This is a genomic window from Pseudarthrobacter naphthalenicus, assembly GCF_029076445.1.
GTDB classification, from domain to species: Bacteria; Actinomycetota; Actinomycetes; order Actinomycetales; family Micrococcaceae; genus Arthrobacter; species Arthrobacter naphthalenicus.
Window position 1 is genome coordinate 57,672 of record NZ_JARESG010000009.1, and the last position, 56,402, is coordinate 114,073.

A 56,402-nucleotide genomic window follows, 5' to 3' on the forward strand; every position below is an offset into this window, starting at 1 on the left:
TTGCGAGAGCGGCGACATAGTTGTTAGAGATGTATATCTGCCCGAGGACGTGGCAGCCGGTGATCTGCTTGCTGTACCGGGAACCGGCGCCTACTGCTGGGCCCTCTCGAGCAACTACAACTATCTGGCCCGGCCGGGCGTTGTCGCGGTGCGCGACGGATCTGCCCGGCTGATTGTCCGCGGGGAAACCGAACAAGATCTGCTCAACCGCGACATGGGAGTCTGAATGACTGAATTGCGAACCCTGAAAGTAGCCCTCCTGGGCTGTGGCAACGTTGGGGCCCAGGTTGCGCGGATTCTCATTGAGGACGCCGACACCCTTGCCGCCCGCACCGGCGCCCGCCTTCAGCTCAGCGGTATCGCCGTGCGCAACGTGAACGCACCGCGCGACGTTGAGCTGCCGCCGGAACTGTTCACCACGGACGCCGAGACCCTGGTCAAAGACGCGGACCTGGTCATCGAACTGATGGGCGGCATCGAGCCGGCCCGCACCCTGATCCTCTCCGCGCTGCAGAACGGCGCTTGCGTGGTCACCGGCAACAAGGCGCTGCTGGCCCAGGACGGCCCTACCCTCTACGAAGAGGCCGACAAAGCCGGCGTGCAGCTGTCCTACGAAGCGGCGGTGGCCGGTGCCATCCCCATCCTGCGCCCCATCCGCGACAGCCTGTCCGGGGACCGGATCACCAAGGTGATGGGCATCGTCAACGGAACCACCAACTTCATCCTCGACCAGATGGATTCCACCGGTGCCCAGTTCGCCGATGCCCTCGCGGAAGCCCAGCGGCTTGGCTACGCCGAAGCGGACCCCACGGCGGACATCGAGGGCCACGACGCAGCGGCCAAGGCCGCGATCCTCGCCACCCTGTCCTTCCACACCCGGTTTGCCCTCGAAAACGTCCACTGTGAAGGCATCACCTCCGTCACCGCCGCGGACATCGCCGCGGCCAAGGACGCCGGTTTTGTCATCAAGCTGCTGGCCATCGCCGAAAAACTCCCGGCCGCAGGCACGGAAACAGGCGGCGGCGAAGGCGTTTCGGTGCGCGTGCACCCCACGCTGCTCCCGCGGGAGCACCCCCTGGCCGCCGTCCGCGGAGCGTTCAACGCGGTGTTCATCGAGGCCGAAAACGCCGGAGAACTGATGTTCTACGGCCAGGGCGCCGGTGGCACCCCCACGGCGTCTGCCGTCCTGGGTGACCTGGTGTCCGCGGCCCGCCGCCTGGTGCTGGGCGGTCCCCAGCGGACCGAGACCACCACCGGGCACGTTCCGGCACTTCCCATTGATGCGGCCATCACCAGTTACTACATCGGCCTGGACGTGGCCGATCAGCCCGGTGTCCTGGCCCGCATTGCCAAGCTTTTCGCGGAGCACGGTGTGTCCATCGAAATCATGCGGCAGACCATCCACAAGGAAGCCGGCTCCAGCACGGAGTCGGCCGAACTGCGGATTGTCACGCACCGCGCGTCCGAGGCTGCCCTTGCAGCCACCGTCGAGGCTGTGAAGGGCCTGGACGTTATCAATTCAGTGACATCCGTTCTGCGGGTAGAAGGAGTCTAAGTGGCTCACCAATGGCGCGGCGTTATCCGCGAATACGCTGACCGTCTGCCCGTGACGGAATCCACCCGGGTCATCACCCTGGGCGAAGGCGGCACTCCGCTGGTCCACGCGCAGAAGCTGTCCGAACTGACGGGTTCCACCGTGTACCTGAAGGTCGAGGGCATGAACCCCACCGGCTCGTTCAAGGACCGCGGCATGACCATGGCCATGACCGCCGCCGTTGAATCCGGCGCCAAGGCCGTGGTCTGTGCCTCCACCGGCAACACTTCCGCTTCGGCCGCCGCCTACGCCACGGCCGCCGGCCTGAAGTGTGCCGTGCTGGTCCCCGAAGGCAAGATCTCCATGGGCAAGCTGAGCCAGGCCATCGCGCACGGCGCCACGCTGCTGCAGGTGGACGGCAACTTCGACAACTGCCTGGACATCGCCCGGAAGCTGGGGGAGTCCTACCCGGTGTTCCTGGTCAACTCGGTCAATCCTGCCCGTATCCAGGGCCAGAAGACCGGAGCGTTCGAGATCGTGGACTCCCTTGGTGACGCCCCGGACATCCACGTCCTGCCGGTCGGAAACGCCGGCAACATCACGGCCTACTGGAAGGGCTACAAGGAGTACTCGGCCCCGTTCGAATCGGCTACGGCCGGCACGCTGGCGCCCGTGTCCACCAAAACGCCGCAGATGTGGGGCTTCCAGGCTGCCGGCGCGGCTCCGTTCGTAGCCGGCCACCCCATTACGGAACCGGACACCATCGCCACTGCCATCCGGATCGGCAATCCTGCTTCCTGGGACGGCGCCATTGCGGCCCGCGACGAGTCCGGCGGCTTCATCGACGCCGTGACCGACGAGCAGATCCTGGATGCGCACCGCTGGCTGTCCGCCCGGGAGGGCGTTTTTGTGGAACCGGGCTCAGCAGCGGGGGTGGCGGGCCTCCTGAAGAAGCACGCCGCGGGCGAAGTACCATCCGGCAAGACCATTGTCATCACCGTGACGGGCCACGGCCTCAAGGATCCCCAGTGGGCCCTGCGCACCGAAGACGGCAGTGAGGTGCAGCCGGTCAAGGTCTCCAACGATGTTGTCACCGTTGCAGCTGCACTGGGACTGGAAGAAAAGTAGCCTTGGAAACCACCGCGCCCACTACCGTTGCCCTGCCCCTCATTGAGGCAGGGCAGCGGGTCACCGTGAGGGTCCCCGCCACCAGCGCCAACCTCGGTCCGGGCTATGACAGCCTGGGCCTGGCCCTGGCACTGCACGACACCCTGACGGTGGAAAGCCTGGAGACCGACGAGCTCCTGTTCGAGCTCAGCGGCGAGGGTGCGGACACCTTGCCCCGCGATGCCAGCCACCTTGTGGTCCGGGCCATGGAAGCCGCCTTTTCCCGGCTCGGCTACCGGCACGGCGGCCTCCGGATCACGGCAACCAACGTCAATCCGCACGGGCGCGGCCTGGGCTCTTCCGCCTCCGCAGTGGTGGCGGCAGTGTCCGCCGCCAACGCCATGGTGCCGGCGCCCGGGCAGCGCGGACGCGACTGGATCCTGCAGCTTACCAGCGAAATGGAAGGCCATCCGGACAACGTCGCGCCAGCGATTTTCGGCGGACTCGCGCTGTCATGGCAGGACAGTGACCAGTACAGGAGCACCTGCGCAACCGTGGTGGATTCGGTCATCCCCATTGTGGCCGTTCCGGACTTTGAACTGTCCACCGAAGCGGCCCGGGCGCTGCTGCCGGCCTCGGTGGGCCACCATGCCGCAGCCATGAACTCCGGCCGGGCGGCCCTGCTGATCCATGCGCTGACGCAGAAGCCGGAATTCCTGCTCGCCGGTACTGAGGACTACCTCCACCAGAGCTACCGGGCGGAGGCCATGCGCCCCAGCGCTGCGCTTATCCGGGTACTGCGCGGTGCAGGCCACGCAGCAGTTGTTTCCGGCGCCGGGCCCACGGTCCTGGTCCTGGCCAACGGCGAAGCTGAGGCCGCGGAAATCCTCGCACTGATCGGATCCTTCACGTCTGAGAACACGCCGGGCATCGGCTGGCGCGTGCTGAAGCTCGCAGTGGACGTCGAAGGTGCTAAGGTGGATTTACACCGGCGGTAATTCCGCCTATCTGATCCGCAACTGCATTTCAGTTGCATCTGGTCGTCTACTGCGCAATATTTTCCGGTGTCGCCTGCTTGGTCTGTCGCAGGAATCTGCAGCAAGAAGTGTCTGCCCCTGAAGCGTCAGTCCAGCGCCCCGTCATTAATCGGTGCGTGAGGTGAATCAGTATCCGGCCCTGCTGGCCGAAATCCAACCGGCAAGGCCGAAAATCCCGGCTGCAGATCTGAACTGCAGCCCAGATCAAATCATCGCGTCCAGCTCCCAGTCTGGACGCCGTCGAGGGGGAAGGATCCTTCGTGACCGAAACCACTGAGCTGTCTTCAGCTGTGGACACATCAACTTCTGCAGCCGGATCGTCAACGGCCGCACCCACCAAGAGCAGCGGCCTCGCCGGCCTGAAGCTCGCCCAACTGCAGGCACTTGCCAGCCAGTTGGGGATTTCCGGTGGGTCACGGATGCGCAAGGGGGACCTGGTTACGGCCATTTCCGCCCACCGCGCAGGCACACCAGCCACCAAGGCGCCGGCCAAGGTAGCCGAGAAAGCCTCTGAAAACCACGTAGCCGCCGCTGCGCCGGTGGCTGCCGGCACCGAAACCCCGGAGGCTCCGGCCGCCGAAGGAACCAGGGCCCGTGGCCGTGGCCGCAGCCGGCGCGCAGTCAGCGACGGTGTTGTCGCCGCTGCACCCGCCGAAGCGCCGGCCTCCGCCCCCGCTGAAGCGCCGGCAGCCGCACCTGCCGAGACCGAAACCGCCGAAGGTGGAGCCGAACGCCGCCAGCCGCGTACCCGCAACCGCCGCCGCGGCGAAGCAGCCGCGCAGGCAACGGCTCCGCAGGCCGCAGACGTCACGGAAGCGCCGGCCGAACAGCCTGCCGCCGAACCGCGCCAGGCCGAGCGCACCGAAGCCCAGCGCTCGGATGCCCAGCGCACCGAAACCCAGCGCTCGGAGACCCCGCGCACCGAGGCTCAGGGTGTTGAATCCGGCGATGGCCAGCGCACCGAGCGTCGGGACAGCGGCCGCACCCGCGGTGGACGCGACGCCAACGCCCGCGACACTGCAGCCCGTGAGACCACCACACGCGACAACGCCGATGGCGGCCGCGACAACGCAGGCAGCCGCGAGGCCGGCCAGCGCGAGGGTACCCGGCGCGATGACAACCGCGACAATTCACGCGACAACGACGATTCAGATAACGGCAGCCGCCGCAATCGTCGCAACCGCCGGGACCGCAACGACCGCAATGACCGCTCCGGCGGCCAGGACAACCGGGACAACACCCGCAACGACCGCTTCCGCGACCGCAACGACCGCCGTCGCGGCCGTGCCCAGGGCCCGGACGTCGACGACGTCGAGGTCACTGATGACGATGTCCTGCTGCCGGTCGCCGGCATCCTGGACGTCCTGGAGAACTACGCGTTCATCCGTACCTCGGGCTACCTGCCGGGCCCGAATGACGTCTACGTCTCCCTGGCACAGGTCAAGAAGTACAACCTGCGCAAGGGCGACGCCGTCGTTGGCGCCATCCGGGCACCGCGCGAAGGCGAAGACCGCAGCCAGCAGTCCGCCCGCCAGAAGTTCAACGCCCTGGTCCGCGTCACCTCCGTCAACGGCAAGACCCCGGAGGAACTGAAGGACCGCGTTGAATTCGCCAAGCTGGTCCCGCTGTACCCGTCCGAGCGACTGCGCCTCGAGACCGACCCCAAGAAGATCGGGCCCCGCGTCATTGACCTGGTTGCCCCGATCGGCAAGGGCCAGCGCGGCCTGATCGTCTCCCCGCCGAAGGCCGGCAAGACACTCATCCTGCAGTCCATCGCCAACGCCATCACCACCAACAATCCTGAGGTCCACCTCATGATGGTGCTCGTTGACGAACGTCCTGAAGAAGTCACGGACATGCAGCGCACCGTCAAGGGCGAGGTCATTGCCTCCACCTTCGACCGTCCCGCCGACGACCACACCACCGTGGCCGAACTGTCCATCGAGCGCGCCAAGCGCCTGGTGGAAATGGGCATGGACGTTGTGGTCCTCCTGGATTCGATGACCCGCCTGGGCCGCGCCTACAACCTGGCAGCACCGGCCTCGGGCCGTATCCTGTCCGGTGGCGTCGACTCAGCAGCCCTGTACCCGCCCAAGCGCTTCTTCGGCGCAGCCCGCAACATTGAAAACGGCGGCTCACTGACCATCCTGGCAACGGCCCTTGTGGAGACCGGTTCCAAGATGGACGAGGTCATCTTCGAAGAGTTCAAGGGCACCGGCAACATGGAACTCCGCCTGTCCCGCCAGCTGGCAGACAAGCGCATCTTCCCGGCAGTGGACGTCAACGCGTCCGGCACCCGCCGCGAGGAGAACCTGCTTTCGCCCGAGGAAGTCAAGATCATGTGGAAGCTGCGCCGCGTCCTTTCCGGACTCGAAACGCAGCAGAGCCTTGAGCTGCTGACCAACAAGATCCGGGAGACCCAGAGCAACGTTGAGTTCCTGATGCAGGTCCAGAAGACGACGCTTGGTGCGAAGTCGGATAACGACAAGTAGCTGCGCTCACCGCTCAAAGTGTGCCGACCCCCTGGTCGGCACACTTTGGGCGGTTCGTCGTTAAGTCCCGGGAAACTAGACTTGTAAGAGTCGAAAGAGGTTGTGAAATGTTTGAGTCCGTACAGGGCCTGCTAGATGAGCATGATGCTATCCAGGCGCAGCTGGGGGATCCTGCTGTTTATGCTGACCAGCGCTTGGCACGGAAGCTGGGGCGGCGCTCAGCTCAGCTGAACGGCATTGTGGAGGCGTACCACAAGTGGGAAGGCATCCGCGATGACCTCGCTGCGGCCAAAGAGATGGCTGCCGAGGACCCCGAATTTGCTGCCGAGGTTCCCGAGTTGGAGGCGGCGCTGGAGACAGCGTCGGCCAAGCTGCGCAGGCTCTTGATTCCACGCGACCCTGACGATGCCCGCAACGTGATCCTTGAGGTCAAGGGCGGCGAAGGTGGCGACGAAGCGGCCCTCTTCGCTGGCGATCTCCTGCGGATGTACACCCGGTACGCCGAATCCCGCGGCTGGAAGACGGAACTCATTTCCGCCACCGAGTCGGACCTGGGCGGTTACAAGGATGTCCAGATGGCCGTCAAGGGGAACTCAAACGACCCCGCGGAAGGCGTCTACGCGCGGCTCAAGTTCGAAGGCGGCGTCCACCGCGTGCAGCGCGTGCCCGTCACCGAATCGCAGGGCCGGATCCACACGTCCGCTGCAGGCGTCCTGGTCCTGCCGGAAGTTGATGAGCCCGAAGAGCTGGACATCAACCAGAACGACCTCAAGATCGACGTGTACCGTTCCTCCGGCCCCGGTGGCCAGTCCGTGAACACCACGGACTCCGCTGTCCGCATCACGCACCTGCCCACGGGCATCGTGGTGGCGATGCAGAACGAGAAATCCCAGCTGCAGAACCGCGAGGCCGGCATGCGCGTGCTCCGCGCCCGCATCCTGGCACACCAGCAGGAGATCATCGACGCCGAGAACTCGGCCCAGCGGAAGTCCCAGATCCGCACCATGGACCGTTCGGAGCGCATCCGCACCTACAACTACCCGGAAAACCGCATCGCGGACCACCGCACCGGCTACAAGGCGTACAACCTGGACCAGGTCATGAACGGCGACCTCGAACCGGTCATCCAGTCCGCCATCGAGATGGACGAACAGGCCCGCCTGGACGCCATCGGCGATTAGTCGGCTGCCGGGAACTGCACGGATATGACAACCGGCGCGGAACAGTCACTGGCGGCTGCCATCGGCGAGGCCACCGCGATCCTCCGGGACGCCGGTGTCCCGAGCCCCCGGGTGGACGCTGAACTGCTCGCGGATCATCTGCTTGGTGTTGGGCTGGGGCGGCTCCGGGCCATGATGCTCGGTGATTCGCCGGCGCCTGAGGGCTACGCCGAGCTGGTCGCCGAGCGGGCCCGGCGCACCCCGCTGCAGCACATCACCGGAGTGGCGCACTTCCGGTACCTCGAACTCGCCGTCGGGCCCGGAGTGTTTATCCCGCGCCCCGAAACGGAGTCCGTGGTCCAACTGGTCATAGACCGGGTCACAGGCATGGCGCACCCCCGGATCGTGGACCTGGGCACTGGATCCGGGGCCATCGCCGGTTCCATCGCCCACGAGGTTCCCGCCGCTGAAGTCCACGCCGTGGAATACAGCCCCTTCGCCCACGCGTGGGCAGCAAGGAACCTGGCGCCCCTGGGCGTCACACTCACCCTGGGGGACCTGCGGGACGCGCTGCCGGAGCTCAACGGAACATTCGACGTCGTCGTTTCCAACCCGCCCTACATCCCGGCCGAAGCCATCCCCAATGAACCCGAAGTCGCCCTGCATGATCCGCCGGAAGCCCTGTACGGCGGGGGAGCGGACGGCATGGAACTTCCGACGGCGGCGGCAGCCTCCGCTGCCCGGCTGCTGGTTCCCGGGGGCTACTTCGTGATGGAACACGCCGAAGTCCAGGCTGCGTGGATTGTCCGCATGATGGAGCGCGCCGGTGCCTGGACCGAGATCACCACGCACCTGGACCTCAACGGCAGGGAACGCGCCACCAGCGCCGTGCTTGCCGGACCGCGCCACGACTGATGAAAGAATAGGCCAGTGACCACAACCTACAACTGCACGTCAGAGGACCAGCGCGCCCTGGGGCTGGAGCATGCGCAGCGTGCCATCAGCGAAAAGAAGTGCGTGGTTTTCCCCACCGATACTGTCTACGGGATCGCGGCCGATGCCTTCTCACCGCAGGCCGTCACCATGCTTCTGGTTTCCAAGGGACGCAGCCGCACCATGCCGCCGCCCGTGCTCATTCCGCGGATCAATGCCCTGGACGGGCTGGCCACGGAGATCTCCGCGGACGCCCGCAAGCTGGCTGAGGCGTTCTGGCCCGGTGGCCTGACGCTGATCCTGCACGCACAGCCGTCGCTGGACTGGGACCTTGGTGAGACGCAGGGAACAGTGGCGCTCCGGATGCCCGCCGATGAGATTGCGCTGGAGCTCCTCACCCTGACCGGCCCGCTGGCGGTTTCCTCCGCCAACCGGACCGGCCAGGCGCCGGCGCAGACCGCAGCCGAAGCGCGTGCCCAGCTCGCCGAGTCCGTTGAGGTCTACCTTGAAGGAGGCTTCCGGCCGGTGGAAGGCACGGACGCCGTACCGTCCACCATCGTGGACGCCACCGGCACGGTCCTGCGGGTTGTGCGCAACGGCGCCGTGTCCCTCGACCAGCTTCGCGAACACGTTCCGGGCGTCCTGGGCCTCGGTGAGGTTCCCTCCGGTCAGCCTGCAGCCCCCGTGCCCGCCGAAGACGCTTCCGCCGCGCCCGCGACGACGAACGCGGAGGCGGCGCCGGACACCCCGGCGGCCGAAGGCGCCCGGGACGCTGGATGAGCCCCGCCCGGCAGCACATCCCGGTCCTGGGTGTCGACGCCACCCCGTTGACCGTGGACGGACTCATTGAGGTGCTCGCAGGGTTCGTCGACGACGGCGCCCGGCGCACCGTCGTCGGCCATAACCTGCACAGCGTCACGCTGACCCATTCCGATCCCGGATTCCGTTCCCTGTACGAGAACAGTGACGTGGTGCTCCTGGACGGGGCGCCGGTGCTGTGGCTCTGGGGCCGGACCGGCAAAGCCGTCAGCCCGCTTATGGAGTACAGGCTGGGGTCCACGGACTGGCTGCCATCCTTGGGCCGCGTGGCCGGCCTCGAACGGATCGCCGTCGTGGGCGCCGGGGCGGAAGCCAACACCAAAGCGGTCGAACGGCTCCAGGGGATTGTTCCGGCCGCCACCGTGACAGGGCTTCCCGGCGAAGACTGGGATGCCGACGTCGAAACGGCCGCCGTGGACTGGCTCGCCGCGCAGCAGCCCCAGCTCGTCCTGCTCGGGCTGGGCATGCCGCTCCAGGAAACAGTGCTGCAGCGCCGGCTCGACTCGCTCCCGCCCGCCATCTACTGCACGGTGGGCGGCGCCATTGAACAACTGGCAGGGGTGCAGAAGCTCTCGCCGCGCTGGCTGGGAAGGCTTGGCCTGGAGTGGGCCTGGCGCCTGCTGCTGCATCCGCGCCGGGTGGCCTACCGCGTGTTCGGCGAGCCCTGGGTGCTCCTGTGGCTCCTTACCCGGCGACGCCTTCGGGGCCAGTCCTAAATATTCTGGTCCTCCAGCGGCGCGAAGCCCTTGCCGCGCAGCCCGGCGGTGAAGGACCTGGCCCAGGACAGGAAGCCGGGCAGGTCACGGCGCTGCGCGAAATAGCCCGCGTAGCCACCCACGTCCGCCACGAAGGACTTGACCCGGAAGTACCGGCGGATCAAGTACCCGCGGTTGCGGTAGTAGTAATAACGCTTGAAGGCCGAATCCGGGACGATCACATGCCAGCGTGCCCCATAAACGTGTTGGGTCTCGGAGACGGCGTGAGGGTGGGTGATGGCCGTTGTGGTCACGGTGCCGAACCTGATGCCGGCCTTGCGCAGCCTGATGGTGAAGTCCACCTCGTCGCCACGGATGAAGAGGCGCATGTCGGGCAGGCCAACCTTGAAAAAGACGTCCGACCGGATGAGCGCCCCGTTAAAGAAGTGCCCGTCGTTGGGCAGGAAACCTACTCTTTCCACCTCGGCACGGTCATGGGTGACCTTCCCGTCCAGCCGGAAGAAGAAGGACAGCCGGTCCGGGTTGCCGGGGGCCACCACGAGGGGGACCACGGCTTCAAGGTTGCGCGCCTCAGCCTCCCGCAGCAGCGTGGCCAGGCACTCGGGATCTGCCGGCTCGGCGTCGTCATCCATCATCCAGATCCAGGTGGCACCGCTGGCCACTGCCTTGAGGGCAGCCAGGGCGAAGCCGCCGGCCCCGCCCAGGTTGGCTTCGGAGCGGACATAGTCCACATTGGCGTGCCGTTCAGCCACCTCACGGGCCGGATCCGAGCCACTGTCGACGAGGCAGATGGTGTCCACGGCCGCCGACTGGGAGTTGATGGAATCCAGCAGGACAGCGAGCTCCTGATGTCGGTTGAAAGTCACGGCAGCAACAGCGACCCGGACGGTCATGGGGGTTCCTTTCAGGGCGGCCTTCAGGGGATTCCCCGCTCGCAATGCGCCGTGTGGCGCGAAGCCATGGAGCCGTTGGCGCTAGTATCTTGACTAGAGTCCACTGTAATACAGCCCTGTAAGGCACTTAGTACTGCCTGCTGCGCGCCCGGCGACGGAGAAGTTTCATTTATCGATCGACAGATCCCCGGCAAGTGAGCCCATTGATCCAGGACCGGCGTTTAACACCCCGGTCCGGCGCTGCGTTAACACCCCCGGCCGCGTCGGAGACACACGAAACGGCTGCCAGCGCATGATCATGTACCTCCTGATGGGGCTGATCGCTGCGATCGTGTCCTACGGGTTCACCTGGGCGGCGCGCGTGGTCGGCAACCGGCTCGAACTCCACATGCCTATCCGCAGCCGGGACATGCACTCGACGCCGGTGTCCCGGCTCGGTGGCGTGGCCATCTTCCTTGGCGTGCTGGTTGCCCTCATTGTGGCCAGCCAGTCTTTCTTCGTCAAAGACATCTACCGCAACAATTTCTCGCCCTGGGGCGTCCTGGCCGGTGCTGTGCTGATTGTCCTGGTGGGCGTCGCCGATGATTTGCTGGACATCCGCTGGTGGGTGAAACTCATCGGCCAGAGCGCGGCTGCCCTGGTGGTGGCCATCTGGGGCGTGCGGATGACCATCGTGCCATGGGTGCCGGAGCCGATCATCCTCGAGAACGATCTGCTCAGGATTGTGCTGACCGCCGGGCTGATCGTGACCACCATGAACGCCTTCAACTTCATTGACGGCCTGGACGGCCTGGCGGCCGGTGCGGCCATCATCGGCGGAACGGCCTTCTTCTTCACGGCCTACTGGGTGCACCGTAACGCTGTCCTGCTGGACTACTCGGACCTCGCCACCCTGCTGACGGCAGTTGTTGTGGGCAGTTGCATCGGCTTCCTGCCGCACAACTGGTTCCCGTCCAAGATCTTCATGGGCGACTCCGGTGCCATGCTCATCGGGCTGCTGTTCGCCGCCGCCGGCATCGTATCCACCGGCCAGATCACGTCAGGACTCTACGACCGGGCGAACGGTATCTCCACGGTCATCCCCATCCTGCTTCCGTTCGCCGTCCTCTTCCTGCCACTGCTGGACCTGGGGCTCGCCGTCATCCGGCGGACGGCAAAGGGACGCTCACCCTGGTCCGCTGACCGGGGCCACCTCCACCACAAACTCCTCGACATTGGCTACTCGCACCGGACCGCCGTCATTCTGATGTACCTCTGGACGGCGGTGGTGTCCTTCGGCGGCCTCGCGTTCGCTGTGTTCCCGTGGCAGCCCGTGCTGGCGGTTGACCTTTTCGCCACGCTGGTGATGGGGCTGGTGACAGCGTGGCCCTACCTTCGGCGGGACACCGAGGAGACGGCCGGCTGACCATGTTCGGAATCATTTCTATCTCGTGTAGAATTTAGGGGCAGCCAAAGCTGCCCCTCCACCCAGCCCCAGGGCGCCGACGATTGGGATCTCATGACCTCCAACGCCGACCCCGGACCAGCGTCCGGCAACGGATCCGCCGGCGTCTCCGGTCCCACGCAATCCCTGTGGCTTCGCCTTCTGGCGCTGAGTTCAGGTGCCGGCGGGGCGGCACTCATTCTGGCCGGCATTCCTGCCGTCATCCTGAACGGGCCCGTCGGTGTCCTGTCCAGTACATTGGGCGGCCTCCTGGTGATGGTGTTCTTTGCCATCAGCCTGCTGGTAGGGCACTTTATGGGGCGGAACAACCCCTCAGGTGCCATCGGGATGTTTGTGGCAACCTACTTCGTCAAAGTAGTGGGCTTTGCAGTTGTCCTGTTCCTGATCGGAGCTCCTGCGTGGCTGCACGGCCGCTGGTTCCTCATTGGCGCCGTAGCCACTGTTGTGTTCTGGCAGGCCGCCGAAATCTATGGTTTCAGCAAAGCGCGCCTGCAAATCTACAACGACCCTGAACCGAAGGAGCCCAACGATGTCTGATCGGAAACGACCGGCGAACAACGGCTCCGCCGCGTCCGGAAATGCTTCCTCCGCACCCGGAGTCTCACCCGATAACAACGATGGCGGCTACAACGCCGGCATGGCCGTCTTCAGCTACATTATTGGCGGAATCATCGTCTGGAGTTTGATAGGGTGGGGTCTGGATAATCTGTGGGGAACCCGCTGGATTGTGCTCGCAGGCGCTCTGCTTGGAGCTCTCGGAGGATTTTATCTTTCCCACATGCACGGCCTTACCAGTTCCAGAAACACCTCTGGTAAGCGCGGCGTAGACAGCGGCCCGTCCGCGGACGGAAACACTAATGCCAAATAATTTCACATGGGGAACTGCGGAGCAAGAATCCGCTGCACCCAGCCCAACGCCCAATGATGGACACTGCAGAGAGGAATCGCGTTGATCGCGCTTGCGCTCCCGGCCCAAGATTCAGGAGAGTTCGCTCCTCCCGGAATTGAAGAAATGCACCTGCCGGCGATCCTGCCGTGGGGGGCGGCAGACGGATTCTCCAAGCAGATGCTGCTGGTAATCCTGTCGGTCGTCATTATCGCCACATTCTTCCTGCTCGCTGCGCGGAAGCAGCAGCTTGTCCCCGGCAAGCTCCAGTTCGCTGGAGAAATGGCTTACGGCTTTGTCCGTAATGGCATTGCCAAGGACATTATCGGCGGCAAAGACTTCATGAAGTACGTCCCGCTGTTGTTCAGCCTGTTTTTCTTCATCCTGGTGAACAACATTTACGGTGCCATTCCCGTAATCCAGCTGCCGAGCTTCTCCCACGTTGGCGGTGCCTATGTCCTCGCGGGCATCGTGTACTTCACCTGGATCGCCATCGGCGTGAAAAAGAACGGGCTGAAGTACTTCAAACTCGCCACGGTTCCGTCCGGCGTCCCCATCTACATCCTGCCGATCGTCATTCCGATCGAAATCATCTCGAACTTCCTGGTACGGCCCGTAACGCACAGCCTGCGTCTCTTTGCCACCATGCTGGCAGGCCACCTCATCGTCATGATTGCCGGATCCGGCATCGAGTTCCTCATCATGCAGGAGAACGTCCTGCTCAAGGGAGCTTCGGTACTCGTCCTCGCAGGCTCCATCGCCATGTACATGCTCGAAGCACTGATCATGGCCCTCCAGGCTTATGTCTTCACGCTGCTGACTGCCATCTACATTGAAGGCGCCCTGCACGCGGACAGCCACTAAGGCACCCACAGTCTTCCCCTTACGGGGATGAAGCAACCCAAACAACCTGCCACACGGGTGGCATCTTGAAAGGAAGAAAAATGGAAGGCTCCATCAACGGCTCCCTCAACCTCATCGGCTACGGCCTCTCCGCTATCGGCGGTGGTATCGGTGTTGGTCTCGTGTTCGCTGCCTACATCAATGGTGTGGCACGTCAGCCGGAAGCCCAGCGCGTCCTGCAGCCGATCGCATTCCTCGGCCTCGCGCTGACTGAAGCCCTCGCCATCCTTGGCCTGGTCTTCGCTTTCGTTCTCAAGTAAACCTTCAGAACCTAGCGAACATCCAGAACCGAGTAGAAAAGGACGGGTGAATTATGAACCAGGTGATCATCTCAGCCGCCACAGAGGGCGAGACTAACCCACTGGTACCCAACGTCTGGGAAATGGGCGTTGTCCTCGTCGGCTTTGCTGTCCTCATGTTCATCGTGGTCAAGTTCGTTGTCCCGATGTTCGAGAAGACGTTTGCAGAGCGCGCCGAAGCAATTGAAGGCGGCATCGCCAAGGCTGAAAAGGCCCAGGCAGAAGCATCGGCCGCCCTCGAGGAGTACAAGCAGCAGCTCACGGACGCCCGCGCAGAAGCTAATCGCATCCGCGAGGAAGCCCGCGCAGAAGGCGCCCAGATCCTTGCTGATCTGAAGGAAAAGGCAGCCGCTGAATCGGCCCGCATCACGGCTCAGGCCCACGTGCAGATCGAATCGGAGCGTCAGGCGGCAGTTGTGTCCCTGCGTTCCGAGGTAGGCTCGCTGGCCACCACGCTGGCAGGCCGCATTGTTGGCGAAGCGCTCAACGATGACGAGCGTTCGGCCCGCGTTGTTGACCGTTTCCTGGCAGATCTGGAGACCCAGAACGCAGGTGCAGCTAAGTAATGTCAGGTGTATCGAGCGAATCGCTGACCACGGCTCTGACCACGCTGGAAGCCAAGCTTCCATTGGCCTCGCTGCAGTTGGCTAAGGAACTCTTCGGAATCCTGGGCACGGTGGACAGCTCAGCTGGTTTGCGCCGTGCCCTGACGGACCCGTCGCGTACCGGTGAAGAGAAGTCGGCGCTGATCAAGCAGCTCGTTGGCGGAAAAGTTTCCGCGGACGCGGCGGACATCGCGGGCGGACTGGCCAGTTCACGCTGGGCATCGGCCCGAGATATCGGCGATGCACTCGAGACGCTTGGCGCGACGGTGGTCATCGCCGTTGCTGAAAACAAGTCGGCCGTTTCTGCCTCCGGTGTCTCTGGGCTGGAAGAACTGGAGAACGATCTGTTCTCCTTCAACCAGGCCGTTGCCTCCGACCACGAGGTGCAACGTGCTCTGTCGGAGCCGCAGGCCAGTGCTGCAGCGAAGGTCCGCCTGGCTGAGCGGCTGGTGCCTGGCGCAAGCGAGGAAGCAAAAGTCCTCATTGCCCAGGCAGTATCTGCGCCGCGCGGCATCAAGCCGACCAATCTGGTAGCCCGGTTCGCCGAGCTGGCAGCCAAGCGGCAGCAGCGGTGGATTGCGACGGTCAGGGTCACGCGTCCCCTCACGGAGACGCAGTTTGCCCGCCTCCAGGCGGGGCTTAACTCCCTTTACGGTCGCGAGCTCAAGGTCAACATTTCCGTTGATCCTGAGCTGATCGGCGGAATCCGTGTCCAGGTGGGTGACGAAGTGCTTGACGCTTCGGTAGTTACCCGGCTGGGCGAGCTCCACCGCCAGCTGGCCGGCTAGCCGGACAAGCACAACTTAACGAAACGAAACCCCGGTCATCGTGAGCAACGATGATCACGAAAACAGGAGAGCAGGGACTGCAGATGGCCGAATTGACCATCAACGCCGACGACGTCCGTAATGCGTTGAACGAGTTCGCGGCGTCCTACGAACCCGGAAACGCTGAGCGCGTAGAGGTCGGCCGTGTAACAACCGCAGGTGACGGCATCGCCCGTGTTGAGGGCCTTCCCTCGGTCATGGCGAACGAGCTGCTTCGCTTTGAAGACGGCACGCTGGGCCTCGCCCAGAACCTCGACGTCCGCGAAATCGGCGTCATCGTTCTCGGTGACTTCACGGGAATCGAAGAAGGCCAGGAAGTTCACCGCACCGGACAGGTTCTGTCCGTACCGGTGGGCGACGCCTTCCTCGGCCGCGTGGTTGACCCGCTGGGCCAGCCCATCGACGACCTCGGCGAGATCAAGGCCGAGACCACCCGTGCGCTGGAGCTCCAGGCACCTGGCGTGACCCAGCGTAAGTCGGTCCACGAGCCGATGCAGACCGGACTCAAGGCTATCGACGCCATGATCCCGATCGGCCGCGGACAGCGCCAGCTGATCATCGGTGACCGCCAGACCGGCAAGTCGGCCATCGCCATTGACACCATCATCAACCAGAAGGCCAACTGGGCTTCCGGCGATGTGAACAAGCAGGTCCGTTGCATCTACGTCGCCATCGGTCAGAAGGCCTCCACCATTGCGGCGGTCCGTCAGACCCTTGAGGACAACGGCGCACTCGAGTACACCACCATCGTGGCGTCCCCGGCGTCTGACCCCGCAGGCTTCAAGTACCTGGCACCGTACGCCGGTTCGGCGATCGGCCAGCACTGGATGTATGGCGGCAAGCACGTTCTCATCGTGTTCGATGACCTCTCCAAGCAGGCTGAAGCCTACCGCGCGGTTTCGCTGCTGCTGCGCCGCCCGCCGGGACGCGAAGCCTACCCGGGCGACGTCTTCTACTTGCACTCCCGTCTGCTTGAGCGTTGTGCCAAGCTCTCCGACGAGCTCGGTGCAGGCTCGATGACCGGCCTGCCGCTCATCGAAACCAAGGCAAACGACGTCTCGGCCTACATCCCGACCAACGTGATCTCCATTACCGATGGCCAGATCTTCCTGCAGTCGGACCTCTTCAACGCCAACCAGCGTCCGGCCGTCGACGTGGGTGTTTCTGTGTCCCGCGTTGGTGGTGCTGCACAGGTCAAGTCCATGAAGAAGGTTTCGGGCACTTTGAAGCTGGAACTGGCTCAGTACCGCGACATGCAGGCTTTCGCCATGTTCGCGTCGGACCTCGACGCCGCATCGCGCCAGCAGCTGACCCGCGGCGCCCGCCTGATGGAACTGCTCAAGCAGGGCCAGTACTCGCCGTTCCCGGTCGAGAACCAGGTTGTTTCCATCTGGGCCGGCACCAACGGTCACCTCGACGAGGTTCCGGTTGAGGACATCAACCGGTTCGAGACCGAGTTCCTGGAGCACCTGAAGCACAAGTCCTCCATCCTGACCACGCTGGCGCAGACCAACGTTATGGACGATGACACCGCTGAAGCACTGAAGACCGCCATCGTGGACTTCAAAAAGGGCTTCTTCGGCGAGGGTGACAACCGCCTGGTAGGCGCCGGCCACGAGGAGCATGACGCTATCTCCGAAGCCGAAGTCGACCAGGAAAAAATCGTCAAGCAGAAGCGCTAGTTTCGCTGGCAGGGACTGCCGGGACCTTCACCGGTTCCGGTAGTCCCGGCCACCGGGATCTTAGGAAAGGATAAGTATGGGAGCCCAGATTCGGGTCTACCGCCAGAAGATCAGCTCGACCACGTCGATGCGCAAGATCTTCAAGGCGATGGAACTGATCGCTACCTCGCGCATTGGCAAGGCCCGCGCACGCGTAGCGGCTTCACTGCCTTACGCAAACGCGATCACGCGTGCCGTTTCTGCTGTCGCAAGCCAGAGCGAAATTGACCACCCCCTGGTCACCGAGCCGGAGCAGATCCGCCGTGCCGCCGTCCTGGTTATCACCTCGGACCGTGGCCTTGCAGGCTCATACTCGGCAACGGTGCTCAAGCAGGCTGAAGGCCTGATCGAGCTGCTGCACGAAGAGGGCAAGGAAGTTAAGACCTATGTCATGGGCCGCAAGGCGCAGGCGTACTTCGACTTCCGGAACCGTCCCTTCGAACGTGCGTGGACCGGCAACACGGACGCTCCGGTGTTCGAGGTTGCCCGGGAAGTCGGCGCAGCCCTGCTCGAAGACTTCGCTACCGCCTACGAAGAGGGCGGCGTGGACGAGATCCACGTTGTTTACACCCGCTTCAAGTCCATGGTGACCCAGGAGCCGACGGTTATCCGCCTGCTCCCGCTCGAGGTTGTCGAAGAGCAGGCCGCGTCCGAATCGGACCTCCTGCCGCTCTACGAATTCGAGCCGGAAGCGGAGCAGGTTCTCGATGCTCTGTTGCCGCGCTACATTGAGTCACGCATTTTTGCCGCCATGTTGCAGGCCGCAGCTTCCGAGCTCGCAGCCCGTCAGCGGGCGATGAAGTCCGCCGGCGACAACGCCACGGACCTCATCAAGAAGTACACGCGTCTGCGCAACACTGCCCGCCAGGCTGAAATTACGCAGGAGCTTTCCGAAATCGTTGCCGGTGCCGACGCCCTGAACGCGTCCTAACCTGCACGGTCCGGTCCAGCTGTACCTGCACCAAAAAACAAACTTAGATTCCACGCCATCTACTGAGTGAAGTGAGAGAGATGACTGCCACTGCTACCGAACACGTAGCCGCAACGTCCGGTGCTACCGGCCGTATTGCACGTGTTATTGGCCCGGTTGTCGACGTCGAATTCCCGGCTGACGCAATCCCCTCGATTTACAACGCCCTCACCACCGAGGTAACCCTCAATGGTGAGACCCGGACGATCACGTTCGAGACCGCCCTGCACCTGGGCGACAACCTCATCCGTGCCATCTCCCTGCAGGCCACCGACGGACTTGTCCGCGGCACCAACGTAGTGGACACCGGTTCCCCCATCACCGTGCCCGTGGGCGACGGTGTCAAGGGCCACATCTTCAACGTCCTGGGCAAGCCCCTTGACGTGCACGAGTCCGAGATCCAGGCTTCGGATTACTGGCCGATCCACCGCAAGGCTCCCGCCTTCGCAACGCTCGAAGGTTCCACCGAGATGCTGGAAACCGGCATCAAGGTCATCGACCTTCTCACCCCGTACATCAAGGGTGGCAAGATTGGCCTGTTCGGCGGCGCCGGCGTGGGCAAGACGGTTCTGATCCAGGAAATGATCACCCGCGTGGCCCGCAACTTCGGTGGTACTTCGGTATTCGCCGGTGTTGGCGAGCGTACCCGTGAAGGTAACGACCTCTGGGTTGAAATGGAAGAGGCAGGCGTCCTGAAGGACACCGCCCTTGTGTTCGGCCAGATGGATGAGCCGCCGGGAACGCGTCTGCGTGTTGCACTGTCCGCACTGACCATGGCGGAGTACTTCCGCGATGTGCAGAACCAGGACGTGCTGTTGTTCATCGACAACATCTTCCGCTTCACCCAGGCAGGCTCCGAGGTTTCCACCCTCCTCGGCCGCATGCCGTCCGCCGTGGGCTACCAGCCCAACCTGGCTGATGAGATGGGTCTCCTGCAGGAGCGCATCACGTCCACCAAGGGCCACTCCATTACCTCGATGCAGGCCATCTACGTTCCCGCAGATGACTACACCGACCCGGCCCCGGCCACGACCTTCGCACACCTCGACGCGACCACGGAACTTTCCCGTGAGATCGCTTCCCGTGGTCTGTACCCGGCCGTTGACCCGCTGTCCTCGACCTCACGCATCCTGGACCCGCAGTACATCGGCCAGGACCACTACAACACGGCTGTCCGTGTGAAGCAGATCCTGCAGAAGAACAAGGAACTCCAGGACATCATCGCCATCCTGGGCGTCGACGAACTCTCGGAAGAGGACAAGATCGTCGTGTCCCGTGCACGCCGCATCCAGCAGTTCCTCTCCCAGAACACCTACACCGCCAAGCAGTTCACCGGCGTCGAAGGCTCCACGGTTTCCATCAAGGACACCGTTGAAGGCTTCACCGCCATCTGCGACGGCGACCTCGACCACATTGCAGAGCAGGCGTTCTTCAACGTCGGCGGCCTGGATGACGTTGAGCGCCAGTGGGCCAAGATCCAGGAACAGACCAAGTAATATGGCTGAGCTTGAGGTTGAGATTGTCGCAGCGGATCACTTCGTGTGGTCCGGAGCGGCCAAGATGGTCAAGGCCCGCACCAGCGATGGTGAAATCGGAATCCTGCCCGGCCACTCGCCCCTGCTGGCGATCCTGGCTGAAGGTGAACTGGCCATCGAGCCGGTTTCCGGGGACCGTATTGCCGTTGTTGTTGACGGCGGATTCTTTTCCGTCGACAACAACCGCGTGGTGATTGTTGCTGACAACGCCCAGCTGGGCGACGCGGCTACTGCTGGGATCCGCTAGCACCAACCTGATGGACGCCCAGACTCTTTCGTTCATCGCCCTGGCAATCACTTTCGGATTGCTGATCTTTGCACTGTGCCTTGTGGGGGTGCGCCGCTTCAACTTGCGGCGCGCCCTCGGCACGGTGGACGCCTCCATTTGCACGGCTGGAAACAGCTGGCAGATGGGGGTTTGTCGTTATCAGGACAACGACCTTGAATGGTTCCGCCTGGCGTCCCTGAGTCTTCGCCCCAAGCACAAGTTCAAGCGGAGTTCCCTGGAGCTCCTGGGCCGGCGCAAGCCCACCGAAACCGAGGCCGTCAAGGTCCAGCCCGACGTCGTGATTGTCGAACTGCGGTACGAGGGCCACGACCTGCGGCTGGCCATGAAGTTTGATGCCTACACGGGATTGTCCTCGTGGTTGGAAGCCGGGCCGGTCATCGGCGTCGGCACCTGGCGCTAGGCACGTGGACTGGATCGCGGACATCCGCCTGACGGACGGGCCAGTGTACTGGTCCGCCTGGGTTCTTGGTGCCGCCGCCGCGGTGTATCTGGTCTGGCGCCCGCAGGCCGTAGGGCGGCGCCGCTGGTACCTCGGTGTGGCCGCCACACTGGCCGTCGCCGCAGGCCTGGTGCTCTTGGTTCACTGGATCCTGATCTACCTCACGTCGGTTTTTCCCGACGACCTCCCTTCCCTTGTCCTGGCCTGGGTATATGCCGGCGTCACTGCACTGTTGGTTGTTCTCCTTCGGCTCCGCGCGGACTCCTGGCGGCGGCGGACCCTCGACATCCTGGCCCTGCTGACCGTGGTGCTGCTGGCGGCCGTGCAGATCAACGCGTATTTTGGCCTCAACCGAACGGTGGCCGACCTCACGGGGACGGCGCTGACGCGCATCCCGCCGCTGGAACAGGAACTCCAGCGCCAGCCGGGACACTCCGCCCTGCCGCTGGCGGGGTGGACGCCCGCGGGCGAACTTCCCCCCGACGGCGTCATCCGCGCCGTATCGATCCCCGGCACCACTTCGGGGCTGCAGACCCGGACCTCCTACGTCTACCTTCCGCCTGCGTACTTCGCCGCCAACCGTCCCAGCCTTCCCGTGCTGGTGCTCGTTCCGGGCCAGCCCGGCGGCCCGGCGGACTGGCTCTCCGGGGGTGCATTGCTGCCGCGCATGGCGGGTTTCGCAAACCGGCACGGGGGAGTGGCCCCCGTTGTGGTGGTGGTTGATCCCAACGGCAGCCAGTCCGCCAATACGCTGTGCATGGACAGCGACCTGGCCCGGGCGGACACCTACCTCGCCGTTGACGTTCCGCACTGGATCTCCGCAACGCTGGACGTGGACACCGATGCCCGGCAGTGGGCCGTGGGCGGATTCAGTTTCGGAGCCACATGCGCTGTCCAGCTGGTCACCCGCCACCCGGACGTCTACACGGGATTCCTCGCCTTTGCCAGCGAGCGGGAGCCCGCACTCGCCAAGGAACGCCAGAAGACCGTTGATGCGGCCTTCCATGGCGACACGGCCGCCTTCGATGCCCAACTGCCATTGACGCTCCTGAAGGAGCGGCGCTACGAGGGCAAGGTGGCCTACTTCGCCGCCGGCGCCACTGATCCTGAATTTGTGGCGAACCTGCAGACGCTTGCGACGGCGGCGCGGGGCGCAGGATTCACTGTGGAGTCCGACGTGGTTCAGCGGACGGGTCACTCCTGGGACATGCTGACGCCCGGAATGGATAATGGATTGGAACTGCTGACCAGGCATTGGGGGTGGGAACACTGATGGCCGTCCGGGAACGGAGCGCCCCGGCGCTGTTCTGGTCCGCCGTGGGATTCCCGGCCCTTCAGCGGTTCATGGGCTACCTCCGTTCGGTGCCTTTGACGCTGAGCATCCTTGGCATCTTCCTGGCCACGGGCCTTCTGACTGACAGCTTCCTTGGGGGGCCGCCCGAGGAACTCCTGCCGCTGGCGGGGGTGAGCGCCCCCGGCCTGCGGGCGGGACACTGGTGGTCGCTGGTCACTTCCCTGTTCTTCGCCACCAATCCGCTCGCGTACCTGGTGGCTTCCCTGATGATCCTGCTGCTGCTGGGCGTGGCGGAAAGAAAGCTGGGCAAGCTCCAGACCGCAGCACTGCTGCTGGGTGGCCAGTTCGCCGCCGTCACGGTCTTCCTGCTGCTTACCCAGTTGGCCCGGTATGCCGGTGACGGCTGGCTGGGGCTGATGACAGAGAATGCGCTGATTGGCCCGTATGCTGCGGTCCTGGCCGTGTCCATGGCCTCCAGCGGCAAACTGCGGGTGCTCTGGCGGCGGCGGCTGCGGACAGCGGTACTCTCGGTGGCGCTGCTGCTGGTCCTGTATGTGGGGCATGCAGAGACGGTCATCGGGCTCATCGGCGCCCTGGTGGGCCTTGCCGCCAGCTGGTGGGCTGAGACTGAACACGGCCCGCTGCACGCGCCGCGCTCCACCGGCCGCGAGACGCGAAACCTGCTCGCGCTTACTGTCGCAGTCTTCGCTGTGGGACCGATTCTCACAACCATCACCCGCACGCCCACCGGCCCGCTGGCCTTGCTGCGGGACGTGCTCCTGAATCCCGTTCCGACCCTCGGCCAGCTCGAAGCCAACTGCGGCTCCACGGTTGAGGCGTCATGCCTGGAAATCGGACGCGCCGGTTTCGCGGGTCCGTTCGGGCTTGCACTCACGGTGGTCCCGGTGATTCTTCTCCTGATCTGCGCCGACGGCATGCGCCGGGGACGGAGCATGGCACTCCGGATAACGCTGGTCATCCAGCTGGTGATCACTGCCTTGGCAGCCGTGTACCTTGCCTTGTTCGCCCTGATTCCGCACTATCCCTCCCGGCCCCAGACTGCGGCCATGGGCTCGGGATTTGCCCATATCCTGCCCCTGGTGACGGTGCCCCTCCTGCTGGCGGTGCTGCTGTGGGTCAACCGGTGGCAGTTCCGGGTGGAAACCGTTCCGTCCGCCCGGCACCGACTGGCACTGGTGGTCGGCGGCGTCTGGCTGGTCCTGGCCGGCGGATACACCGTTGCCTGGCTGGCGGCCGGGGGAATGATGCGCGACGGCGGCCCCCTGGGTTTGCTGGCTGAGCTGGCCAGGCAGTACCTGCCGGTGCCGCTGCCGAACCTCTACCGCAGGGTATTCGCCGAGCGGGACACCGTTGAGGCGCTGATCTTTGCCTACTCCGGCCCGATCTTCTGGCTGGTGGCGCTGGCCGGTGTCTGGTCCGTCCTGGTGGGACGGCATCACGGCAGCGACTCCGGGCACAATGACAGGGCCGCTGCCCGCCGGCTGCTGCACCAGGGCGGCGAATCGCTGTCATGGATGGCCCTGTGGGAGCCCAACCGGTACTGGTTCAGCCCCGACGGCCGCGGTGCCGTGGCGTACCAACAGCACGGAACCGTGGCGCTTACCCTGGCCGGCCCCTTCGGAGCGGCTGAAGGCCGGGCCCGGACGGCGGTGGGCTTCATCGAGTTCTGCGGCAGCCGGGCGCTGGCGCCCGCGTTCTACTCATGCGACGGCACGCTGTGGCCCCTGCTCCGGGACCGCGGATTCCAGCGCGTCCCGGTGGCGCAGGAAACAAGGCTTTCGGTCCGCGAACTGGATTTCAAGGGCAAGGAGTGGCAGAACGTGCGCACGGCGCGGAACCGGGCGGCCAAGATGGGCATCACCGCGGTGTGGGGCACGTACAACGGCCTGCCCTCCGCGTTGCGGGCACGGCTCAACGAGGTGTCCGAGGAATGGGCTGCAGCCAAGACCATTCCGGAAATGGGCTTCACCCTCGGTGGCATCGATGAACTGATGGACGACGAGGTCCTTTGTTGCCTGGCGGTGGACGGGGACGGGAACGTGCACGGAATCACCAGCTGGCTGCCGGTGTACGAGGACGGGAAGCTGGTGAGCCGCACGCTGGACGTGATGCGCCGCGGTGCTGGAGGTTTCCCGGGGGTCATGGAGTTCCTGATCGCCGCGGCGGTGGTGGAGTTGCGGGAATCGGTGGAGGTTATTTCACTGTCCGGGTCACCGCTTGCAAGCCTGCCCGACGGCGAGATGTCCCCGGACCAGGTGCCGGACGAGAACCTGCTGCGCATTCTCGATGTGGTGGGCCACGCCCTGGAACCGGTTTACGGGTTCCGGTCCCTGGCAGCCTTCAAGTCACGCTTTCAGCCGGAATACCGGACGCTGTACCTGTATTACCAGGATCCGTTGCAGCTGCCTGCCATTGGACGTGCGCTGACCCGGGCATATTTGCCGGGCCTTTCGCTGCGCCAGGGTGCGCGGCTGGTGCGCGAACTGGTCGGCTGAGACGGCCGGACAGCGAGGCCGGCAACGAAAAAATCCCCGGCACGAATGCCGGGGATTTCTTCGCCGGGGCCGCAGCAATGCGGCGTCCGGGCGGTGGGACTAGACCAGCGTTACGCCGGTAGCCTGGGGACCCTTGGCGCCCTGACCGATTTCGAACTGAACACGCTGGTTCTCGTCGAGGGTCTTGAAGCCACCGGTCTGGATCTCGGAGTAGTGAACGAAGACATCGCCATCGGAGTCATCCGGGGTGATGAAGCCGAAGCCCTTTTCAGCGTTGAACCACTTGACGGTTCCCTGTGCCATTTATTTCTCCTCATTGTGGAACTTGTCTAAGTCCGGCACACCTCGTGCCGGGCTTGGTCACTCCGCGAGAAGAATCCGTTACTGCCATCCCAAAAAGGACAGGCCGTGCAGGAGCTTCGCGCTCGCAACATGTCTTGCGAGCATGAAAAAACACCTACACAAAGACTGTTCTAAGAATTTCATGCCGTTTCCGTCCGGTCAACGGTCCGGCCGGGAATTTTGGCTAAAAATTGCCTAAATCCCCTTGTCAGGGGCCGCATCGGGGCGCGCCGGGGGAGGGCAGGGGATCAGAAGAGCCGGGATTCGGTGTCATCCACACCGCGCATGGCATCGTAATCCAGGGTGACGCAGTCGATGCCGCGATCGTTGGCGAGCACTTTTGCCTGCGGTTTGATCTGCTGGGCCGCGAAGATCCCACGGACCGGCGCCAGCAGCGGGTCCCGGTTCAGCAGCTCCAGGTAGCGGGTCAGCTGCTCGACTCCGTCGATGTCCCCGCGCCGTTTGAGCTCAATGGCCACAGTGGCTCCGCTGGCGTCCCGGGCCAGGATGTCCACCGGCCCGATGGCGGTGAAGTACTCCCGGCGGATCAGCGAAAATCCGCTGCCCAGGGTTTCGATCTGATCCGCAAGCAGGCGCTGCAGGTCCGCCTCCACGCCGTCCTTGATCAGACCCGGGTCCACGCCCAGATCGTGGGAAGACTCGTGGATATGTTCGTGAATGTTGATGATCAGGCGGTCATCGGTCTTGGCGGACTGGACCGTCCACTGTTCCGTGACGCCCAGCTCCAGGTCAACGTCCTCCGGGGACGAGACCCGCAGGGTTGCCGGCGGACTCATCCAGTTCAGCGGCTTGTAGGAACCGCCGTCTGAATGGACCAGCACGGAGCCGTCGGCCTTGACCAACAGGAGCCGGGTGGCAAGGGGAAGATGGGCTTTGAGCCGGCCAACGTAATCAACTGAACATCGGGCTATCACAAGTCGCACGCCGTACACACTACCGGGGCTAGGGCAGAATGGAGGCATGCCGCGTTCCAACCGTCCCCGCCGCCCGGCCTTTGGCAAAGGTCCGGCTGCCAAGGGCGGCCCTGCCGGCAAGGTGGCTGGAAAGAAGGGCAGCGGCGAGGTCCCGGAGCTGGATCTGGAGCGGGCGCGGGCAGGCATAGCCCGCCGGGAAAGCGCGCCCGACGGCGAGTGGATGGTCAGGACCATGACGGCCAGGAACGCCGAGAAAACCTACATCTGCCCGGGCTGTTCCACCGCGGTGGTCCCCGGCGTGGCCCACCTGGTGGTGTGGAAGGATGACCACCTTTTCGGCGCCGCCGCCGGCCTCGCCGAGCGGCGCCACTGGCACACCAACTGCTGGCTTTCCCGGAGCTACCGCTACCGCTGAGCCGGCACCGGCAGCCGCGCCCGGGCACCAGCGGTGTCCGGACTCGCTAAGCTGGCAGGCATGACTTTTGATCCGGCGTCGTACGATTTCACCCAGCCCTCGGGCCCAGCACCCATCCGCGCGTCCACGGTCCTGCCGGCGAAGCGGGAGAACATCGAACTGCACACTGCAGACGGCCACAAGCTGGTCGGCGAACTGGCGCTGCCGGAATCAGGTCCCATCACGGCGACGCTGATCACCCTGCACCCCCTCCCCACGCACGGCGGATTCATGGATTCCCACGTGTACCGGAAAGCGTCCTACCGGCTGCCGGCATTGGCCGGGGTGGCGGTGCTCCGGTTCAACACCCGCGGCACGGCATCGGCGCGGGGCACCAGCGCGGGTTCCTTCGAGGAGGGCGTCGGCGAACGGCTGGACGTGGAGGCGGCGGTGCGCTTCGCCGTCGAACGCCAACTGCCCAACCGGTGGCTGGTGGGCTGGTCATTCGGGACCGAGCTGGCACTGATGTACGGTGCCGTGGAACCGGTGGCCAGCCAGGTCCAGGGCGCCGTGCTGCTCTCACCGCCGCTGCACCGGGCCACCGACGAGCACCTGCGCCTGTGGGCGGCGGCCGGCAAGCCGCTGACGGTGCTGGTGCCCGAACACGATGACTACCTCCAGCCCGCGGCTGCGGCCGAGCGTTTCCGCCTGGTGCCTCAGGCCCGGGTGGTAGGGGTGGCCGGAGCCAAGCACCTGTGGGTGGGGGAGAAGTACGCATCCCGGGTGCTCAACGAGATCGTGGATGACGTGACCGAAGCAGGTTCGGGTCCTCACGGGCTGCCGCAGGAATGGAACGGCCCCGTGGCCACCGCCGCCACCTAGAGGCCCGTCGTTAGGCCCCCGGACACCTAACGGCCACACACCTCAAGAACTCGACGCGGGAGCTTAGTGCTTGTCCTGACGGACGATGTAAATCTCCTTGACCAGCAGCAGGATGGCGGCCGCCGTCGGGATGGCGATCAGGGCGCCCAGCACGCCCAGCAGGCTACCGCCGGCAATGACCGAAATGACGGCCACGGCGCCCGGCACGGCAACGGCCTTCTGCATGATGCGCGGTGAGATGAAGTACGCCTCGAACTGAAGGTAGGCGAAGTAGCAGATGCCGAAGATGGCGGCGGTCTGCCAGCCTTCGGTCAGCGAGATCAGCACCACCACGATGCCCGCAATCATCCCGCCCACCAGCGGAATGAACGCCAACAGTGCCACCACAAAAGCCAGCAGGAGGGCGAACGGGACACCCACGATGGACATCACCACAAACGCGAACGTGGCATTCAGCAGGGCCACGCAGGCCTGCCCGATTACGTAGTTGCCCACTGAACGGGTGATTTCCTCGGAAAGGGCGGCCACCCGCGGCCGGCGTGAGCGGGGCGCCAACCGGTAGCCCCACTTCTTCATGGACGGCAGGGCTGCCAGGAAGTAAAGGCTCAGGACCAGGACAATCAGGGTGCCGAAGAGGCCGTTGGCCAGGGTTGAGCCGAAGCCCACCACCCCGCCGAAGATTCCGCCCATGGCCGCCGGATCATTCACGAACTTGTCCAGCTCTGCGGTGATGCGGTCCCGGATCCCGAACTGGTCATCAATGCTCCGGAAAAAGTCCGAGTCTATGAAGTCCCGGACCCAGGTGGGCGCCTGGGCAACAATTTCCGTGACCTGCGACACGATCGTGGGGATGAGGGTGGCGAAGAAACCGGCCACCGCTCCGATGAGGACCGCGACTGAGAGCAGGATGCCCGCGGGGCGGGGAATCTTCCGGCTTTCCAGCCACCCCACCACAGGTTCGAGGCCGAGCGCGATGAACAGGGCGGCCACAATCCACAGGAGCAGCTGCGTGGTGTTGGAGCCGATCCAATAGACCAGAAGAGCCAGGCCTACTCCCACCGTGCCCATGAACCCCATGTACAGCGGATGCTGGGGTGAGAGGCGCGGACCGGGCTTGCCGAACTGGGATGCGGCTTCGCCCGCCGCAGCAGCGTCTTCCTCCGCCAGTTGGAACTCCGGAGGCAGCTCAGGAGGCATTTCAAACCGAAGCCTCGGCTGGGCGCCCGGCAGTGGCTGCCGCAGTCGCCGGACCAGGGAACCGACTGCTGCTGCGGCGGCCCGTGCCGCAGGCCTTCGGGGCCGTGCCGGCGCGGACGGAGCAGAGCCGCCGGTCGAGTGATTGTCATGCCCGGTCGAGAACTCTTCGGTCTTGTCAGTCACTGGGTTTTGGAGCCTGTTCCGTGCGTGGCACCGCTTGCACGGGCCGGTGTGATGATCATCGCAAACACTATCAGCAGCCTTGCTAACAGGTGCGGGAGCGTGTGATTCGCGCCTAAAACTGTGACCCGCCGCCGGCGGCTGCAGGTCATTAAAAGGGCTTCCGGTAACAAAACGGTTACTATTGAAAGCAAACCCCCGCTGATGATAGGTGTTTCCTTTGCGTTTCAAGACTGCAGTCGCACTCGTGCTGCTCGGCCTCCTGACACTTCTGGCCGGTATCGGCCAGAAGACCATCTGGGCTCCCTCCGAGACCTTCACGGCTTCGGCACCCTCGGGCACCGCCGAGGCGCCGCTGACCGTCATTGACCAGAAGCTGCGCACCCAGCAGGGCGGAACAGTGAAGATCAACGTTCAGGGCGGGGCCAACTTCCTCCTCGCGGTGGGCCGCCCTGATGATGTGGCTGCCTGGGTGGGCCAGACCGCCCACAACACCGTCACCGGGATAACGGAAAAGAAGGACGCCCTTGTGGTGGAGCATGCCGCCGGAGACGCGACGGCCCCGAACCCGGCCGGCTCTGACCTGTGGGTTTCCACTGAGAGCGCCAACGGGGAACTGGAGTACTCATGGACGCCGCCCGCAGACGGTGAATGGTCGCTGCTGCTGGCCTCGGACGGAACCCAGCCCGCGCCGGCGTCCATCTCCATGACCTTCCCGAACGACACGTCCACCCCGTGGGCCGTCCCGCTGATGGTTATCGGCGGACTCCTGATCCTCGCCGGCATTGCCCTTGCCATCCTCTCCGCCCGCAAACGCGACGGTGAAGGCGACGGCCGGGGCAGCCTGTTTGCACGCCGCGCCCGGGCCAAAGCCGAGGTGAATTCCGGCTCACGGCTCGGCATGGTGTCGGGGAGCATGATCACGGCCGCAGTGACTGCGGCCGTGGTGGCCGGAACCGGCCTCGCCGCGAACGCTGCCACCCCGCCCGCACCGGCTCCCACCACCGAACCGGCGGCCGCTCCGGCCACGCCGGCGTCGCCCGTCCTCCTGGACGCCCAGTTCCGGCGCATCCTTGAGCAGGTCTCCAGCGCCACGGACGCCGGCGACGGCGCCAAGGACGCGGCCAAGCTCGCGGACCGCGTGGGCGGGACCGAGCTTGAGGTGCGGACCCAGAACTACAAAATCCGCTCGCAGGTGGGCACGTATGAAGCCAGGATGCCGGTGCGCTCCACCAAGCTCCTCACCACGGTGGTCACCAGCGACCGCAGCTGGCCCCGCTCCGTCCTCGCGGTCACGCAGGGTGACGGCAACGTGGTCCCGCAGCTTCTGACGCTGGTGCAGCCTTCGGCCCGCGAGAACTACAAGCTGACCGAGACCACCCCGCTGCAGCCGGGAACCACCTTCCCCGCCATCGACCGCACCGGCACGGATACCCTCGCAGCCAACAACAAAGAGGGCCTGCTGTACAGCGGCGAAGAAGCCCTCGCCGGGCTGGCCGACCGCCTGTCCAACCCTGACTCCAGCTTCAAGGACAAGGTAGTGGAGGGTGCGTCCTCGCCCTATATTGCCGACACACTGTCCTACCAGGCCGAGGTTGTGGCCTCCGGGGCCAACGGAAACTTCGCCTTCACCCACAAGGTGGTGCCGGAAAGCACGGTGGTGTTCCGCACGGCCGACGGCGGAGCGCTGGTCATGGGCCGGATCAACTTCGGCTTCGACGGCACCCCCAAGGCTTCCGGCGACAAGCTCACCATCGGTGACGACGCCGCAGCGCTCGCGGGCGGCAAGGAGACCACCACCGGCATGGTGCTGAACTTTGCTGAATCGATGGCCGTCTACGTGCCGGCGGCCGGATCAACTGATCCCATCCGTCTGGTCGCCGCCACGCGCGGTCTGGTCGGGGCCAGCTTTAAGTAGCTCCCGAAGCAGTCTTCGTTACTCCTGGCAGCGGCCGGAGTGGCTAGAGTGGAAAGCATGAGTTCGCCAGCTTCCCGCCCAGTCCCTCCCGCCGCTGCCAGCCTGCTTAACCTGCGCGGCGCCGTCGACCTTTCTTCACTGAAGCAGCGCCCGGCCGCAGGCGCGGCTGCCGGCACTCCGCCGGTCCCCGGCGCCGGTGCTCCCAACGCCGCCACCAACGGCACCCCGGAAGCGGGGGCCGCACCGCTGCGCGTCGAGGTCACCGAAGGAAACTTCCAGGACCTCGTGGAGCTTTCGGCGCAGGTGCCGGTGGTCATCGCCCTCTGGGCCGCTTACTCGCCGGAGTCGGCGTCCATGGTGAATTCCCTTGAACAGGTCATCAACAGCTACGGCGGCCGGCTGGTGCTGGGCGCAGCTGACATCGACGCGTTCCCGCAGCTGGCCCAGGCTTTCCAGGTCCAGGCCGTCCCCACCGCCGTGGCCGTCATCAAGGGCCAGCCCGTGCCGCTCTTCCAGGGCGGTGCCGACGAAGCCCAGATCCGGCCGCTGCTGGACGAGCTGCTCAAAGTGGCCGCCGCGAACGGAGTGACGGGAAGCCTCGGAGGCGGGGCGCCGGCAGATGCCGAACCTGCGCCGCTTCCGCCGCTGCACCAGGCGGCCTTCGACGCCATTGAAGCGGGGGACTACGAAGCAGCCGCAGCCGCCTACCGCCAGGCACTTTTGGAAATGCCCGCGGATGCCGAAGCGAAGGCAGGGCTGGCGCAGGTGGAGCTGATGGCACGCCTGCAGCCGCTTTCCGCCCAGGACACCGACGCGCTGCGCACCCGTGCGGCCGAAGAACCCGACAACCTTGATGCCCAGCTCAGCGTTGCGGACCTGGACGTGGCAGGCGGCCACGTGGAAGACGGCCTGAACCGGGTGGTCAGCTTCATCGGGCGCAACTTCGGCCCTGAGCGGGAGACCGCCCGGGTCCGCCTCCTGGAGCTCTTCGATGTGGTGGGCACGCATGACGACCGGGTGGCAAAGGCGCGCCAGGCGCTGGCCAGGGTGCTGTTCTAAATGTCTGCACTTTTTCAGCCGCTCAAGCTCCGGTCGCTGGAGTTGGAGCACCGCGGCTGGGTATCGCCGATGTGCCAGTACAGTTGCGATCCCGACGACGCCCCGGGGGTTCCGAACGACTGGCACCTGATGCATCTGGGCTCCTTCGCCGTGGGCGGCGCCGCGCTGATCCTCACCGAAGCGGCTGCGGTGAACCCGGCAGGCCGGATCAGTCCACGGGATGCCGGGCTCTACAATGACGAGCAGGCCGAGGCCTGGACCCGGATCAACTCCTTTGTCCACCGCCATGGGGTAGCCGGCGCGAAAACCGGCGTGCAACTGGCGCACGCCGGCCGCAAGGCGTCCACCTACTGGCCCTTCTCCGGGAAGCGGGGAAGCGTGCCGGAATCCGACGGCGGCTGGACCACCGTGGGGCCCTCGGCGTCGGCGTTTGAGGGATACGCCGAACCTGCCGCGATGACCGAAGAGCAGATCCAGGACGTTATCGGCGACTTTGCGGCGGCCGCCGTGCGGGCGGTCGGCGCCGGGTTCGACACCATGGAAATCCATGGTGCGCACGGCTACCTGCTGCACCAGTTTCAGAGCCCCCTGATCAATACCCGGACAGACTCCTGGGGCGGTGACGAGACGGGACGCAACCGCCTGACACTCGCCGTCGTTGATGCCATCCGGGCTGTCATCCCTGACGGCATGCCGCTGCTGCTGCGGATCTCCGCAACGGACTGGGCAGAAAACGGGATCGACATCGGTGCGTCGGTCCGCCTCGCCGCACAGGCGCAGGAACACGGCGTGGACCTGATTGACGTGTCCAGCGGAGGAGCAGTTGCCCACCAGCAGATCAAGCCGGGCCCTGGGTACCAGACCGGATTCTCGGCACGCATCCGGCGCGAAACCGGGGTTCCCACCGGCACGGTGGGACTGCTGACCTCTGCCGGGCAAGCCGAACATGCCGTCGCCACGGCCCAGGCGGACGGGGTGTTCATCGCCAGGGCCGCCCTCCGGGACCCGCACTGGTGGCTGCGGGCGGCGTTCGAACTGGGCTACGACATCAAATGGGCACCCCAGTATGAACGCGCCGTGCCCCGGCATTCCTTCTGACTGCCGCCTGTGCGATGACCCATCGGCAGCATGGCGAAGCGACGTCCCCTGGTGACAAGAACGGGGACAAGCCACGGGACACGGTTGATAAGCAGCTGGAAGCCAGCATCCTGGAACTTCTCGCCGCCAGGGCTGAGACGTCCACCATCTGCCCATCGGATGCTGCCCGCGCTGTGGGGGCAGAGAACTGGCGCGACCTCATGGAGCCTGCCCGCAGGGCCGCACGGCGCCTGGTTGATGCGGGCGAAGTCCAGATCACCCAGGGCGGTTCCGTGATTGACCCGCTCACTGCCAAGGGGCCCATCCGCATCCGGAAGGCCCGGTAGGAACCTTCGGCAGGGTTGGCTTGACGGGGTTGGCCTGGCAGGGTTGGCCTGACACGGTTCGCTGACCAAGCCCCTGCGCCCGTGGTACTACTCCTTCAGGAGGACCCCGCCGGGGAAGCGGCGGGACTAGGCTGACGGTATGACTGCTCCGCACCCCGACCCGGCACCACCTGCAGGCCCGGTCCCGGCCCTGTCCATCCGTGGGCTGGCCAAGCGTTTCGGCGACAAGATTGCCGTTGACGGCATCAGCCTCGACGTCCCGGCAGGCTCGTTTTTCGGCATTGTGGGCCCGAACGGCGCCGGGAAGACCACCCTCCTGTCCATGGCAACGGGGCTGCTGCGGCCCGACTTCGGGACGGCAGTTGTGCACGGGACGGATGTCTGGGCCAGGCCGCTGGAAGCCAAAAAGCTTATGGGCATCCTCCCCGACGGGGTCCGCCTTTTTGACCGGCTCACGGGCGAGCAGCTGGTCACGTACGCCGGGCTGTTGCGCGGCATGAACCGGGATGTGGTTGCCTTCCGGGTGGGGGAGCTGTTGACTGCCCTGGACCTTGCCCAGGACGCCGGCAAGCTGGTGGTGGACTACTCGGCCGGCATGACCAAAAAGATCGCCCTGGCCTCGGCGCTGATCCATGCTCCGCGGCTTTTGGTTCTGGATGAGCCCTTCGAGGCCGTTGACCCCGTCTCCGCGGCCAACATCCGCTCGATCCTGGACAGCTACGTATCCTCGGGCGGCACGGTGATCGTCTCCAGCCATGTGATGGACCTCGTCCAGCGGATGTGCGATCACGTTGCCGTGGTGGCAGGCGGCAGGCTCCTCGCCGCGGGGACCGTGGACGAAGTCCGGGCCGGCGCTTCCCTGGAGGAACGGTTCGTCCAGCTCGTGGGTGGACGCAGTCACACGGAAGGGCTGGAATGGTTGCGCACCTTCTCCGGCTGAAGCTGATCCTGCTGCGCAACGGCCTCCGCAGGAGCCCGTGGCAGCTGGTGGGCATGGCCCTGGGCGGGCTCTATGCCCTGGGCCTGGTGGGCGCCCTGGTGGGGGCCCTGGTCCTGCTGCGCAGCGCCGATCCGGCGCTTGCCCACACGGTTGTGGTGCTCGGTGGCGCTGCAGCCATCGTGGGCTGGGGCCTCATCCCGGTGGTCGCGTCCGCCGCGGACCTGACCCTGGACCCTGCCCGCTTCACTACCTCCGCCATCCCCATGCGCCAACTCCTCGCAGGGCTTGCCCTCGGCGGACTGATCGGCATCCCCGGTGTGGCCACCGCGCTGGCGGCGCTGGCCACCGTGTGGACCTGGGCCCGCGGCCCCCTCCCTGCCATCGCCGCGCTGGTGGGCGCCTGCCTCGGTGTGCTGACGTGTATTGTCCTGTCCAAGGTGGTTACCACCGCAACCGCGAGCCTCGCGGCCTCGCGCCGTTTCAAGGATGTCAGCGCGATTGTCTTTATGATCCCGCTGGTCCTGATGGGTCCGATCGTGGCCGGGGTGGGCAGGGGCATCTCCGCCTCCACCGGTTTCCTGCCGGACCTTGCCGCCACCCTGTCCTGGACGCCCGTCGGCGCCGCCTGGTCCCTCGGCGGTGACCTGGCCACCGGGCAGCCTGGAGCCGCAGCGCTGAAGCTGTTGATCGCCGTCGCAACCCTCGCCGTCCTGGCGTGGTGCTGGAAGGTGCTCCTGGAACGGGCGCTGGTCACCCCGCCCTATGCCGGCAGCGGGAGCCGCAAGGGTGGAAAGCTGGGGTTGTTCGGCTTCCTGCCTGCCACCCCCGCCGGAGCCGTCACGGCGCGGGCACTGACCTACTGGCTCCGCGATCCGCGCTACTCCGGGTCCCTGGTGGTGGTTCCGCTGCTGCCGGTCCTGCTGGTCTTCCAGGGCAGCCAGTCCGGTGATTTCGGAGCGCTGGCGGTTGCGGCGCCGCTGGCTGCCTTTCTGCTGGCATGGTCCATCTCAGCAGATGTCTCCTATGACAACACCGCGTTTGCCCTGCATCTGGCTACGGGTGTCCGGGGCGTTGATGACCGGCTGGGACGGGCGCTGGCGTGCCTGGCCTTCGGATTGCCGGTGGTGCTGATCCTCGCGGTGGGACAACACTTCTTCACGGGCCGCTGGGAAATGCTTCCCGGCCAACTGGGCCTGAGCCTGGGCATCCTGCTCACGGGCCTGGGGCTGTCCTCCGTGATCTCGGCCCGCTACACCGTGGCCGTGCCGCTGCCCGGCGACAGCCCGTTCAAGAAACCCCCGGGCAACGTTGGCCAGACCATGGCGGTCCAGTTCGCCGGGATGGGTATCCTGACCCTGCTGGTCCTGCCCGAGGCAGCCCTGTCCATCGCGCAACTGGTCACCGGCAATGCCGCCTTCGGGTGGGCCAACCTGGCCGTGGGCCCGGTGCTGGGACTGGCACTGTTTGCGGCCGGTATCCGGCTGGGCGGAAGGTGGCTCGACGCCCGCGGCCCCGAACTGCTGGCCCAGCTGACCGTGAACCGCTGAGCCGGCCAGACACGCGAAACCATCACTCCGGAAAGGCGGACCCAGTGGAAGTTGTCATCCTGCCAGGCAGCAAACAGATCGGGAAGCTGGCGGCAGACGCCATCGAGGCGCTGCTGCAGCGCAAGCCCCACGCTGTCCTGGGGCTCGCCACCGGGTCTTCGCCGGTGCCGGTCTACGACGAACTGGCCGCCCGCCACGGGCGCGGGCTGGACTTCGGTGCCGCGCATGCCTTTGCGCTGGATGAGTATGTGGGCCTGGCGCCCGGGCACCGGGAATCGTACCGGGAGGTCATCATGCGCGAATTTGCGGGCCGGGTGAACATCCGCACCGAAAACGTGCATACCCCTGATGGAGCGGCGGCCGATATCCCGGCGGAATGCCAGGCGTATGAGGACACCATGAAAGCCGCCGGAGGTGTGGATCTCCAGATCCTGGGGGTGGGGACCGATGGCCATATCGGTTTCAACGAGCCGGGTTCCTCGCTCGCCTCCCGGACCCGCATCAAGACCCTGATCGAGCAGACCCGCCGCGACAACGCCAGGTTCTTCGGCAGCCTCGCCGACGTTCCCCACCACGTGCTCACCCAGGGGCTGGGCACCATCCTTGAGGCCCGCCATGTGGTGCTGGTGGCCACGGGGGCGCAGAAGTCGCGGGCCGTCCGGGACTTTGTGGAAGGTGCGGTCTCCGCGATTTGCCCGGCCTCGGTCCTCCAGTTCCACCCGCACGCCACCGTCCTCGTGGATGAGGCCGCGGCGTCGTCGCTGAGGCTCGCCGACTTCTACCGGCATACGTACGACCACAAGCCTGCCTGGCAGGGCCTGTAACACTTGCCACATTCTGCCGCCGCGCACGCGCCGATTCAGGGAAACGCCCGACGGCGGCAGGTGCGGAACGGGCAAAACGGCACCGCCGGCGTCGAACGCGCACTGCCCCGGGACGCTAAGATGGATGCCATGACTAGCATGACGGACCCTCTCGAAAACGACCCGATGCGCGAGCTTTCCGGGGCTGGAACGTCCACGGCCACCATTGAGCGCGAAGAGCTGCGCCAGGAAGTGGAGCCCGGTGACCGGGAACGCTTCTCGCACTACGTGCGCAAGGAAAAGATCATGGAGTCCGCGCTGACGGGCGATCCCGTCATTGCCCTGTGCGGCAAGGTGTGGACGCCGGGCCGGGACCCGCAGAAGTTCCCGGTCTGCCCCATGTGCAAAGAGGTTTATGAAGGCCTCCGCCCGGGCAACGACGGCGGCAAGGGTCCCGGAGGGGACTCAGGCAACAACAAGTAGTGACGGAGACGCTCTTTGGCGGCCCCACCCTGCCTCCGGCTTACCCGGAACGTGCAGCCTGGGGAACCGCCCCGAAACTCCGTGCCTGGCAGCAGCAAGCCCTCGACCTGTACTTCACCACCGGCCCCCGCGACTTCCTCGCGGTAGCCACCCCCGGCGCCGGTAAGACCACCTTCGCCCTGCGCGTGGCGTCCATGCTGATTGAATCCGGGACGGTCAACCGCGTCACCATCGTGGCGCCGACGGACCACCTGAAGCGTCAGTGGGCCGATGCCGCCGCCAAGGTGGGCATCGCCATTGACCCGAACTTTAAAAATTCCGACGGCCAGCACGGCCGCGGCTTCATTGGCGTGGCCGTCACCTACGCCCAGGTGGCCAGCAAACCCATGCTGCACCGCGCCAAGACCGAGGCGGCCCGCACCCTGGTGATCCTGGACGAAATCCACCACGGCGGGGAGGCCCTGTCCTGGGGCGACGGCCTGCGTGAGGCGTTCGACCCCGCGGCCCGCCGGCTGTCCCTGACGGGAACCCCGTTCCGCTCCGATACCTCGCCCATTCCCTTCGTGGAGTACGCGGAGGACCGCGACGGCATCCGCAGGTCCAAAGCGGACTACACCTACGGCTACGGCAACGCCCTGCGTGACCACGTGGTGCGGCCGGTCATGTTCATGGCCTACTCGGGCCAGATGCGGTGGCGTACCAGCGCCGGCGAAGAGATGGCAGCTTCCCTCGGCGAAGCGGCTGTCACCAAGGACATCACCGCCCATGCCTGGCGGACGGCGTTGAATCCCACCGGCGAATGGATCCCCGCGGTCCTGGCCGGGGCGGACAAGCGCCTGAGCGAGGTGAGGCGTTCGGTTCCGGACGCCGGCGGACTGGTCATCGCCACCGACCACGAGGACGCCAGGGCCTACGCCGGGCAGCTGAAGCGCATCACCGGCGAATCACCCACCGTGATTCTTTCCGACGACGCCAAGGCCTCAGAGAAGATCGAGGAGTTCACCGCCAGCGAGAAACGCTGGATGGTTGCCGTCCGGATGGTGTCCGAAGGCGTGGACGTTCCCCGGCTCTCCGTGGGCGTCTACGCCACGTCCATCTCCACACCGCTGTTCTTCGCCCAGGCCGTGGGCCGTTTTGTGCGTGCCCGGAAGCGGGGCGAGACGGCATCCGTGTTCCTGCCGTCCGTGCCGATGCTGATGGCGCTGGCGAACTCCATGGAGATGGAGCGGGACCACGCGCTGGACCGCCCCGAAAAAGAAGACAGCGACGGCCTGTTCAGTCCCGAGGACTCCCTGATGGCCGAGGCCAACCGTGAGGACAAAGCCTCGGACAGCCTCACGAAGGGCAAGTTCGAGGCCCTCGATTCGCAGGCCTCCTTCGACCGCGTATTGTTCGACGGCGGCGAGTTCGGCACCGGAGGCGAGGTAGGTTCCGAGGATGAACTGGACTTCCTGGGCATCCCGGGCCTCCTCGACGCCGAGCAGGTGGGTACCCTGCTGCGCCAGCGCCAGCACGATCAGCTCAACCGGAAGAACCGGCGCACGCCCGCTGCTGAACCTGCCGCCGCCGCACCGGCCATCCCGGACCACCGGATGCTGATGGACCTGCGCAACGAGCTGGCCAAAAACGTGGCGGCCTGGGCTGCCAGGACCGGCACCCCGCACGGGGTGGTGCACACCAAGCTGCGCACCGTCTGCGGCGGACCGCCCGTGGCCCAGGCCAACGAGGAGCAGCTGCAGTCACGGCTGCGGAAGCTGCAGGACTGGTTCATCGGCCGAAAGTAGCAGTGACTCAGAGCTTTAAACGGGAGTGGCCCGGTGCAACAGCACCGGGCCACTCCCGCGGTTAAGCCCGCCAGCGGTGAGAACGGTCCCGCAGCGGCGCCGGCGTCAGGCCACGTCCACGCCGCCGAGTTCCATTTCGGCCACGGCGTCGTCAAGGTCCTCCGCAATCCCCGCGGTCAGCGACCGCAGGACCGTCACCGAGTAGCCTGCCTGGACCGCATCCAGGGCAGTGGCCATCACGCAGTAGTCCGTGGCAATTCCCACCACCACCACGTCCTCCACATCGTGGCTCTGCAGCCAGTCGTCCAGTCCGATCGCATCATCTGCAGGCGCGAAAGCGTCGGCGTCCGCGGGCAGGGAGCCCGGCTGCCGGTCACCGGTGGGCACGGCATCCTCGGGAGCAAGCAGGCCCTCGAAGCCGGAATAGGCCGCCGTAAACTGGCCCTTCTGGAAATAGGCCTGAATGTACTCGGTGTCCAGATCCGGGTGGAGCTCGGCGCCGCGGGTACCGGCCACGCAGTGCGGCGGCCAGCTGTCCTTGAAGTCGGGCGTCTCGGAGAAGTGCGCGCCCGGATCGATGTGCCAGTCCTGGGTGGCCACGATGTGGTCGAATTCGCCGTGGTGGGCATCCACGTATTCGCTGATGGCCCCGGCCACGTCAGCGCCGCCGGCCACGGGGAGGGAGCCGCCCTCGCAGAAGTCGTTCTGCACGTCAACGATGATCAGGGCGCGGGACATTGATACTCCTCAGTTTTCTTCATAGACGGTGGGGATGGCGGGCTCCCCGCGCTGCAGGCGGTTGACCACCGGCGGCAGTTCGGCCATGGTGTCGGCGTGCCGTTGCGTGGCCCGGACCACGCCCTCGGCGCCCGTCCAGCCGGGCAGTAATTCGCCGTTCTTCACGAACTGCTGCAGCAGAGACCGGTCGTTGCCGTCATCCTCGGGCCGGTGCCCGATGCCCACAATTTCCTGGGTGGCAATGCCGCGCTCATTGAGCTTGCGCAGAGCATATTTCCGGCCGCCCATGCTGGTCTTGTTCTTGGCCGCCTTGGCCACGGAGACGAAGTTCCCGGCGTCATCCGTCCGGCTCACCAGCTTGTAGACCATGCTGGCAGTGGGTGCGCCGGAACCCGTCACCAGCGACGTGCCCACCCCGTACGAATCGACAGGGGCGGACTGCAGCGCAGCGATGGCGAACTCGTCCAGGTCCGAGGTGACCATGATCCGGGTATGTTCATTGCCGAGCTGGTCGAGCAGTTGCCGGACCCAGGAAGCCTGGGCCACGAGGTCGCCGGAGTCCAGCCGGACGCCGCCCAGTTTGGGACCCGCAATCTCGACGGCGGTACGTACGGCCGCTTCGACGTCGTAGGTGTCCACGAGCAGCGAGGTTCCCACCCCCAGCGACGCGATCTGCGCCTCAAAGGCATCGCGCTCTGTGTCGTGGAGCAGCGTGAAGGAATGGGCGGCGGTACCCACGGTCTTGATGCCGTAACGGATGCCGGCCTCGAGGTTGGAGGTGCTGTGGAACCCGGCGATCACGGCGGCACGGGCCGCCGCCGCTGCCGACTCCTCATGCGTGCGCCGGGAGCCCATCTCGATGCAGGGCCGGCCGCCGGCCGCCGTGATCATCCGGGACGCGGCCGAGGCGATGGCGGAGTCGTGGTTCAGCACGGAAAGCACATAGGTTTCCAGCATGCAGGCCTCGGCGAACGTGGATTCCACAATGAGGATGGGGGAGTTGGGGAAGTACGCCTCGCCCTCCGGGTAGCCCCAGATGTCGCCGCTGAACCGGTAATTCGCCAGGTAGTCCAGGGTCTCCTTGTTGACCACGCCGGTGCGGCCCAGGAAGTCGAGTTCAGCTTCCCCGAAGCGGAAGTCGGCGAGGCCTTCCAGGAGCCGCCCGGTGCCCCCGACAATCCCGTAGCGCCGGCCGTCCGGCAGCCGCCGCGCGAAGGCTTCGAAAACCGACCGGCGGTGCGCGGCGCCCGAATGGAGCGATGCCTGCAGCATGGTCAATTCGTAGTGGTCTGTGTACAGGGACGTGCGGGGATGGTCCCAGCCGGCAGAGGTACTCACGAAATTCACTCTAGTCCCCACCGGCTCCCACGTCTTGCTTCGCTTCGCCGCGGGGCCCTCGCCGGTGTGGGCCCATCCACCGGCTCCCACGTCTTGCTTCGCTTCGCCGCGGGCCCCTCGCCGGTGTGGGCCCACCCACCGGCTCCCACGTCTTGCTTCGCTTCGCCGCGGGCCCCTCGCCGGCGTGGGCCCACCCACCGGCTCCCACGTCTTGCTTCGCTTCGCCGCGGGGCCCTCGCCGGTGTGGGCCCATGCTCCCCATAGAATGGACAGATGAGCTTAAGCGTTGCGCCCGGCCCCGTTACACGGGAGGGCACCCGGACCGGTACAGAGTCGTCCACAGACTCCCTGACCGCGCCGGACATCCCCTGGAACCTGGTGATCTGGAATGATCCCGTCAACCTGATGAGCTACGTCAGCTACGTCTTTCAGAGTTACTTCGGCTACTCCGAGACCAAGGCCAACAAGCTCATGATGGAGGTCCACAAGAAAGGCCGCTCCATTGTGGCCCATGGCAGCAAGGAGCAGGTGGAACGCCATGCCGTGGCAATGCACGGCTTCGGGCTGTGGGCCACTGTAGAGAAGGCCACCGGCGGCAACGGCGGAAACTCCAAAAATCCGGGGAAATCGGGCGGATCCGGGCAGGGCAAGGGGAAACGTGGCTAAGGCATTCAAATACGGACTCAAAGGCATCACCGGATTCCTGGAGCCCGCAGAGCGGGAGCTGCTGCGCAGCCTGATCGACGACGTCATCTCCATGCTCGAGCCGGCCGAGCACACCAGCCAGGATCCGCTGGCGGCCCTGATCGGGCTGGACATGGACGTCCAGGAACCCACGGACCGTGCGGTCAAGCGGCTCCTGCCCAACGTCATGAAGGACGACGACGGCGCGTCCCTGGAGTTCCGCCAACTCACCGAGCGCTCGCTGCGGGAAACGAAGATCGGCGCGCTGCGGGCTGCCGCCCTCGACCTGGACAAGGACGAAATCGTGCTTGGCGCAGACGGTGCCAGGCACTGGTCCATGGCGCTCAACGATGTCCGCCTGGTGCTGGCGGAGCGCCTGGACATCAGGGACGAGGAAGACGCGGAGCACGTGCACCTGATGCAGGACTGGTCGCAGGCGGAAGACGTGGAAAGCTATCTCGCCCTCGTCTACAACTTCACAACCTGGCTCCAGGAGTCACTGGTCCAGGCCATGCTCCAGTCATTGGATTCGCGCGCCTGACCTGCACGCCTGCAGTCTGTGGATCCGGCTGGCGCGGCCGCACTGTGACATATTCGACATGAGTGCGCCGCCACAATGTGATGGCTGCGACCGCAGGGAAGACCTATCCTCGAATAATCATGACAACACCCTCGAGCATGGATCCGTCCGACGCAGCAGCACGCGAGTCCGCAGCCAGCAACAGCGCCGGCCTGATGGGATCCCGCCCCCTTGGCATCTTTGATTCGGGCGTCGGGGGGCTGACGGTGGCGCGGGCCATCATCGACCAGCTTCCCAACGAGTCCATCCTCTATGTGGGGGACACGGCCAACGGGCCATACGGGCCGCTGCCCATCGCCGAAGTCCGCGCGAACGCCCTGGGTGTGATGGACGAACTGGTGGACTCCGGCGTCAAACTGCTCACCATCGCCTGCAACTCGGCGTCGGCCGCCGTCCTCAGGGACGCCCGTGAGCGGTACACCGCCAAGTACGGCATCCCCGTCATCGAAGTGATCCAGCCCGCGGTTCGGCGGGCGGTAGCCGCCACCCGCAGCGGCCGCGTCGGCGTGATCGGAACCTCCGCCACGGTAGGTTCCCGAGCCTACGAGGACACCTTTGCCGCTGCGCCGGACCTTGCCATCACCTCCGTGGCCTGCCCCGCGTTTGTCAGCTACGTGGAGGCCGGCATCACCACCGGTCCCGAACTCCTTGCCGTGGCCGAAGAATACCTCGCGCCGCTGAAGGCCGCCGGCGTTGACACCGTGGTCCTCGGCTGCACGCACTACCCGCTCCTGACGGGCGTGATTTCCTTTGTGATGGGCGATGCCGTGACCCTGGTGTCCAGCGCAGAGGAGACGGCCAAGGACGTGTACCGGGCGCTCGCCAACCACAACCTGCAGCGAACCACCGCCGCCCCGCCGGAACATCACTTCATCGCCACCGGCGACGCAGCCCAGTTCGAAACCCTGGCCCGCAGATTCCTGGGCCCGGAGGTCCTCTCCGTCAAGCACGTGGACCATGTTGCCGCCCAATACCCCACTGGCAGCCTGGCCCGCATCACCCCGGAGATGATCGAGGCCGCCCAGCAGGCCGGTACCCGCTTCGGCGGCGCCGGGCAGCGGGTGTCCAACTTCGTGGGCGGGCTGCGGGCCGGAGGTCCTGCGCAGTGAAACTGACCATCGTGGGCTGCACGGGATCCTTTCCCGGCCCCGGTTCGCCGGCGTCGTGCTACCTCCTGACCGCCCATGACGGTGAGCGCACCTGGAAGATCGTGATGGATCTGGGCAGTGGAGCCCTCGGCGCCATCCAGCGCTACACCGACCTGGAGGACATCGATGCGATTTTCCTCACCCACCTGCACCCCGACCACTGCATGGACCTTTGCGGACTGCACGTGGCCGTCCGCTGGAAGCCCGGCGGCTGGGGCCGCGGGCGGATCCCGGTGTGGGGTCCCGCTGCCACGGCGGACAGGATGGCCACCGCCTACGGGCTCGAACTGGACCCGGGCATGCATGAGGAATTCGACTTCACCAACTGGACTGAACGCGGGCCCGTCACGGTGGGCCCCTTCACGGTAACGCCGTTCGGAGTCAACCATCCGGTGGAGGAGGCCTACGCGCTTCGCGTGGACGTCACCGAACCGGATAAGGAAGGCAACCTGGTCAGCCGCGTCCTGACGTATTCGGGGGACACCGACTCCTGCACCGGCCTGGAGGAGGCCGCCAAGGACGCGGACCTGTTCCTGTGCGAAGCCGCCTTTGAAGAAGGCCGCGACGACGCCATCAAGGACGTTCACCTGACCGGCAAACGCGCGGGCGAAGCAGCCGCCGCTGCCGGGGCACGCAGGCTCCTGCTCACGCACATTCCGGTGTGGACTTCACCCAGCACGGTCATGGCCGAAGCGAAGGAAGTGTTCGGACAGCACGTGGCAGTGGCTGTGGCCGGGGTGCACTACACGATCTGAGGTTCTGTGCGGTGGCCGGGGGGGCCGGTGGTTCTGCTGCGAGTCGATAAGCTAAAGGCATGACTTCTGAAGCAACTGCAGTGCCCGTAGTGCGCGCCGATGGCCGCGCCCCCGACCAGCTCCGCCCCATCAGCATCACCCGCGGATGGTCCAAGCAGGCCGAGGGATCGGCCCTCATCGAGTTCGGCAACACCCGGGTCCTGTGCACGGCTTCGCTGACGGCAGGCGTGCCCCGCTGGCTCAAGGGCGAAGGCCGCGGCTGGGTGACGGCCGAGTACGCGATGCTGCCGAGGGCCACCAACACCCGTTCGGACCGCGAGTCGGTCAAGGGCAAGATCGGCGGCCGGACCCACGAAATCTCCCGCCTCATCGGCCGGTCGCTGCGGTCCATCATCGACACCAAGGCCCTGGGCGAAAACACCATCGTGCTGGACTGTGACGTTCTCCAGGCCGACGGCGGAACCCGAACCGCGGCCATCACCGGCGCCTACGTGGCCCTGGCCGACGCCATCCGCTTCGCCCGCGACAACAAGCTCATCGCCAAAAACGCCCAGCCCCTCGTGGACACCATCGCGGCCGTCTCCGTGGGCATCATCGATGGCGTGCCCATGCTGGACTTGCCCTACGTTGAGGACGTCCGCGCCGAAACGGACATGAACGTGGTGGTCACCGGGTCCGGGAAGTTCGTCGAGGTCCAGGGCACCGCCGAGGGAGCGCCTTTCGACCGCGACGAACTCAACCAGCTGCTGGACCTCGCCCTGCTGGGCACCACCCAACTGGCGGCGATCCAGCGCGAAACCCTCGCGGACTCCCTGTGAGCGTGGCGGCCCCCGGCGGCTCCCTTCCGGAGCAGACAGGGCCTGACGGATCGGTGCCCGAAGGCATGGTGCCGCGGCTGGTGCTCGCCACCCACAACAAGGGCAAACTCCGGGAGCTCCGCGAACTCCTGCGCGGGCAGGTGCCAGGGCTCGACGTCGACACCCAGGTGGTGGACGCCGCCGCAGCCGGTGCCCCGGACGTCGCCGAAACCGGCGTGACGTTCGCCGAAAATTCCCTCCTGAAGGCCAGGGCCGTAGCGGCGGCCACCGGGCTGGTGGCCATTGCCGACGATTCCGGCCTGGCCGTGGATGTCCTGGGCGGGGCACCGGGAATTTTTTCGGCACGGTGGGCCGGGCGGCACGGCGACGACGCCGCCAACCTCAGGCTCCTGCTGGACCAGCTCTCTGATGTGCCGGACCCGCACCGCGGTGCGGCGTTCGTCTGCGCGGCCGCGCTGGCTGTTCCGTCCCCGGACGGCGCCGGCCAGGAAGTGGTGGAGTACGGCCAGCTGGAGGGTTTCCTGCTGCGCGAACCACGGGGCGAGGGCGGCTTCGGTTACGACCCCGTGCTGCAGCCCGTTGGCGAGGACCGCAGCTGCGCCGAGCTCCTGCCGGAAGAGAAAAACGCCATCAGCCACCGGGGCAAGGCCTTCCGGGCGCTCCTGCCGGCCATCGTTGAGGCCCTGGCGCGGCAGTAGCGGCCCGGCCGCTCCCCGCACGGGACGACGAAGGGAGCCACACAAGTGTGGCTCCCTTCGTTATCCCGCGGAGCTGGTACGCAGATTGTGCCGGGCCTAGTCCAGGTTGGTCTTGCGCTCCTCCTGGGGCTCGTGCTCCTCGATGAATTCGTCCACGGCGTCCGTGCCGAAGTGGGCCGCCTGGCGCTTCGCTGACATGCCCCGGAGAACCTCGATGCCGATCGGGATCACGGAGACGAGCACGATGGCAATGAAGATGATGTCGATGTTGTTGCCGACCCAGCTGAACTGGCCCAGCCAGGCGCCCAGCAGCGTGACGCCACCGCCCCACAGCACCGCCCCGATGACGTTGTAGAGGAAGAACTTGCGCTTATCCATCTGGGCCACGCCCACGATGACAGGAACGAAGGTCCGGATGATGGGGACGAAGCGGGCCAGGATCAGCGCTTTGCCGCCGTGCTTCTCGAAGAACGCGTGGGCGCTCTCCACATTCTCGCGTTTGAACAGCCTGGAGTCGGGCTTGTTGAAGATCGCGGGTCCGGCCTTGGACCCGATGAGGTAACCGGTCTGGTTGCCCAGGATGGCCGCCACGATGATCAGCCCGCACATGGCCCACAGGTTGAAGTTGATGGCGCCGGTGGCCACGAGCAGGCCGGCGGTGAACAGCATGGAGTCGCCGGGCAGAAAGAAGCCCACCAGCAGGCCGGTTTCGGAGAAGACTATGGCGCAGACCACCAGGACGACCCACGGTCCGAGCGGGGAGTCCCGCAGGAAGACGTCGGGGTTCAGCCAGTCGGGCAGGAATGAAGCCAGCTGCGGCTGGATGGGTCCTGCGCCGCCCAGCATGGGCACGGCAAGGTCGGTGATTGCATGAAAGTTCACCTCCCTAGGGTACTTGACAGGGGTGACGGCGCTCCCGGCAGCCACGTGATATCCGCGACAGGGCCGTCCGGGTGACACGGGAACGGCCCGGTCCGGCGGTAAAGTGTGGGCCGTGGGACTGGACTTTACGGCGATCGACTTCGAAACTGCGAACGGCTTCCGGGGCTCGCCGTGCGCGGTGGGGCTGACGAAGGTACGTGGCGGCCGTGTTGTGGACGAGGCGTCCTGGCTGATGCGGCCACCGGCCAACCACGACCACTTTGAATACCACAATGTCCGCATCCACGGCATCCGTTCCGAGGACGTGGCCGGGCTGCCCCGCTTCGGCGAATTGTTCCCCGAGATTGGCGCCTTCATTGGCGGCGACGTCCTGGCGGCCCACAACGCCGCCTTCGACCTTGGCGTGATCCGGTCCGGGCTCGAAGTCTCGGGCCTGCCCGGACCCGCCTACGACTATGTCTGCACGGTGATGCTGTCCCGGCGCTGTTATTCCCTGGTGTCCAATTCCCTGCCGTTCGCGGCCGAGGAAGCCGGCGTGCCGCTGGTCAACCACCACGATGCCGCCGAGGATGCCCGCGCGTGCGCCGGCATCCTGATCGACATCGCTGCCCGGAACAACGCCAACAGCATTGCCGAACTGTACCTCTCACTGGGCTTGGAACTGCCGCGCCAGGACGCCTTCGACCCGGCCAGGGACCTCCTGTCCAAAGCCAGCCTCGCCGCCCTCTCGGCCGCCGCGGGCGGCGCTGGGGCGCCTGTGCGTCCCTTTATGGCGGGCTGGCCGGAAGAGGGAGCCAACCCCCTCCCCAACGCCGACGCCGAGCAGTCCCACCCGCTGTACGGCCAGACGGTGGTCTTCACCGGCCAGCTGGCCATGGCCCGGCCTGAGGCCAAAGTGCGTTCGGCCGAGCTGGGTGCCCGGCCGGAAAGCCGCGTGACCGCACGCACAACCGTGCTGGTGGTGGGCGACGGGTTTGTGGCCTCGGACCTGAGGTCCGGTCGGCTCACGGGCAAGGCGCGGCGGGTCCTGGAGCTGCATGACCGGGGCCAGCCCATCGAGGTGCTCTCGGAAGGGGAGTTCCTGCAGATGGTGGGCGGCTACGCCGGCGCTGCGGCCGTCTAAAGGCGCGCCGTCTCAAGACACCCGCCCTGTTCATGCGGCGCAACAAATCTTTCCAGCCGTCCTGCCGGATTCTAGCCTTGCAGGATGAGCAAACTGATGAGCGGTTCACGACGCGGTATCAACTGGTCCGCCGTGTTTGCCTTCCCCAATCCCGTCAATGAGTACGCGGCCCGGACTACCGCAGGCCTGGTGGTGTTCCTCGCCGGTGTCACGTTGCTGACGGGTTCCGGCTGGGGGCTCGTCCTGGTCGCTGCCGGGTTCTGGCTGAGGGTGCTCTTCGGCCCGCGTTTTTCGCCGCTGGCCCTGCTGTCCGTGAAGGTCCTCGCGCCGCGGCTGGGCCGGGCCCGCCTGGTGCCCGGGCCACCCAAGCGTTTTGCGCAGGGCATCGGCACTGCGGTGTCCACTGCGGCGCTGATCCTGTTCGCCGCCGGCGCCGCCCCCGCCGCCTGGATTGTGCTGGCGGTGCTGATCGCGGCTGCCTCCCTTGAGGCTTTCGCCGGCTTTTGCCTGGGCTGTGTGATCTTCGGATTCCTGCAGCGCCGCGGCCTGATCCCGGAAGATGTTTGCGAGGCCTGCAATAACCTGGCGCTCAGGCGGTCGTGACCCCCACCAGCAGATCGGCCATGCCGCGGATGACCTCAGGTGCCTCGAGCGCTTCGAGCCATTCCCCGGGCAGGGCGGCCTCGCCGTAATAGGCGCCGAGGATGTTGCCGGCAATGGAACCGGTGGAATCGCTGTCCCCGCTGTGGTTCACTGCCAGTGAGATGGCCGCCCGGAAATGGTCCGCGGGCTGTGCCGCGGAGCTTCCGGCGGGCGCGGTGGCCAGGACCGCATAAAGCCCGACGGCGAACGCTTCCTCCGCGACCCAGCCCTCGCCCAGTTCCCGCACCAGTTCCTCGGGCGTGAGCACCCCGGACTCCGCCCACCGGATGGCCGCTTCGAGGCGCTCCGGAAGTTCGGCGGCCACATCCTTCACGCCGCGGGCCTCCGCCAGCACCGCTGCCGCGGCACCCTGCAGGCTCTCCCCGGACACGAGGCGGTGGATGAGGAGGCTGAAACTCCCGGCACTCTGCCGCGCGGACGGATGGCCGTGGGTCAGGGAGGCGGCATCGGCACTCAGCTTATAGACGGCGTCGGGCCTTATGTGCGGAATCAGGCCGAAGGGCGCTGAGCGCATCACGGTACCGCAGCCCTTCGAGTCCGGGTTCACCGGCCGGTACACCGTTCCCATCTCGCCGCCGGACAGCCCGCTGATGCAGGCGTTGCCGGGCGCACGGCGGTGCCGGAGGACCTCGTTGCCGTCGATCCAGCGCTTCGGCTGCATCGGCGCGGACGAGGGCACCGGCACGTCCTGGGTATCCAGCCACCGCAGGTACGCCAGCCACAGGCAGGCGTTGACATCGGCCCCCACGCCGTCGTTGGCCCACTCCAGTGCTTCCACCAGGCCGTCCACCGTGTACAGCGTCATTTGGGTGTCGTCCGAAAAATGGCTTCCGCCGCGGAGCATGGCAAGATCCGTCACGCCGGCGGGGCCGAAGCGGCCGCGGATCGCTTCGATGGAGTCAAACTCCACGGCGTAACCCAGCGAGTCTCCCAGTGCACCGCCCAGCAGGCAGCCGTGGATGCGGGACTTCAGCGAGGGCGCGCCGGCGCCCGGATCAATGCTCATGGAAGCCAATTTACCGTGCCCTGTAAGCTGAATGCCCCCGGCGCCGACGGTCCATCCACTAAGCTCAGACTCAGCCAATGCCCAGAAATCCTTGGCACAATGCAGAGGCCGAGGCGGTAACTCCCCGCGGCAGCGAGACTTCGCCGCGAACCGACGCCCCCAACGATTAGGACTCCACGCCATGACCACGCCTGTTCCCGTCCACCATGATTCCGCCTCCGGGCCGGCAGCAGGCAACAGTGCCGATGCCCGGCCCGGGCTGGTCGCCAGGCTGTCCGCGGAAGCTTTCGGCAGCCTCTTCATCGTGGTGGCCGGCCTGGGCGTGCCGCTGTTCTCCATTCCGCAGTCCAGCCCGCTGCCCGCAGCGCTCGCAGCCGGCCTCGCCGTGACGGCGGCCATGCTCGCCTTTGGGTACGTCTCAGGCGGCCATTTCAACCCGGCCGTGACGGTGGGTCACGCCGTCGCGGGGCGGATCCGCCCCGTCGACGCGGCAGCGTACATCGCCGCCCAGCTGGTGGGGGCGATGCTCGGCGCCCTGGCGCTGTTTGGCATCCTTCGTACCTTGCCGGGCATCCAGGACAGCAGGACCGCGTTCGACACCGTGACTGCCGGCTTTGGTGAGCACTCGATCATCCAGGCGCCCATGGCCGCCGTCCTCCTGCTCGAAGTACTCGGAGCGGCCATCCTGGTGGCCGTGTTCCTGGGCACGACGGCCCGCAATAACCTCAACAAACCGGCCGCAGCCGTTGCCGTGGGCCTGGCCTTTGCGGTGTTGCTGCAGCTTGGCCTGTCCGTGGGCAACGCCCCCTTCAACCCGGCCCGGGCCACCGCCTCCGCAGTGTTCAGCTCCAGCTGGTCCCTTGAGCAGCTGTGGCTGTTCTGGGTTGCGCCGCTTGTGGGTGCCGGGATCGCCGGCCTGGTTTTCCGCGGTTTCGCCGCAGGGGATGCTCCGGCCGCTGCGGTGGCTGACAGCGACGCCCTTGATGCTGCCGGTCCTGACGATGCTGACGCTGCCGACGCCGAGGCCCGCGACCTTGAATTCTCCGACGCCGAGGGTCCTGTTGCCGCCCCCGCGCAGAGCCGGGGCCGCCGGGACGAGGCCCAGGAATTCTTCGACGGAAAGCGCGGCTAGGAGCTCTGGCGCGGACCCGTCAGCGGAGCCCTCAGAGACAGTCTGCTGCGGCGGTTGCCAAAACTGTCGGTGGCAGCCGATAGCGTAGGAATATGCGGTTATTGCACACATCGGACTGGCATTTGGGCCGGTCCTTCCACGGCGTCGGAATGCTGGACGCCCAGCGGGCATTCGTCGATCAGCTCGTCACAGCTGTCTCGGCGCAGGGGATTGACGTTGTCCTGATCGCCGGTGATGTCTATGACCGCGCACTGCCCGGCGTGGACGTTGTGGGCCTGCTGGATGACGCCCTGGTCCGGCTGAGCGGGGCCGGCGCCACTGTGGTCCTGACCAGCGGCAACCACGACTCCGCCATCCGGCTGGGTTTCGCCTCCCGCCTGCTTGAACGCGGCGGCGTGCATCTGCGGACCAGGCTGGCTGACCTGGACCAGCCCCTGATCCTGCCTTTGGAACCGGACGGTGATACTCAGGGCGCCGTTCTGGCCATCTACGGCATTCCGTGGCTGGAGCCGCGGCTCGTTGCGGATCAGCTCGGTGCCGAGCCGGCCAGCCATTTTGCTGTCACGCGCGCCGCTACAGACCGAATCCGGGCGGACCTGGCCCGGCGCAGCGCACAGGGACCGGTCCACTCGGTGGTCCTCGCCCATACGTTCGCCAGTGGCGGTATCAGCTCGGACAGCGAGCGGGACCTCAGCATCGGGGGAGTGGGCGCGGTCCCGCTGGATCTGTTCGATGACTTCAGTTACACGGCTTTGGGCCACCTGCACGGACGCCAGACCTTGTCCCCAACAGTCAGGTATTCGGGTTCGCCCCTGGCCTACTCGTTCTCCGAGGCCAACCATGTCAAGGGAAGCTGGATTATCGACGTCGGCCCGGACGGCGTCACCGGCATCTCGGAACTGTCGTGGGAGGCCCCGCGGAAGCTGGCTGTCCTGCGCGGCAGCATCGACGAACTTCTTGAGTCCGGGGATCACACCTGGGCCGAGGACGCTTACTGCCAGATCACGCTGACCGACGCGCAGCGCCCCCGGCAGGCCATGGAGCGGTTGCGGGCACGCTTTCCGGACACCCTGGTCCTGGGTTTTGATCCGCAGGGCGGCACCGCCAGGGCGTCGGCAAACTACAGCACCCGGCTTGCCGAGGCCCGGGACGACCTCGCCGTCTGCTGCGGCTTCCTGGACCACGTCCGCGGCCGTGACGCCGATGAGGCCGAGCAGTTGGCGCTCACCGCGGCGCTGGACAATGTGCGGCTCCGGGAGGCATCGCTGTGAGGATTCACCGCCTTTCCATCGCCGCGTTCGGCCCGTTTGCCGGCACCGAGGAAATCGATTTTGACAGGCTCAGTGCCCACGGCCTGTTCCTCCTCAACGGACCCACCGGGGCCGGCAAGACCAGCGTCCTGGACGCGGTCTGCTTTGCGCTGTACGGATCAGTTCCGGGCGCCCGCCAGGACGCCAAAAGGCTCCGCAGTGACCATGCCGAGCCTTCACTGGAGCCCGCGGTCACGTGCGAGTTTTCCGCGCAGGGGCGGCATTTTGAAGTGACCAGGTCACCTGCATGGGACAAACCGAGCACCCGCGGCAAGAACGGCTTCACTACCCAGCAGGCCAAAACATTGTTGCGGGAACGGATCGCCGGGGCGTGGACGGACAGGTCCGGGCGTAATGACGAAGCCGGTGCCGAGATCACGGCACTGTTGGGCATGGACCGGGAGCAGTTCACCAGGGTGGTCATGCTGCCCCAAGGCGACTTCGCCGCCTTCCTCAGGTCCAAGGCGAGTGATCGCCTTGAACTGCTGCAAAAGCTTTTTGGGACCCAGCGGTTCGAAGCGCTGGAGCAGGAACTGAGTGCCCGGGCGCTGGCCGCGCGGAACGATGTCGCGAAGCTCAACGGGGACCTTGAGTTGCTCGCATCCCGGGCGGAGAGCGAAGCTTCGTCACTGGCCGATGGTTCGGTCACCGAAACTGCGGCGGCCGACCACGTAGCCCCGGAGCCGCGGGGCGGAGAACCCGCTCCGGAGGAGCCAGGCGCCCGGATCGGCTGGCTCCAAGCGGCGGTTGCCCGTCGCGCCGCAGGGCTAACTGCAGCCGCCGAGGCAGCGGCAGCAGCAAGTGAACTCGCGTCAGCCCGGCTCGAAACGGAGACAGCCCGGCACGATCGCCAGCGCCGGCTCGCCGCAGCCAGGGAAAGGAAGGCCGCTGTCGAGGGGGAGCTGCCCGGCCTCGAAATGAAGGCCGCGAGGCTCGAGCGGCATCGCGGTGCCGAGGTACTCACCGGGCAGCTGCAGGCTGTCAGGTCCAGTGAAACCCAGGTCCGGCATGCCGCGGGGGCTCTGGAAGCTGCCATCACGCTCCTGCGGCTGGCCGCGGACGAGGACCCTGAACTGGGTCAGCTCGACCTCAGCGCCATGGATGCGGACGGTGTTGCGGACGGCGCTGCGGCCCTCGACGTGGCGGGCGAGCTCAACCGGATCCGGTCACTGTTGGCAGTGGTTGAGGCGCGTTTGCCGGACGAGGAGCGCCTCCATTCGCTGGCCGCCAGGCGAACGTCCCTGGACACGCAGCAGCAGCAGCTCAGCCGTACCGACGCTGAGCTGGGCGAGCTCCTTGGAAACCTGCGCGCAGAGCAGTTTGAGCTGACGGCCGGACTGCAGCCCTTGGAGGTTTTGGCCTCCGCCGCAGTGCTGCACGCGAAGGAAGCAGCGGCTGCCGAAGAGCTGCTGGACATCGTCGGGAGGCATCAAGCGGCCGTCAAGGCGCAGGCTCTTGCCGCTCAGCGCCACTCGGCATCCCGGGAGTTCCAACTGGAAACGAAGGCCCGCTGGCTGGACCTCCGTGAGGAAAGGCTTGCGAACGCTGCCGCCGAACTCGCGGCCCAGCTGGCGGAAGGTCAGCCCTGCCCTGTCTGCGGCAGCGAGGAGCATCCGGCACCCGCAAAAGCAGCAGCCTCGGCACTGGGGCTCAGCCAGGCTGAAGAGGCCGCGCAGCACACGAACGAGGAGGCTGAGGCCAAGCTGGCAGCGGACCGGACGGCGCTGGGCGACGCAAACCAGCTGGTGGCCGTGCTGGCCGGCCAGGGCGGGGACACCCCCGAGAGCGAGGCCGCTGCGGCTGTGGCGGCGGCCCGCCAGGCCGCTGACCAGTCCCGGCATGCCGTGAATCAAGTGACAGAGCTCCGGCAGCGGATGGAGGCGGTGGCCGCCCGCATTGCCGCGGCGGAGGACGCCAGGCACGCCGCTGCGGCCGAACTTGCCCAGGCGACCACTGCGGCGGTGGAGGTGGCGGAGAATCTGGCGTCCCTGGACCAGGCCCTCTCCGGCCTCCGGGGCAGCCATCCCAGCCTGGCGCGCCGGCTGCGGTCACTGCAGGAGGCGGCAGCCACGCTTGAGAAAGCCGAGGAGGCGCGGAACCAGCTGGAGAAGGCAAAAGCCCGCGCCGAGGAAGCTCACCTCGAACTGGAACGGGCATTGCCGGATGCCGGTTTCGGCACAGCCGAAGAAGCCAGGGCGCAATTGCTGGCAGCCGCTGAGGCAGCGGCGTTGCAGGCCGAGGTCCGGGCGGGCTACGACGAACAGGCACGGATTGCCGAACTGTTCGCGTCCGAGGAGCTGGTGCTGGCCGTGCAGGAAGCGGCTGCCGGCCCGGCAGTCAACGATGAACTGCTGGCCGGGTTCAAGGCCGCGGCTGCCCAGGCCAGCCAGGCAGCCCGCGACGCCGACCTTGCCGCCGCGATGGCAGCACGCTGCGTCGAGTCGCTGGCCACGATCGGCAGCGAGTACCGGCAGCTCGCAGACTCGGCACGGGAGCCGAGGGAACAGGCCCGGCTGCTTACGGCGCTCGCCGAGACCGCCGCCGGCCGAGGCGAGAACACCTACCGTATGAGCCTCAACAGTTACGTCCTTGCGGCAAGGCTGGAACAGGTGGCGCTGGCGGCCTCGGAGCGCCTCGTGGCCATGAGCGACGGCCGTTACCTGCTCCAGCATTCCGATGCCAGGGCCGCCCGCGGCGCAAAGTCGGGGCTGGGCCTGGAGGTGGTTGACCAGTGGACCGGGCACCGCCGCGACACTGCCACACTCTCCGGCGGTGAATCCTTCATGGCCTCACTTTCCCTCGCCCTGGGTCTGGCGGATGTCGTCCAGCAGGAATCCGGCGGCATTCAGATCGACACGCTCTTTGTCGATGAAGGCTTCGGAAGCCTGGATGAGCAGTCGCTGGAACAGGTCATGGATGCGCTGGAAGGCCTTCGCGACGGCGGACGCGTGGTGGGCCTCGTCAGCCATGTGGGGGAGATGAAGCAGCGCATCGGGACGCAGCTCCAGGTCCTGAAGGGAAGGAACGGCTCCACGCTCCGGATCTCCGATGCCGCCGAAGTGCTGGTGTGATCCGGATATAATCGGATGGTTACCGGGTTGCGTGCATCGGGAGGAGGGACGATGCGCATGACTGAACGAGCCCGGAATCTTGAACCCAACACCTCTGTCTTCCCTGTCAGCTTCAGCGGAAGCACCCGCGTCGCCAACTGCATCGAGTTCTCCGGCGGCCTGCGGTAGCGCCACTGATCCGGCCCCTACCGTTCCGGCCGCCCCTGCTGCCCTGGCTCCCGCCGCCGGTTTGGCCGCACCGCCCGCCGGCCGCTTCGCCAGGCTGCCGCACCTCGCCGGCCGCAGTTTCATCCCGCTCGGCCTGTTTGCCCGGCTGCCTCTCGCCATGCTCACAGTGGGCACGCTCACCCTGGTCACCTCCGCCAGCGGCTCCTATGCTGCCGGTGGCCTGGCAGCCGGTGCCGTGGGGATCGGCGCTGCCCTGGGCGCTCCGGCTTTCGGTGCCCTGGCAGACCGTCACGGGCAGCGGCCGGTCCTCCTGGTGGCCGCAGTGCTCAACGCCTTGGCCGTCCTGGGCCTGCTCGGTGCGGCCTGGCTGGCGGCCGAAGGGGCCCTTCCCGCCGCGCAGGTTGTGGCGGCCTTCCTCGCGGGGGCAACGTGTCCGCAGGTCGGCCCGCTGGCCCGCGTCCGCTGGATTGCGCTAACCTCCCGCAACAACGGCAAAGACAATGGCCGCGACCTGGACACCGCGTTGTCCTACGAGGGCACGGCCGATGAGCTGACGTTTGTCCTCGGCCCGGCGCTGGTGGGCATCCTCGCCAGCCTGGTTGCCCCGTGGCTGCCCCTCGCCCTGGCCGTGGTGATGACCCTTACCCTGGTTCCCGCGTTTGCCGTGCACCCCACCCAGAAGGCGGTGCCGTTGAAACGGGGCGGCGGCGCCCGCGCAGCGAGGATTCCGGCTGCCGTGGCCCTGCCCGTCCTGGCCATGGTGGCCATGGGCACCTTTTTCGGGTCCACCCAGACGGCCCTCAGTTCTTTTTCCGCCAGTTTCGCCACGTCCGAGCTTGCCGGGCTGCTCTATGCCGTCATGGGGTTAAGCTCGGCCGCTGCCGCCCTGTCGGTTGCCTACTGGCCCCGGAGCTTCAAACCCGTAGCCCGCTGGGTGGTCAGCGCAGCACTGATGGCGGGCCTCGCGCTGTTGCTGCTGGTGCCGGACTCGCTGGGCGGCATGGTGGCGGTGCTGCTGGTCCTTGGCCTGCCGGTGGGGCCCGTCATGGTTTCCGTGTTCACCATCGGCGGCATGGTTGGCCCGGCTGAGCGACTCGGGACGGTAATGACCGCGCTGGCCAGCGGGATCGTGGCGGGCACGGCGCTGGGAGCGTTCCTCGCCGGACAGCTCGCCCAGACGCAGGGCTATACTGCTGCATTTGTGGTGCCGGTTGTTGCCGCGGCCTGCCTTTTGGTGCTCGGCGTGGCAACTGCCGCCCTGCTGCGGAGCCATCGGCCCCAAGAGGCGCGGGACTAGGTACGCAGGAAACTGATGGCATCCTCATCGGTCAATTGCTCAAAATGCCGGTAGAAGCTTCCCACGGCGCGGAATTTACCCGGCAGGTGCAGGCAAAAAACCGCATCGCAAACCTGGGACACGGCGGTGTAGGCCTCCACTGATCCGACGGGGGCTGCGGCCACTACAGTTCCTGCGCCGGAGGACCGGACCGCTTCCACGGCCGCGCGCATCGTGGCCCCGGTGGCCAGCCCGTCGTCGACCAGGAGGACTGTCTTGCCGGTGAGATCGTGGCTGATCGCCGGATATGTTTCCGCCCGGCGGAGGAGCTCGGCACGCTCACGGGCCTCCACCACATCCAGCCACTCCTGGCGGACGCCGTGCTCAAGGACCTGGTCGATCAGGTGACGGTTGAGCAGCCGCACGATGCGCCCCCCGGACCACGCCAGGGCACCGAACGCAGTTTCATCGTGGCCCGGAATCCCGAGCTTCCTGACCAGGACGGCACCCAGGGGAAGATACAGGGCCTTGGCGGCTGCGGCCGCCACCGGAATGCCGCCACGGGCGAGTCCCAGCACTATGGCATCGGGGCGTTCGCGGAACTGCGTCAGCACCGACGCCAGCCGCTCACCGGCATCGGTGCGGTCTTCAAAACGCGTGTTCATTGGCCCCTCTTCGGCTGTTTTAGCCCCCGCTTCCAGCGTA

55 protein-coding genes (1 of these 55 only partly in view) are annotated in these 56,402 nt (G+C 66.2%); 46 read left to right on the plus strand and 9 right to left on the minus strand.

What is annotated here, in order from left to right:
- The 9 genes from lysA to PY310_RS10720 form a co-directional block, all read left to right on the plus strand.
- Positions 1-226: the 3' end of a diaminopimelate decarboxylase gene (lysA, locus tag PY310_RS10680; RefSeq protein ID WP_275214361.1), read on the plus strand. 1,274 nt of this gene lie to the left of the window's left edge; 226 of the gene's 1,500 nt are visible here — the last part of the coding sequence; the start codon falls outside the window, past its left edge; the stop codon is at positions 224-226.
- Positions 227-1,555, plus strand: coding sequence for a homoserine dehydrogenase (locus PY310_RS10685; RefSeq protein WP_275214362.1), 1,329 nt, complete (start codon positions 227-229; stop codon positions 1,553-1,555).
- Positions 1,556-2,662, plus strand: a complete 1,107-nt coding sequence (thrC, locus tag PY310_RS10690; RefSeq protein WP_275214363.1) for a threonine synthase — start codon at positions 1,556-1,558, stop codon at positions 2,660-2,662.
- 2 nt (positions 2,663-2,664) lie between these two features.
- Positions 2,665-3,639 carry a homoserine kinase gene (thrB, locus tag PY310_RS10695; RefSeq protein WP_275214364.1) on the plus strand — a complete coding sequence of 325 codons (975 nt, stop codon included), beginning with the start codon at positions 2,665-2,667 and terminating at the stop codon, positions 3,637-3,639.
- Between the two features lie 299 nt (positions 3,640-3,938).
- On the plus strand, positions 3,939-6,170 hold the full coding sequence (rho, locus tag PY310_RS10700) for a transcription termination factor Rho (RefSeq protein WP_275214365.1): 2,232 nt from the start codon (positions 3,939-3,941) through the stop codon (positions 6,168-6,170).
- A 107-nt stretch (positions 6,171-6,277) separates the two neighbouring features.
- Positions 6,278-7,351, plus strand: a complete 1,074-nt coding sequence (gene prfA / locus PY310_RS10705; RefSeq protein WP_275214366.1) for a peptide chain release factor 1 — start codon at positions 6,278-6,280, stop codon at positions 7,349-7,351.
- Between the two features lie 24 nt (positions 7,352-7,375).
- Positions 7,376-8,245: a peptide chain release factor N(5)-glutamine methyltransferase gene (gene prmC / locus PY310_RS10710; RefSeq protein ID WP_275214367.1), complete on the plus strand. Its 870-nt coding sequence runs from the start codon at positions 7,376-7,378 to the stop codon at positions 8,243-8,245.
- A 15-nt stretch (positions 8,246-8,260) separates the two neighbouring features.
- Positions 8,261-9,043, plus strand: coding sequence for an L-threonylcarbamoyladenylate synthase (locus tag PY310_RS10715; RefSeq protein WP_275214368.1), 783 nt, complete (start codon positions 8,261-8,263; stop codon positions 9,041-9,043).
- Positions 9,040-9,798, plus strand: a complete 759-nt coding sequence (locus PY310_RS10720; RefSeq protein ID WP_275214369.1) for a WecB/TagA/CpsF family glycosyltransferase — start codon at positions 9,040-9,042, stop codon at positions 9,796-9,798. The genes PY310_RS10715 and PY310_RS10720 overlap by 4 nt, the downstream gene beginning before the upstream one ends.
- On the opposite strand, the gene PY310_RS10725 is transcribed toward PY310_RS10720, so the two are convergent.
- Entirely contained in the window at positions 9,795-10,691 is an 897-nt protein-coding gene (locus PY310_RS10725; protein WP_275214370.1) for a glycosyltransferase, read from the minus strand. The two genes, PY310_RS10720 and PY310_RS10725, sit on opposite strands and share 4 nt — an antisense overlap.
- A 292-nt stretch (positions 10,692-10,983) precedes the next feature.
- Here PY310_RS10725 and PY310_RS10730 point away from each other — a divergent pair, with 292 nt between their 5' ends.
- The 14 genes from PY310_RS10730 to PY310_RS10795 all read left to right on the plus strand — a co-directional run bounded on the left by PY310_RS10730 (position 10,984) and on the right by PY310_RS10795 (position 24,419).
- Positions 10,984-12,096 carry an MraY family glycosyltransferase gene (locus tag PY310_RS10730; protein WP_275214371.1) on the plus strand — a complete coding sequence of 371 codons (1,113 nt, stop codon included), beginning with the start codon at positions 10,984-10,986 and terminating at the stop codon, positions 12,094-12,096.
- Between the two features lie 93 nt (positions 12,097-12,189).
- Entirely contained in the window at positions 12,190-12,672 is a 483-nt protein-coding gene (locus tag PY310_RS10735) for a Cg1360 family ATP-synthase-associated protein (RefSeq protein ID WP_275214372.1), read from the plus strand.
- Positions 12,665-13,003, plus strand: a complete 339-nt coding sequence (locus PY310_RS10740; protein ID WP_275214373.1) for a hypothetical protein — start codon at positions 12,665-12,667, stop codon at positions 13,001-13,003. Before PY310_RS10735 ends, PY310_RS10740 begins: the two co-directional genes overlap by 8 nt.
- An 81-nt stretch (positions 13,004-13,084) precedes the next feature.
- The gene (atpB, locus tag PY310_RS10745) at positions 13,085-13,885 is read left to right on the plus strand and encodes a F0F1 ATP synthase subunit A (RefSeq protein WP_275214374.1); all 801 of its coding nucleotides are present in this window, start codon (positions 13,085-13,087) and stop codon (positions 13,883-13,885) included.
- Positions 13,886-13,965: 80 nt separating this feature from the next.
- On the plus strand, positions 13,966-14,184 hold the full coding sequence (gene atpE / locus PY310_RS10750) for an ATP synthase F0 subunit C (RefSeq protein ID WP_003804776.1): 219 nt from the start codon (positions 13,966-13,968) through the stop codon (positions 14,182-14,184).
- 53 nt (positions 14,185-14,237) lie between these two features.
- On the plus strand, positions 14,238-14,789 hold the full coding sequence (locus PY310_RS10755) for a F0F1 ATP synthase subunit B (RefSeq protein ID WP_275214375.1): 552 nt from the start codon (positions 14,238-14,240) through the stop codon (positions 14,787-14,789).
- Entirely contained in the window at positions 14,789-15,616 is an 828-nt protein-coding gene (locus tag PY310_RS10760; protein WP_275214376.1) for a F0F1 ATP synthase subunit delta, read from the plus strand. Before PY310_RS10755 ends, PY310_RS10760 begins: the two co-directional genes overlap by 1 nt.
- An 83-nt stretch (positions 15,617-15,699) precedes the next feature.
- A complete protein-coding gene (atpA, locus tag PY310_RS10765; RefSeq protein WP_275214463.1) occupies positions 15,700-17,337 on the plus strand; it encodes a F0F1 ATP synthase subunit alpha in 1,638 nt (545 codons plus the stop codon).
- Positions 17,338-17,413: 76 nt separating this feature from the next.
- Positions 17,414-18,307 (plus strand): F0F1 ATP synthase subunit gamma, encoded by an 894-nt coding sequence (locus PY310_RS10770; RefSeq protein ID WP_275214377.1) that lies wholly within the window; start codon positions 17,414-17,416, stop codon positions 18,305-18,307.
- 80 nt (positions 18,308-18,387) lie between these two features.
- A complete protein-coding gene (atpD, locus tag PY310_RS10775) occupies positions 18,388-19,842 on the plus strand; it encodes a F0F1 ATP synthase subunit beta (RefSeq protein ID WP_275214378.1) in 1,455 nt (484 codons plus the stop codon).
- Position 19,843: 1 nt separating this feature from the next.
- Positions 19,844-20,128: a F0F1 ATP synthase subunit epsilon gene (locus tag PY310_RS10780; RefSeq protein ID WP_190989724.1), complete on the plus strand. Its 285-nt coding sequence runs from the start codon at positions 19,844-19,846 to the stop codon at positions 20,126-20,128.
- Between the two features lie 10 nt (positions 20,129-20,138).
- Positions 20,139-20,570 carry a DUF2550 domain-containing protein gene (locus PY310_RS10785; protein WP_275214379.1) on the plus strand — a complete coding sequence of 144 codons (432 nt, stop codon included), beginning with the start codon at positions 20,139-20,141 and terminating at the stop codon, positions 20,568-20,570.
- Between the two features lie 4 nt (positions 20,571-20,574).
- Positions 20,575-21,882: an alpha/beta hydrolase gene (locus tag PY310_RS10790; RefSeq protein ID WP_275214380.1), complete on the plus strand. Its 1,308-nt coding sequence runs from the start codon at positions 20,575-20,577 to the stop codon at positions 21,880-21,882.
- Positions 21,882-24,419, plus strand: coding sequence for a bifunctional lysylphosphatidylglycerol flippase/synthetase MprF (locus PY310_RS10795; protein WP_275214464.1), 2,538 nt, complete (start codon positions 21,882-21,884; stop codon positions 24,417-24,419). Before PY310_RS10790 ends, PY310_RS10795 begins: the two co-directional genes overlap by 1 nt.
- A gap of 99 nt (positions 24,420-24,518) precedes the next feature.
- Here the strand turns inward: PY310_RS10795 and PY310_RS10800 are convergent, their stop codons facing one another.
- Both PY310_RS10800 and nucS read right to left on the minus strand, forming a co-directional pair.
- Positions 24,519-24,722: a cold-shock protein gene (locus tag PY310_RS10800; protein WP_011692441.1), complete on the minus strand. Its 204-nt coding sequence runs from the start codon at positions 24,720-24,722 to the stop codon at positions 24,519-24,521.
- A gap of 287 nt (positions 24,723-25,009) precedes the next feature.
- The gene (gene nucS, locus PY310_RS10805) at positions 25,010-25,705 is read right to left on the minus strand and encodes an endonuclease NucS (protein ID WP_275214381.1); all 696 of its coding nucleotides are present in this window, start codon (positions 25,703-25,705) and stop codon (positions 25,010-25,012) included.
- Positions 25,706-25,742: 37 nt separating this feature from the next.
- On the opposite strand from nucS, the gene PY310_RS10810 reads away from it, so the two are divergent.
- Both PY310_RS10810 and PY310_RS10815 read left to right on the plus strand, forming a co-directional pair.
- Positions 25,743-26,111 (plus strand): ATP/GTP-binding protein, encoded by a 369-nt coding sequence (locus PY310_RS10810; protein WP_275214382.1) that lies wholly within the window; start codon positions 25,743-25,745, stop codon positions 26,109-26,111.
- A gap of 60 nt (positions 26,112-26,171) precedes the next feature.
- Complete coding sequence (locus PY310_RS10815; RefSeq protein WP_275214383.1) at positions 26,172-26,972, plus strand: alpha/beta hydrolase; 801 nt, start codon at positions 26,172-26,174, stop codon at positions 26,970-26,972.
- Between the two features lie 63 nt (positions 26,973-27,035).
- Here the strand turns inward: PY310_RS10815 and PY310_RS10820 are convergent, their stop codons facing one another.
- On the minus strand, positions 27,036-28,169 hold the full coding sequence (locus PY310_RS10820; protein ID WP_419095470.1) for an AI-2E family transporter: 1,134 nt from the start codon (positions 28,167-28,169) through the stop codon (positions 27,036-27,038).
- A 400-nt stretch (positions 28,170-28,569) separates the two neighbouring features.
- On the opposite strand from PY310_RS10820, the gene PY310_RS10825 reads away from it, so the two are divergent.
- The 9 genes from PY310_RS10825 (at position 28,570) to PY310_RS10865 (ending at position 38,307) form a co-directional block, all read left to right on the plus strand.
- Positions 28,570-30,267 (plus strand): DUF8094 domain-containing protein, encoded by a 1,698-nt coding sequence (locus PY310_RS10825; RefSeq protein ID WP_275214385.1) that lies wholly within the window; start codon positions 28,570-28,572, stop codon positions 30,265-30,267.
- A gap of 57 nt (positions 30,268-30,324) precedes the next feature.
- A complete protein-coding gene (locus PY310_RS10830; protein WP_275214386.1) occupies positions 30,325-31,326 on the plus strand; it encodes a tetratricopeptide repeat protein in 1,002 nt (333 codons plus the stop codon).
- Entirely contained in the window at positions 31,327-32,424 is a 1,098-nt protein-coding gene (locus PY310_RS10835) for an NADH:flavin oxidoreductase/NADH oxidase (RefSeq protein ID WP_275214387.1), read from the plus strand.
- Positions 32,425-32,438: 14 nt separating this feature from the next.
- Positions 32,439-32,750 carry a DUF3253 domain-containing protein gene (locus tag PY310_RS10840; RefSeq protein WP_275214388.1) on the plus strand — a complete coding sequence of 104 codons (312 nt, stop codon included), beginning with the start codon at positions 32,439-32,441 and terminating at the stop codon, positions 32,748-32,750.
- A 139-nt stretch (positions 32,751-32,889) separates the two neighbouring features.
- Positions 32,890-33,690, plus strand: a complete 801-nt coding sequence (locus PY310_RS10845) for an ABC transporter ATP-binding protein (RefSeq protein ID WP_275214389.1) — start codon at positions 32,890-32,892, stop codon at positions 33,688-33,690.
- Positions 33,666-35,237, plus strand: a complete 1,572-nt coding sequence (locus PY310_RS10850) for a transporter (RefSeq protein ID WP_275214390.1) — start codon at positions 33,666-33,668, stop codon at positions 35,235-35,237. The genes PY310_RS10845 and PY310_RS10850 overlap by 25 nt, the downstream gene beginning before the upstream one ends.
- A 44-nt stretch (positions 35,238-35,281) precedes the next feature.
- Positions 35,282-36,061: a glucosamine-6-phosphate deaminase gene (nagB, locus tag PY310_RS10855; RefSeq protein ID WP_275214391.1), complete on the plus strand. Its 780-nt coding sequence runs from the start codon at positions 35,282-35,284 to the stop codon at positions 36,059-36,061.
- A gap of 120 nt (positions 36,062-36,181) precedes the next feature.
- Positions 36,182-36,523 carry a DUF3039 domain-containing protein gene (locus PY310_RS10860; protein WP_160671973.1) on the plus strand — a complete coding sequence of 114 codons (342 nt, stop codon included), beginning with the start codon at positions 36,182-36,184 and terminating at the stop codon, positions 36,521-36,523.
- A complete protein-coding gene (locus tag PY310_RS10865; protein ID WP_275214392.1) occupies positions 36,523-38,307 on the plus strand; it encodes a DEAD/DEAH box helicase in 1,785 nt (594 codons plus the stop codon). Before PY310_RS10860 ends, PY310_RS10865 begins: the two co-directional genes overlap by 1 nt.
- Before the next feature lie 105 nt (positions 38,308-38,412).
- On the opposite strand, the gene PY310_RS10870 is transcribed toward PY310_RS10865, so the two are convergent.
- Both PY310_RS10870 and PY310_RS10875 read right to left on the minus strand, forming a co-directional pair.
- Positions 38,413-39,045 (minus strand): isochorismatase family protein, encoded by a 633-nt coding sequence (locus PY310_RS10870; RefSeq protein WP_275214393.1) that lies wholly within the window; start codon positions 39,043-39,045, stop codon positions 38,413-38,415.
- 9 nt (positions 39,046-39,054) lie between these two features.
- On the minus strand, positions 39,055-40,383 hold the full coding sequence (locus PY310_RS10875) for a nicotinate phosphoribosyltransferase (RefSeq protein ID WP_275214394.1): 1,329 nt from the start codon (positions 40,381-40,383) through the stop codon (positions 39,055-39,057).
- 273 nt (positions 40,384-40,656) lie between these two features.
- On the opposite strand from PY310_RS10875, the gene clpS reads away from it, so the two are divergent.
- The 6 genes from clpS (at position 40,657) to rdgB (ending at position 45,066) form a co-directional block, all read left to right on the plus strand.
- Positions 40,657-41,049 (plus strand): ATP-dependent Clp protease adapter ClpS, encoded by a 393-nt coding sequence (clpS, locus tag PY310_RS10880; protein WP_275214395.1) that lies wholly within the window; start codon positions 40,657-40,659, stop codon positions 41,047-41,049.
- Positions 41,042-41,608, plus strand: a complete 567-nt coding sequence (locus tag PY310_RS10885; protein WP_275214396.1) for a DUF2017 domain-containing protein — start codon at positions 41,042-41,044, stop codon at positions 41,606-41,608. Before clpS ends, PY310_RS10885 begins: the two co-directional genes overlap by 8 nt.
- Before the next feature lie 119 nt (positions 41,609-41,727).
- The gene (gene murI / locus PY310_RS10890) at positions 41,728-42,756 is read left to right on the plus strand and encodes a glutamate racemase (RefSeq protein WP_419095471.1); all 1,029 of its coding nucleotides are present in this window, start codon (positions 41,728-41,730) and stop codon (positions 42,754-42,756) included.
- On the plus strand, positions 42,753-43,550 hold the full coding sequence (locus PY310_RS10895) for an MBL fold metallo-hydrolase (RefSeq protein WP_275214398.1): 798 nt from the start codon (positions 42,753-42,755) through the stop codon (positions 43,548-43,550). Before murI ends, PY310_RS10895 begins: the two co-directional genes overlap by 4 nt.
- A gap of 59 nt (positions 43,551-43,609) precedes the next feature.
- On the plus strand, positions 43,610-44,368 hold the full coding sequence (gene rph / locus PY310_RS10900) for a ribonuclease PH (protein WP_275214399.1): 759 nt from the start codon (positions 43,610-43,612) through the stop codon (positions 44,366-44,368).
- Between the two features lie 65 nt (positions 44,369-44,433).
- Complete coding sequence (rdgB, locus tag PY310_RS10905) at positions 44,434-45,066, plus strand: RdgB/HAM1 family non-canonical purine NTP pyrophosphatase (protein WP_275214465.1); 633 nt, start codon at positions 44,434-44,436, stop codon at positions 45,064-45,066.
- 96 nt (positions 45,067-45,162) lie between these two features.
- On the opposite strand, the gene PY310_RS10910 is transcribed toward rdgB, so the two are convergent.
- Positions 45,163-45,933 (minus strand): VTT domain-containing protein, encoded by a 771-nt coding sequence (locus PY310_RS10910; protein WP_320538336.1) that lies wholly within the window; start codon positions 45,931-45,933, stop codon positions 45,163-45,165.
- Positions 45,934-46,060: 127 nt separating this feature from the next.
- Between PY310_RS10910 and PY310_RS10915 the strand changes: the two genes are divergently transcribed.
- Positions 46,061-47,071, plus strand: coding sequence for a 3'-5' exonuclease (locus PY310_RS10915; RefSeq protein ID WP_275214400.1), 1,011 nt, complete (start codon positions 46,061-46,063; stop codon positions 47,069-47,071).
- Between the two features lie 84 nt (positions 47,072-47,155).
- Complete coding sequence (locus PY310_RS10920) at positions 47,156-47,674, plus strand: DUF4395 domain-containing protein (protein WP_275214401.1); 519 nt, start codon at positions 47,156-47,158, stop codon at positions 47,672-47,674.
- On the opposite strand, the gene PY310_RS10925 is transcribed toward PY310_RS10920, so the two are convergent.
- The gene (locus PY310_RS10925; protein WP_275214402.1) at positions 47,661-48,740 is read right to left on the minus strand and encodes an ADP-ribosylglycohydrolase family protein; all 1,080 of its coding nucleotides are present in this window, start codon (positions 48,738-48,740) and stop codon (positions 47,661-47,663) included. The two genes, PY310_RS10920 and PY310_RS10925, sit on opposite strands and share 14 nt — an antisense overlap.
- A gap of 181 nt (positions 48,741-48,921) precedes the next feature.
- On the opposite strand from PY310_RS10925, the gene PY310_RS10930 reads away from it, so the two are divergent.
- The 4 genes from PY310_RS10930 to PY310_RS10945 all read left to right on the plus strand — a co-directional run bounded on the left by PY310_RS10930 (position 48,922) and on the right by PY310_RS10945 (position 55,718).
- Complete coding sequence (locus PY310_RS10930; protein ID WP_275214403.1) at positions 48,922-49,872, plus strand: MIP/aquaporin family protein; 951 nt, start codon at positions 48,922-48,924, stop codon at positions 49,870-49,872.
- Between the two features lie 92 nt (positions 49,873-49,964).
- Positions 49,965-51,143: an exonuclease SbcCD subunit D gene (locus tag PY310_RS10935; RefSeq protein ID WP_275214404.1), complete on the plus strand. Its 1,179-nt coding sequence runs from the start codon at positions 49,965-49,967 to the stop codon at positions 51,141-51,143.
- Complete coding sequence (locus PY310_RS10940; RefSeq protein WP_275214405.1) at positions 51,140-54,253, plus strand: AAA family ATPase; 3,114 nt, start codon at positions 51,140-51,142, stop codon at positions 54,251-54,253. Before PY310_RS10935 ends, PY310_RS10940 begins: the two co-directional genes overlap by 4 nt.
- Before the next feature lie 229 nt (positions 54,254-54,482).
- Positions 54,483-55,718 carry an MFS transporter gene (locus tag PY310_RS10945; protein ID WP_275214406.1) on the plus strand — a complete coding sequence of 412 codons (1,236 nt, stop codon included), beginning with the start codon at positions 54,483-54,485 and terminating at the stop codon, positions 55,716-55,718.
- Here PY310_RS10945 and PY310_RS10950 read toward each other — a convergent pair.
- Complete coding sequence (locus PY310_RS10950; protein WP_275214407.1) at positions 55,715-56,362, minus strand: phosphoribosyltransferase; 648 nt, start codon at positions 56,360-56,362, stop codon at positions 55,715-55,717. The genes PY310_RS10945 and PY310_RS10950 overlap by 4 nt on opposite strands.
- Positions 56,363-56,402 lie beyond the last annotated feature (40 nt).

What these genes read in the sequence shown, in the direction of transcription:
- PY310_RS10785 (WP_275214379.1), top strand. Translation starts at nt 20,139, where the DNA reads ATGGACGCCCAGACTCTTTCGTTCATCGCCCTGGCAATCACTTTCGGA.
- PY310_RS10725 (WP_275214370.1), bottom strand. Translation starts at nt 10,691, where the DNA reads ATGACCGTCCGGGTCGCTGTTGCTGCCGTGACTTTCAACCGACATCAG.
- clpS (WP_275214395.1), top strand. Translation starts at nt 40,657, where the DNA reads ATGAGCTTAAGCGTTGCGCCCGGCCCCGTTACACGGGAGGGCACCCGG.
- PY310_RS10860 (WP_160671973.1), top strand. Translation starts at nt 36,182, where the DNA reads ATGGATGCCATGACTAGCATGACGGACCCTCTCGAAAACGACCCGATG.
- atpA (WP_275214463.1), top strand. Translation starts at nt 15,700, where the DNA reads ATGGCCGAATTGACCATCAACGCCGACGACGTCCGTAATGCGTTGAAC.
- PY310_RS10720 (WP_275214369.1), top strand. Translation starts at nt 9,040, where the DNA reads ATGAGCCCCGCCCGGCAGCACATCCCGGTCCTGGGTGTCGACGCCACC.
- PY310_RS10820 (WP_419095470.1), bottom strand. Translation starts at nt 28,169, where the DNA reads ATGCCTCCTGAGCTGCCTCCGGAGTTCCAACTGGCGGAGGAAGACGCT.
- PY310_RS10800 (WP_011692441.1), bottom strand. Translation starts at nt 24,722, where the DNA reads ATGGCACAGGGAACCGTCAAGTGGTTCAACGCTGAAAAGGGCTTCGGC.
- PY310_RS10730 (WP_275214371.1), top strand. Translation starts at nt 10,984, where the DNA reads ATGATCATGTACCTCCTGATGGGGCTGATCGCTGCGATCGTGTCCTAC.
- PY310_RS10815 (WP_275214383.1), top strand. Translation starts at nt 26,172, where the DNA reads ATGACTTTTGATCCGGCGTCGTACGATTTCACCCAGCCCTCGGGCCCA.
- PY310_RS10920 (WP_275214401.1), top strand. Translation starts at nt 47,156, where the DNA reads ATGAGCAAACTGATGAGCGGTTCACGACGCGGTATCAACTGGTCCGCC.
- PY310_RS10795 (WP_275214464.1), top strand. Translation starts at nt 21,882, where the DNA reads ATGGCCGTCCGGGAACGGAGCGCCCCGGCGCTGTTCTGGTCCGCCGTG.
- prmC (WP_275214367.1), top strand. Translation starts at nt 7,376, where the DNA reads ATGACAACCGGCGCGGAACAGTCACTGGCGGCTGCCATCGGCGAGGCC.
- PY310_RS10780 (WP_190989724.1), top strand. Translation starts at nt 19,844, where the DNA reads ATGGCTGAGCTTGAGGTTGAGATTGTCGCAGCGGATCACTTCGTGTGG.
- PY310_RS10950 (WP_275214407.1), bottom strand. Translation starts at nt 56,362, where the DNA reads ATGAACACGCGTTTTGAAGACCGCACCGATGCCGGTGAGCGGCTGGCG.
- atpE (WP_003804776.1), top strand. Translation starts at nt 13,966, where the DNA reads ATGGAAGGCTCCATCAACGGCTCCCTCAACCTCATCGGCTACGGCCTC.
- rdgB (WP_275214465.1), top strand. Translation starts at nt 44,434, where the DNA reads ATGGTGCCGCGGCTGGTGCTCGCCACCCACAACAAGGGCAAACTCCGG.
- PY310_RS10735 (WP_275214372.1), top strand. Translation starts at nt 12,190, where the DNA reads ATGACCTCCAACGCCGACCCCGGACCAGCGTCCGGCAACGGATCCGCC.
- PY310_RS10760 (WP_275214376.1), top strand. Translation starts at nt 14,789, where the DNA reads ATGTCAGGTGTATCGAGCGAATCGCTGACCACGGCTCTGACCACGCTG.
- PY310_RS10870 (WP_275214393.1), bottom strand. Translation starts at nt 39,045, where the DNA reads ATGTCCCGCGCCCTGATCATCGTTGACGTGCAGAACGACTTCTGCGAG.
- PY310_RS10830 (WP_275214386.1), top strand. Translation starts at nt 30,325, where the DNA reads ATGAGTTCGCCAGCTTCCCGCCCAGTCCCTCCCGCCGCTGCCAGCCTG.
- atpD (WP_275214378.1), top strand. Translation starts at nt 18,388, where the DNA reads ATGACTGCCACTGCTACCGAACACGTAGCCGCAACGTCCGGTGCTACC.
- PY310_RS10810 (WP_275214382.1), top strand. Translation starts at nt 25,743, where the DNA reads ATGCCGCGTTCCAACCGTCCCCGCCGCCCGGCCTTTGGCAAAGGTCCG.
- murI (WP_419095471.1), top strand. Translation starts at nt 41,728, where the DNA reads ATGACAACACCCTCGAGCATGGATCCGTCCGACGCAGCAGCACGCGAG.
- rph (WP_275214399.1), top strand. Translation starts at nt 43,610, where the DNA reads ATGACTTCTGAAGCAACTGCAGTGCCCGTAGTGCGCGCCGATGGCCGC.
- PY310_RS10840 (WP_275214388.1), top strand. Translation starts at nt 32,439, where the DNA reads ATGACCCATCGGCAGCATGGCGAAGCGACGTCCCCTGGTGACAAGAAC.
- PY310_RS10770 (WP_275214377.1), top strand. Translation starts at nt 17,414, where the DNA reads ATGGGAGCCCAGATTCGGGTCTACCGCCAGAAGATCAGCTCGACCACG.
- prfA (WP_275214366.1), top strand. Translation starts at nt 6,278, where the DNA reads ATGTTTGAGTCCGTACAGGGCCTGCTAGATGAGCATGATGCTATCCAG.
- PY310_RS10925 (WP_275214402.1), bottom strand. Translation starts at nt 48,740, where the DNA reads ATGAGCATTGATCCGGGCGCCGGCGCGCCCTCGCTGAAGTCCCGCATC.
- PY310_RS10685 (WP_275214362.1), top strand. Translation starts at nt 227, where the DNA reads ATGACTGAATTGCGAACCCTGAAAGTAGCCCTCCTGGGCTGTGGCAAC.
- PY310_RS10740 (WP_275214373.1), top strand. Translation starts at nt 12,665, where the DNA reads ATGTCTGATCGGAAACGACCGGCGAACAACGGCTCCGCCGCGTCCGGA.
- PY310_RS10930 (WP_275214403.1), top strand. Translation starts at nt 48,922, where the DNA reads ATGACCACGCCTGTTCCCGTCCACCATGATTCCGCCTCCGGGCCGGCA.
- PY310_RS10850 (WP_275214390.1), top strand. Translation starts at nt 33,666, where the DNA reads ATGGTTGCGCACCTTCTCCGGCTGAAGCTGATCCTGCTGCGCAACGGC.
- PY310_RS10845 (WP_275214389.1), top strand. Translation starts at nt 32,890, where the DNA reads ATGACTGCTCCGCACCCCGACCCGGCACCACCTGCAGGCCCGGTCCCG.
- PY310_RS10755 (WP_275214375.1), top strand. Translation starts at nt 14,238, where the DNA reads ATGAACCAGGTGATCATCTCAGCCGCCACAGAGGGCGAGACTAACCCA.
- PY310_RS10835 (WP_275214387.1), top strand. Translation starts at nt 31,327, where the DNA reads ATGTCTGCACTTTTTCAGCCGCTCAAGCTCCGGTCGCTGGAGTTGGAG.
- PY310_RS10935 (WP_275214404.1), top strand. Translation starts at nt 49,965, where the DNA reads ATGCGGTTATTGCACACATCGGACTGGCATTTGGGCCGGTCCTTCCAC.